This is a genomic window from Kangiella sediminilitoris (genome assembly GCF_001708405.1).
In the GTDB taxonomy this organism is placed as follows: domain Bacteria; phylum Pseudomonadota; class Gammaproteobacteria; order Enterobacterales; family Kangiellaceae; genus Kangiella; species Kangiella sediminilitoris.
Genome location: NZ_CP012418.1, coordinates 1392501 through 1450171, shown reverse-complemented (window position 1 = coordinate 1450171; position 57671 = coordinate 1392501). Strand labels below are relative to the sequence as shown.

The window sequence follows — 57671 nt, the reverse complement described above, 5'->3', positions numbered from 1 at the left end:
CTTGAAAGAAGGTGAGGAAGAGTTTCTCGAGGAATTCCGCTTACGCAGTATTATTGGTAAATACTCAGACCATATCTCCCTGCCAGTAGAAATGCATAAGATGGCCTCTAATGAGGGTGACGATGAGAGTAATAATGAATTTGAGACAGTTAACAAAGCGACAGCCCTCTGGACTCGTCCTAAATCCGATATTTCAGACGAAGAATATCAAGAGTTCTACAAACATATTTCTCACGACTTTCAGGATGCATTAACCTGGAGCCATAATCAGGTAGAGGGTAAGCAGGAATATACCAGTCTACTGTATATTCCTTCGAAAGCGCCATTTGACCTATGGAACCGTGATCGTGTTCGCGGCGTGAAGCTGTACGTTCAACGTGTGTTTATTATGGATGATGCGGAGCAGTTTCTGCCTGTCTATTTACGATTTGTTAGGGGCTTGATTGATTCGAATGATTTGCCGCTTAACGTTTCACGAGAAATCCTGCAGGATTCTAAAGTGACTCAATCTTTGAGAAATGCTGCGGTGTCGCGCATTCTAAAAATGCTAGAGCAATTAGCAAAAAAAGACAAAGAAAAGTATCAGCAATTCTGGGATGAGTTCGGTCAGGTACTCAAAGAGGGTACGGGTGAAGACTTTGCCAATAAGGAGAAGATAGCAAAGCTATTCCGGTTTAGCTCAACCCACACTGATGAAAAGGCACAAACAGTATCGCTGGATGAGTACATTGAACGAATGAAACCAGGCCAGGATAAAATTTACTACATTGCAGCGGATAGTTTCCTTGCTGCAAAAAATAGCCCTCATCTAGAAATTTTCCGTAAAAAAGGTATTGAAGTACTTTTGATGTCTGACCGAATTGACGAATGGACCATCTCTCATCTAAATGAATACAATGATAAAAAGTTTGTATCTGTGACAAAGGGCGATTTAGATTTGGGCAGCCTTGAGGACGATGAGGACAAGAAAGCACAGGAAAAAGCCAGTGAGGAGCATAAGGATTTTATTGAGAGGGTAAAGTTAGCACTGGGTGAGAAAGTTGCTGACGTTAGGGTGACTATGCGACTGACAGACACACCAGCTTGTATTGTAGCTGGTGAGGGCGACATGCCTTTGCAAATGGTAAAAATGCTTCAAGCAGCTGGTCAAGAGGTTCCCGATATCAAGCCGGTCTTTGAAATTAATCCTGATCATGCGCTTATTAGCTTAGTTGAAACCGAAAAAAATGATGAGCAGTTCAATCAGTGGGTGGATGTATTATTCGACCAGGCTCTTTTAGCGGAGCAAGGTCAATTAGATGACCCCGCTAGTTTTGCCTCTAAATTGAATAAACTACTGCTAAAACTTGCAAATTAGTAAATTTCCGTCAAATAAGAGCCTGCTTTATCGCAGGCTTTTTTATTTGCACCTTTTAACAAACCATACAATCAGGGCATCAAACTATAGTCTTGATTCATACTGGCTGGTACAATTTAAGCATTATTTATTCGAGCACAACCGCCCCAGGCGGTTTTTTTATGAAACAATTTTTATCCAGTAAGTTTTTTAAGGTATTGTTCGCTTTGGGAGTACTTGCCATTTTCCTCGGATCCGTAACCCCAGGCAAACAGCTACCCAGTGATTTACCCTGGGACAAAGCTCTGCATTTTATTGGATATTTTGGTTTAGCTTTCTTAGCTCGAATGGGGTCCGACAAACGACCTTCATGGTTACTGATCGTTTCGTGCATCACATTTTCATTAATTATTGAACTAATACAGCTATTTATTCCAAATCGAGGGTTTGAGTGGACAGATGTACTCGCCAATTCGTTAGGTGTACTGACTGGTACTGTAGTTGCATTATTGATTAGACCGTTAGTTGTTAAGGGCGCCGTTAAACGCCCTTAATCTTGTTGGTTAAGAACCCTAGTCTGCGCGACATAATAATTGCATTCCAACCAGAATGTCTGATTTAGTTCCACTGGTTGCCTTGAAATAACCCCGGATACCATTGGCTACTTCCCCTTTAGGACAATAAACCTCTCTTTTCCAATTACTGCAGTTTGGACGTACGTACGCATCAGTATCCCATAGACCTTGGTTGTTATACCCTCCAATTTTATAGCCTTTTACTCGACCGCTACTGGAGTGACAAACTCTTAAGTAGCGTATATCGCCGTAGGTTAAACCAACAGCGCTATTAGCACCTTCAAAAGGAGAAAAGCGGCAATTGTTTTGTTGAACTGTCTGGAAGTCCGGTCCACCATTAGTGTCGCTTCCAAGAAACCTTGCTTCCATAAAGCATGGTTTATCATAACGTTCCTTAACGTCAATGGTCTGTAACCTGTAGCTCTGATGGTAAAAAAGGTTGTCAGAATAGTCGCCAAGGTGACCTGAGCGGGCTGAGTTTCCAGCCTGCGCTACTGTACTGCTGATTAAAAAGAGAATCGCACCGAGTAATAATTTATTCATAATTCCGTCCTTAGTTGTTATAACGCTTTCCTTATAAAGCTTGATTAGCATATTTTAATATAACGCTACAGTGAAGAGCAGAAGTCTTGAGTCAGTGTAGGAAATTGTCCTAAGGGTTCTGTAGAATAGTAAAACTATGGATATTCTTGGCTTATATTTATAGTAACGGTCCAGTATTTTAGCCATTTTTTACTTGAGATACGGCGTTATTCCAAGTATCTTTAGCGCCTACACAGTCAATCTTTATATATAAGGCTAGGAGTTTTCGCACATGCGAATTATTTTGTTGGGTGCACCAGGCGCAGGAAAGGGCACTCAAGCGCAATTTATTAAAGAAAAGTACGATATTCCTCAGATCTCTACTGGAGACATGTTGCGTGCAGCAGTTAAAGCTGGCACTGAACTGGGCCTCCAAGCCAAGCAGAAAATGGATGCGGGTGAACTGGTATCTGATGATATCATCATTGGAATCGTCAAGGAGCGAGTAAAAGAAGATGATTGCAAAAATGGTTATCTTCTAGATGGCTTTCCACGAACAATTCCACAGGCTGATGCTATGCGTGAGCATAATATTGATGTGGACTATGTAGTTGAAATAGATGTTGACCATGAGGAAATTGTTAAGCGACTAAGTGGCCGACGAGTTCACCCTGAGTCAGGCCGTGTTTACCACGTGACTTATAATCCTCCAAAAGAAGAGGGCAAGGATGATGAAACTGGTGAACCTCTAATTCAACGAGATGATGATAAAGAGGATACAATACGACGTCGTCTAGCTGTGTATGAAGAACAGACACGTCCTTTGGTTGATTACTACTCTGAGTGGGCTAAAGAAGAGCCAGCAAAAGCACCTAAGTATCTTAAAGTCGCTGGTGTTGGTTCTGTAGAAAATATTCGTGATGCCATTTTCAATGGCCTAGCCTAGTTCGATAAATTAAGCGAGAAGTAGTTTGAAAAAACAAGGCGTTCTATTATGTAACTTGGGTACACCTGATGAGCCAACAACTCAGTCTGTACGTCGTTACCTTGGTGAGTTTTTACATGACAAGCGTGTTGTTTCTATTTCTCGCTGGATTTGGTGCTTAATATTGCACGGCATCATCCTAAGAACCAGGCCACAGAAAGTTGCTAAATTATACAGGCAAATCTGGACGAAAGAAGGTTCGCCACTGCTGGCAATTACACAAAAGCAACGCAAAAAACTCCAAAATGAAATTAATGATCGTTTTATTGATCAGCGCTACGGTAAACATGTTCCTGTCGAAATTGCTATGGCTTACGGTAACCCTTCAATAGCTGATGGGCTACAGGCTTTAAAGAATCAGGGTTGTGAACGAGTTATTGTTTTGCCGTTATATCCTCAATACTCCTCTGCTACAACGGCCTCTATTTTTGACCGGATTGCAAAATACTACAAAAATGAGTTTTTCGTCCCAGAAATAAGCTATGTAGGGGACTATCACTCACATCCTCACTATATTCATTCCTTAGCGCAATCTGTACGTAAATTTAGAGAACGGCATGGTGAAAGTGAGAAGCTCTTGTTCTCCTATCATGGCGTGCCGCAGCGATTTAGTGATAACGGCGATCCATATGAAAAGCAGTGTCGAAATACGACAGCTCTGGTAGTCAAAGAGCTAGGCTTGTCAGAAGATGATTATGCGATTTCATTTCAATCTCGCTTCGGTAAAGAGGAATGGGTAAAGCCCTATACTGACGAGCTTTTAACTGAATGGGCAAAAGAGGGTGTAGAGTCGGTTCAAGTTATAAGTCCCGCCTTTAGTGCTGACTGCCTGGAGACGCTTGAGGAACTAGCTGTCGAAAATCGTGATACTTTCCTCGAGAATGGTGGTTCAGAATACCAATACATTCCGGCCCTTAACGATGATAAAGCTCATATTGAGCTGATGTTGCAACTCATCGAACAACGCCTATTGAATTAAGTGCTGTGCATTTAGCTAGCCTGTTCAGGGATTAATGCATGGCCGAGTCCTTTACACTAAAATCACTATTCTCCTCTGATGGAGCCTTATCCAAAATTTTCACGGGGTTTAAGCAGCGTGAAGAACAATTGGCTATGGCTGATGCAATAGAAGAGGTCTTAGTTTCCGAGGAGTCAATCTGTATTGAAGCAGGAACGGGTACAGGTAAAACCTTCGGCTACCTGGTTCCTGCACTAAAATCCTGGCATCTCAATGATAAAAAAGTTTTGTTGTCGACCGGCACAAAGAACCTCCAGGATCAGCTGTACTATCGTGATCTTCCTAATATGCGCAAAGCCCTGGGAGTTTCTCCAAAAATATCACTTCTTAAGGGACGAAATAATTATTTGTGCCTGTATCGAATGAAGCAAAGTCTGGATTCAGGCCAATTCCAGAGTCGAGCCATGGCTGACTCACTGGTTAAAGTTAAGGACTGGTCTCGACAGACGCAAAGCGGAGACTTAACTCAATGTGCCGATTTGTCGGATGATGACCCTTTATGGCCCTACGTTACTTCCACTAATGATAATTGTCTGGGGGTGGAATGCCCAGACTTTGCAGACTGTTATGTGGCTAAAGCCAGACAAAAAGCTACAGCAGCTGATGTTGTGGTTGTTAATCACCATTTGCTATTGGCAGATATGGTTCTGAAAGATGATGGATTCGGCGAACTATTACCTGATGCTGATATAGTCGTAGTGGATGAAGCTCACCAGTTAACCGATATCGCACACAGTTTTTATGGCCAGCGTTTGACCAGTAGGCAGTTAATGGAAATTTGTCGCGATACGGAGCTTGAAGCACTGACAACCGCAAAAGATGATCGTCAGCTAAGTGTTGCCGTGCGTCGGGTTGAAGGGGCGGTTAATGAAGTGAGGCTACTTCTGGGGGAATCAGGTAAAAAAGCTAATTGGCAACAAATTTCATCTCCAGATCTTGAAAAAAGACTTAAAGATTTAGAGGAAGAACTACTGGCATTATGTGAACGACTTGAGAGACATGCCTCTCGCTCAAAAGGACTTGATAGCTGCCACCGCCGCTGTGAAGAGTCTTTGCAGTCCCTTGCTATTTTCAACAGTACATTTTCTCAATCAGAAAAAAAGACGGCTTATGATGCAGTTAGGTGGGTAGAAACCTACAGAAATGGCTTTGCGATTTTAGAGACGCCGCTGAATGTCTCAGAGTCATTCTCACGCAGTAGAAGAGAGCATTCTGCGTCAAGCTGGATTTTCACCTCAGCCACGATGACTCAGGCCGATGACTTTACTTTATTCAAACAGGAACTTGGTCTACAGGATTCTAAGGACCTTATTCTACCCAGCCCCTTTGACTATGGTAATCAGGCTATTTTGCATATCCCCAGGGGGCTTCCGGATCCCAGGGACCGTACCTATATAGACTCTTGGCAAAAACAGCTATTCCCTCTGGTTGAGCATAACCCTGGGGGAACATTTGTGCTTTTTACCAGTTATGCTGCACTTAATAAGGTTAAAGAGCTGTGGAAAGACAAATTGCAGGATAAGAATTTATTTGCACAAGGCGATTTACCTAAGAATGAACTAATCGAGCGTTTTCGTGATTCAGGTGATGCCGTTCTACTTGCCACATCAAGTTTTTGGGAAGGTGTTGATGTTAAAGGTGAAGCCCTTAGTCTGGTTATCATTGATAAGCTACCCTTTGCGGCACCCGATGAGCCGCTAATTGAAGCTAAAATTCAGGCGGCCAGGAAATCTGGAAAAAATCCATTCTTTGATATACAAATTCCCCAAGCAATTATTGCTTTGAAGCAGGGTGCTGGTCGTCTTATAAGAGATTATGAGGATAAGGGTGTATTGGTTCTATGTGATCCAAGATTAATTGCCAACGGGTATGGTAAAAGATTTCTTAAAAGTCTGCCGCCAATGAAACGCACTCGCAATAAAGCAGTTGTGTTAGAATTCCTTAAGAACTTAAGTTTTAAAAGCATTAAAGAAGAAAGCTGACATGGCAAACCTATTAATTATTGATACTGCTACAGAATCTTGTTCAGTAGCACTTAAGTATGATGATCAGGTATATACTCGCTCCGAAATTGCCCCTAGGATGCATGGAGAGCTGGTGCTGCCAATGGTAGAAGCTGTTTTAGCTGAAGCAGGTATAAAGCTAACTCAGTTAGATGCTATCGCTTACGGTCAGGGCCCTGGAGCTTTCACCGGTATTAGAATCTGTATCAGTGTTGTACAAGGTCTGGCTTTTGGGGCTGACTTGCCTGTGATAGGTATTTCTAGCTTACAGGCCTTGGCACAAGGTCTGTATCAAGATAAAAAGCAGGCTAGGGTACTAGCGGCAATTGACGCTCGAATGGGAGAGGTTTATTGGGGACAATATGAAGTTGACGCCAATGGATTGATGAAACTCTTAGACCAAGAAAGAGTATGTTCACCAGAATTTGTCACAATATCAGACCCTGATACGTCAATAGTGTATAGCGCAGTTGGTACAGGGTGGTCTACTTACGCTAAAGTATTATCAGAAACACTGAATGTGCCAACAGTCATTCATGATAAGCCATTGTATCCATTTGCGGAATACATGATACCTATGGCAGAGTACCTGTATATAAGTGGCGAATCCTACGCGGCAGAATTGGCAGTTCCTGTATATCTTCGAGATGATGTTGCAAAAAAAGCGAAAGACCTCTAGATAATTGTTCAGGAAACATTCAGAGGATTCGAAGTAATATGATTTCAGTGGCTAGCCAGGCAAAATTAGTGATATTCGAAGGAGATCCCTGATGAGCTATTTATTTAAAGTTTCGTTGGTTTTGCTGAGTGCGGGCATGTTATTTGCTTGCGCCAGCACACCACAGCAAATTACATTTGAGCAGGAAAATATACCATTTACCCAAGTCGCTCAAAATCCTGAGGGCTTTACTGGTCGTGAAGTTCGTTGGGGTGGAATAGTTGCCCGGGTTGAAAACCTGGAAAATGATACGCTGATTGAAGTAGTGAATTTGCCACTAGGGCGGCAAGCAAGACCCGTCGAGGAGCAACAAACTGGTGGTCGTTTTATTGCAAGAGTTCCAGGGTTTCTAGATCCGATGATTTATGATGTTGGTAAAGAAATAACCGTTGTTGGTAAACTTTCTAAGCCGATGCCCGGCAAAGTTGGGAAACATAAAATTAATTTTCCTGTCGTAGATACTCGAGGTCATCACCTATGGAAAAAACGACCTCAGTACGAGTATGTTGAAGTATACTCCGCATGGGATCCTTACTGGTTTTATCATCGTCCTTACTATTGGCCATACAATTACCGTTACCGTGTGATTAGACCTGATCCAGACTACGAGCGTCGCAGGGATTACAATAGGGATGCACAGGATCCAAATACGGAGATATATCGTGGTGTACCAGTTGAGCCAAGAGTTCAGAACCCTCCGCCTCAGCCTAAGCCATCAGCTAAGCCTGTTCGTACGCCCGCTAAACAACCCCCGACTATAGAAAAGTAGTTTGCCACAAAAAAGGAGCCGTTTGGCTCCTTTTTTATTCAGGTTTATCGTGTCCGTAAAACTTAATATTGCGCTTGATTCTATCCCTGCCATTAGCCATTCGCCACCGATTCGTATCCCTCAGAGAGTAGACGCAACCACAATACTCCTGTTGGTAAAATTCTTCCCGCTTGGAAATTTCTATCATCCGCTGGGCGCCACCTTTTTTACGCCAGTTGAAAGTCCAATAATTAACGTCGTCATACCTATTGGCAGCTCTGACGCCACAATCATTGATTTGTTCCATATTTTTCCAGCGTGAAATACCTAGCGTACTGGTTATTAAATTAAAGCCATGTTCCGCAGCATAAAGCGCGGTGCGCTCAAAACGCATGTCGAAACATACTGTACAGCGAGCGCCCCTTTCTGGTTCGTTCTCAAGACCTTTTACGCGCTCAAACCAGTTATCTTTGTCATAATCAGCGTCAATAAAGTCAATACCAAGCTTGTCACAAAAACGTTTGTTTTCATCTTTGCGAATTTCATACTCCTCGACAGGGTGTATATTAGGATTATAAAAAAATACTGTCTGTTTTATTCCAGACGCATGAACCGCTTCCATAACTTCCGCCGCACAAGGTGCGCAACATGAATGCATCAGTACTTTTTCTTCGCCGTGGGGAGTCTCAATGACAGGGCGTTCATAGTTGTCTACAGAATAAGGGTTCACGCTTCACTCCAAGAGCTAAATGGCTCGGTATTTCTACTATAATACAGGGCGTAATGGTAAACCTAAGCAGCTACCCACGCAAGTTTGGGAAATATTTTCTACTCGCCTTGCTGGGCATACTGAATAGCGTGGCGGGAGCGCCGAATGAAGCGGAATAGCAGCAAAACGGCAGCTATAGACAAGCCAACAATAATACCAATCCAGAAACCTTGGACTTTAAGTCCTTGATATTCGGCTAAATAATAGCCTACGGGGAAACCAAAAATCCAGTAAGCAATGCCCATATAGACCATTGGGATTTTAGTGTCTTTCATCCCACGTAGAGCGCCGGCGCTGTTTATCTGTAATCCGTCTGAAAATTGGAAAATAGCAGCCAGAAATATCAGGCTTGCGCCCAAGCTAATCAACTCTGTGTTATCCGTGTAGAATCCTACAAAATCGTGTCTGAAAAGTAACATTAGCGTAACGGAAAGGGCCTGAAAAAATACGCTTAGGCCAATCCCACAAAAACCAGCCAGGCGCATTTGTCGATAATTCTGTTTTCCTTGCCAGAAACCCACACGGGCAGTAATAGCAACCGAAAGACCCAGTGGTATCATAAAAGCTACAGTTGCGATATTCATTGCTATTTGGTGAGCTCCGGTAAGGTCAACACCATATCGAGCGACCATAATTCCAATCATGCCAAATAGGCCAACCTCCATCAGCATACCTACTGCAATTGGAGTTCCAACTGTAAAATACTCTTTAATAAGCTTTGGCTTAGGCCAGGAGATATTTTTGAAAATATTCATCTCATCGTAGCGTTGGTTACTGTAGGTATAGATGAGTAAGAACACAAATAAGATAGTCCATACTACGCTAGTGGCATATCCAACCCCAACAGCACCCATTTCGGGTAAACCAAGACCACCATAAATAAACCAAATATTAAAAAGGATGTTGAAAGGTATCACTAGGAAGGAACAGACCATAATGGCTTTTGTCGAGAAAAGACCTTCATTGGCCGAACGTAAAGCTAAAAACATAAAGGCAGGGATAGTGCCCCAGCTAAGTGCGGTTAAGTATTCTGAGGTCAGTTTGGCTATGTCTTGATCCACGCCCATAAAGAGAAGGGGATAATACATATGCCGGATGATGAAAAACACAATGATGCCGAATCCAATGGCAATAATTTGTCCCATCTGGAAGGTTTTTCCAATCTTCTTGAACTGCCCCTGACCATTGAAGTGTGAAACCATTGGATTAAGAGCGAAGCTCAACCCGAGGTACAGAGAAAATATAATCATAAAGGTATTGGCGCCGGTACCCACGGCAGCCAGTGCATGCTTGCTGTAATTACCAGCCATTAAGGTATCAACAACACCTAGAGTCATTTGAGCTAACTGAGCAAGAATCGCAGGGATAGCTACCTTAATCAGAGCACTGCTCTCTTCACCAATTTGGCGTAACGAATGCTTTTGCATAGTTTTCTTCTAGTTTTATTTATTCAGGTAACTTTAAAGCGCCGAGGGCTATGCCATGACTTAAAAACTCACCAACAGGTAAACGAGGCAGCTCCTCTAGATCCGATTTCGATAACACCATTTGGTGGTTCAATTTTTGAATCGCTTTTTCGAGTCCGATAGGGAATTGAAAGTAAATACCGTTAATAAAGGTTAACAGCGCCTGTTCATGCTCAAAGTAGGCAATCCGTGCCAGAGGGTTCAGTTCGATACCTTCGCTCATAGCAATGTCGCTTAGCTCCTGAGCCTTTGGTAAATTAACTGTTTCAAGTACTTCTGGGTACTTCAGTTCGGTTACTGTTTTGCCTGCTGCAATAAGTAATTCTCGACGGTTTAGAAGCTGCTTAAGTTCATTTTGAGCCCAGTCAGGTAACTCAGAATGAAGTGCTCCAAAGGCATGGTATTTTTTTAGTTTTCCCTCATCGTGCCAAAGGCTGTCGAATTCCAGTGATTGAGAGTTTAATAATGAGTCAAGAATGGAGCCAATACTCGGTGCTCTAAAACCAATAGAGTAAGTAATGCTATTACCCACAGAAACTCCCCAATGAGGTGTGGCTGGAGGAATATAAAGAATATCTCCCGGATTGACGATGACGTCCATTGTAGCCTCAAAAGGTTCAACCTGAGCAATTTGAGGGTGCGGATTTATGCTGCTAACTTTTTGACCCTGATAACCAACTCGCCAGCGCCGTTGACCTTCTCCTTGAACCAGAAATACATCATACTTGTCTAGATGTGGCCCGACACCGCCATTTTCAGTGGCGAAGGAGACCATAATATCATCCAGGCGCCAGCGGGGGAGGAAGTTACATGCTTTTGTGAGTTGTTGAAGCGGAGGGTGGAAATAATCCAGCGACTGGACTAGTAAAGTCCAGTTTGCCTCTCCCAGCTCCTGAAATGCTGTTTCTTCCAAGGGCCCATGTGATAATTGCCACCGCTGTTGTTTGTTGTCATGTTGAATCAGTCTTGATTCGATATCATCGTCGAGACTGTAACCGGCAAGCTCCTCAGGAGTGATTAGAGCAGGATCACCATCAAACCCACCACGGATAAGTAGTGGTTTTTTTTGCCAATATTCAGAAAGAAACTCTTCTGCACTGATTGAGCCTAGCATAAACGATAATCCTGCGACTTTTCGATTGATTATATATTTTTGGCCTGTGCTACTGCATTACCAATATAGGTAGCAGGTGTTAGTTTTTTCAGGCGGTCTTTTTCTTCTTGTGGCAGTTCCAAGCTATCAATAAAGACTTTTAAATCTTCCTGTGTTACGCGTTTGCCACGAGTTAGCTCTTTAAGCTTTTCATAAGGGTTCGCAATACCATAGCGGCGCATTACCGTTTGAATCGGTTCCGCTAACAGCTCCCAGTTTGAGTTAAGTTCGTCTAGAAGAGACTGCGCGTTAACTTCCAGTTTTGAAATACCTTTAAGAGTTGCTTGATAAGCGATGACACTATGAGCAAAACCGACACCAAGGACACGCTGAACTGTGGAGTCAGAAAGATCGCGTTGCCATCGTGAAATCGGTAATTTCATTGCCAAGTGATCGAATAATGCATTGGCAATACCCAAGTTACCCTCTGAGTTTTCAAAGTCGATAGGGTTTACTTTATGCGGCATTGTGGACGAACCAATTTCACCGGCAATAGTTTTTTGCTTGAAGTGGCCCAACGCGATATAGCCCCAAACATCACGGTCAAAGTCGATAATAATTGTATTAAAACGTGCAACTGCATCAAACAGTTCAGCCATGTAATCATGAGGCTCAATCTGTGTAGTGTAAGCATTCCAGGTTAGCCCTAAAGATGTTACAAATTTGTCTGCAAATCTTTGCCAGTCAAATTCAGGGTAGGCTGAAAGATGTGCATTATAGTTTCCAACAGCACCATTAATCTTACCTAAGATTTCTTGACCCTTGATTTGTTTAAGCTGGCGTTCCAAGCGATAGACAACGTTTGCCATCTCTTTGCCCATTGTGGAAGGTGAGGCTGGTTGACCATGAGTACGAGACATCATAGGGATTTCCACAAATTGATCTGCCAGATTGCGGATAGCATCAACGATTTGTGTCTGACTGCTGATAATGGCTTCAGTACCTTCTTTAAGCATTAAAGCGTAAGAGAGGTTATTGATGTCCTCTGAGGTACAGGCAAAATGAATAAATTCACTGACTTTTGCAATTTCCTGATTATCAGCAACTTGCTCCTTAAGGAAGTACTCAACCGCTTTTACGTCGTGGTTTGTTGTGCGCTCAATTTCCTTAATGCGGGCAGCATTTTCTTCAGAAAAGTTGGCCACGATATTGTCCAGCAACTGGTTGGCTTCAGTTGAAAATTGTGGGACTTCATTAATCTCAGATGCCTGTGAAAGCGCCTGTAACCAACGCACTTCAACCGTGACACGGTATTTAAGTAATCCGTACTCACTAAAAATAGGACGTAAGTCAGCGGCTTTTGAGCCGTATCGGCCATCGACGGGTGAAATTGCTGTTAGAGCGGAAAGTTGCATTGTCATATCTTATCCGTAAAAGCTTAAAATTGAACAAATCTATAAAGTGGCGATCATACCTTAACTGCTAGGGATTAGCATCTTTTACGCACTAAAAAACGTGACGATTAAACATAAAAAAAGCCAGCAAGAGCTGGCTTTGGTTTGGATATTGGATTATCGAATATCGAATACATCCAGAATCATTCTCGTTCCTTCCATCAAGCGAATGATTTTGCCTTCGACTTCAATAATTTTACTGCCGACAGGCCCTAAAGGAAGGCGGCGACGCAAGTCGTAAGGGATTTCATGCCCGTAACGATAGATATCTATCGGTAGAACATGGCCTGCCTGAACCTTTTTCTGCCAACCAGGAGGCAGTTGTCCTGTGCGCTGATACTTCTTCTGTAAACCTGGAGGCAAGTCAGAGCGGCTTGTATCCAGGCGACCTCTATCATCGTAATAACGGTCATAATAGTTACGGATGGTATCGCGTGCACCATCGTCGAAATGACGCTTATTGGATTGTTTAGCCTTAGATTGCTTAACTTCTTTTTCACTTTTATTCTGCGCATGCTCGGGTTTCCCCTTTGCCATCACTACTGGCGCACTGATAGCAAATGCTACAGCCAAACTAATTAATGTTAATTTCTGTTTAATCATTATATTACCCTAACTCTTCATTAGTGTTGCAAACATCATATTATAAGCACGATGAATCAGTCCTGAACAAGATATACCTCACATTCAGCGCACGCTGTGTTATAATCAGCCGCCAATTTTCAGGGGTGGTTGCTGGATGGTGCCTTAGAATGGTGCTCAGTTCCTTGATTTGTCTTGATTGATAGCTAATAGACGGTTCCAGTTCCACCTTTGTCAAAGATTTGAAAATGTCAAAAATGAGGAATATAGCGTGTTAGAAGCATACAGAAAACATGTAGCAGAACGTGCTGAGCAAGGTATTCCACCTTTGCCTCTGAGCGCAGAGCAAGTGAATGAGCTTGTTGAACTGTTGAAAAACCCACCAGCCGGTGAAGAAGAGTTTCTGGTCGAGTTGTTGACTGACCGAGTGCCGCCGGGCGTTGATGAAGCTGCTTACGTAAAAGCTGGTTTCTTAGCTGCCATAGCAAAAGGTGAAACCGAATCTCCGCTGGTTGATAAAGAACACGCTGTAAAGCTCCTAGGTACAATGCTGGGTGGCTATAATATCGCAACCTTGGTTGAGTTGCTTGATGACAAAGAACTAGGGCAGTTGGCAGGGGAGCAGCTTAAAGACACATTACTGATGTTTGATGCTTTCCACGATGTTGCTGAAAAAGCTGATAATGGCAACGAGATTGCGAAGGATGTCATTAAATCCTGGGCAGAAGGTGAGTGGTTCACCAAGAAGCCTAAAATGGATGAGAAAATTACCTTAACAGTATTCAAGGTTCCCGGCGAAACAAATACTGATGACTTGTCTCCAGCCCAGGATGCATGGTCACGTCCAGATATTCCGTTGCACTCACTGGCAATGTTAAAAAATGCTCGTGAAGGCATTGACCCTGATAAAGAAGGTGAGATTGGGCCTATCAGCTTAATTGAAAAGCTGGAAGAGAAGGGTAACCCAATTGTTTATGTTGGTGATGTGGTAGGTACAGGTTCTTCTCGTAAATCTGCGACCAACTCTGTTTTATGGTTAATGGGTGACGATATTCCTCACGTTCCTAACAAGCGAGCTGGTGGATTCTGTTTTGGTAGCAAAATTGCTCCAATTTTCTACAACACAATGAAAGATGCTGGCGCCATGCCGGTAGAGTTAGACGTGTCACAAATGGAAATGGGCGACGTTATTGACTTCTATCCTTATGAAGGCAAGGTTACTAAAAATGGTGAAGTCATCTCTGAATTCGAGTATGGCAGTAAGGTAATTTTTGACGAAGTTCAAGCTGGTGGTCGTATTCCTCTAATTATTGGTCGCGGTTTAACCGAGCGTGCTCGTGAGTATCTGGGTATGGATGCTTCTGACTTATTCCGTAACGCGGAAGAAGTTGCTGACTCCGGCAAAGGTTTCACACTAGCTCAGAAAATGGTTGGCCGCGCCTGTGGTGTTGAAGGCGTTCGTGCAGGTCAGTATTGCGTTCCTAAAATGACAACAGTCGGTTCTCAGGATACTACTGGCCCTATGACTCGTGATGAGCTGAAAGATTTGGCTTGCCTTGGTTTCTCGGCCGATCTGGTTATGCAATCTTTCTGCCACACAGCGGCTTATCCAAAGCCAGTTGACGTTGATACCCAGCATACGCTTCCTGATTTCATCATGAACCGTGGTGGTGTGTCTCTTCGTCCAGGTGATGGTATTATCCATAGTTGGTTAAACCGTATGCTTCTTCCAGATACAGTCGGTACAGGCGGAGACTCACATACTCGTTTCCCATTAGGTATTTCTTTCCCGGCTGGTTCTGGTTTGGTTGCATTCGCAGCCGCTACCGGTGTTATGCCGTTGGACATGCCTGAGTCTGTATTGGTACGTTTCAAAGGTAAGCGTCAGCCAGGTATTACATTGCGTGACTTAGTTCATGCTATTCCTTATCAGGCAATTCAAGATGGTCACCTCACCGTAGAGAAAGCTGGTAAGAAAAATATTTTCTCAGGCCGAATCCTTGAGATTGAGGGGCTTGAAGATTTGACTGCTGAACAGGCATTTGAGCTTTCAGATGCCTCTGCGGAACGTTCAGCAGCTGGCTGTACAATTAAGTTGGCTGAAGATTCTGTAGCAGAATATTTGGAATCAAATATTGTCCTGTTGAAGTGGATGATTTCTAACGGCTACGGTGATGAGCGTACCTTAGCTCGTCGTATCGAGAAGATGCAGGAATGGCTGGACAACCCAAGCTTATTATCTGCTGATGAAGACGCAGAGTACGCGGCAGTTATCGAAATTGATATGAATAACTTGAAAGAGCCAGTTCTGTGTGCACCTAACGATCCTGATGATGCTAGGCTTCTAAGTGAAGTTGCTGGTGATAAGATCGATGAAGTGTTCATTGGTTCTTGTATGACCAATATTGGTCATTTCCGTGCAGCGGCTAAATTGCTCGAAGATATAGAAGCTGGCACGTTAGAAACACGTTTATGGATTGCTCCACCAACTAAAATGGATGAGCATCAGTTGATGGAAGAAGGGCATTACAATACATTTGGTCGTTCTGGTGCTCGCCTGGAGATGCCGGGCTGTTCATTGTGCATGGGTAATCAGGCTCGTGTAGCGCCTAAATCAACCGTTGTTTCAACCTCAACTCGAAACTTCCCGAACCGTCTGGGGCAGGGTGCTAACGTTTACCTTGCTTCTGCAGAGTTAGCCTCTGTTGCTGCTGTTATCGGTAAGCTGCCTACAGTTGATGAGTACAAAAAATACGCGGATAAGATTGATTCAATGGCTGATGATATCTATGTTTATATGAACTTCCATCAGATGGAAGAGTATAAGCAGCAAGCTAACAAGGTTACGATTCCAGTGAGTAACCAAGTTACAGTTGATGCGTAATACTTAAGCACAAAAAAAGCCCGCTCTATGCGGGTTTTTTTTGTGTCTGAATTTTGGGAGGTTACTTTTTAGAGTAGTCCTGAAAGTTTATTATGGTATTACCAGCCTTAGCTTTTTGCTTGACCTGAGCAAAGTACTTTTCCTCAATTTGCTCTATGGTAATAGGCGGATCAAAATAAAACCCCTGGAAGAGTGAGCACCGCTCTTTACGAAGATAGTCGAGCTGCTCTTTGGTTTCCACGCCCTCTGCAATAACCTCTAAGCCCAAATCATGGCTCATGCCAATTACCGTACGGATAATCGTTTCGCTATCAGGATCTCCAGGAATATCTTTTATAAAAGAGCGGTCAATTTTCAATTTATCCAGAGGCAGCTTTTTTAAGTAGGTAAGAGATGAATACCCTGTGCCAAAGTCATCAATAGACAGTCTGACACCTAACTTCTTCAGCTCTTGTAGTACATCAATAGAAATTCGTGCTTCGTGTAGAAGTACTGTTTCTGTAACTTCAAGTTCCAATAGGCTCGGAGGAATTTTAGTTTTATCGAGCAGTTTTTTGATGTAGCTGACAAGGTCTGAATGTCGAATTTGAACAGCAGAAAGGTTTACCGTAATGAAGGGTGAGGCACCATACTGTTGCAACCAATATTTAATTTGGTAACACACCTTTTTTAAAACCCACTCACCGATTGGAATGATTAGATGGTTTTCTTCGGCTATAGGAATGAATTCAGCAGGAGAAATAATACCTTCTGAAGGGTGATTCCAGCGCAGCAGAGCCTCTACGCCAATGAATTCATCATTATCACTAGTAATCTGAGGCTGGAACCTTAATAGTAATCGCGACTCGACCAGCGCTTTTCTAAGCTCTCTTTCTAGCATATGGTTTCGTACGACTACTTTTTCCATTTCGCGTTTAAAGACCGCATACCGGTTTCGCCCCATAGATTTAGCATAATACATGGCAGTATCTGCTCTCTGTATAATCGACTCTTCGGTATTGGCATCTCTAGGATAGATTACTATCCCTATGCTTGCAGTTGAGAATAGCTTTTGTCCGTCAACCTGGTACTCCTGGGCCAATGCAAAATTTATTTTTTCTGCTATTAAACAAGCATCCCTTTCAGCTTGCTCTGCATCACGGTCTAGTTGGCTAAGTTGAATTATAAATTCGTCACCACCAAGCCGAGCGACAGTATCACCCTCGCGGACAATACCTTTCAGCCTCTTGGCGACTTCTTGGAGGAGATTATCCCCAGCCATATGACCGAGTGAATCATTAATATTCTTGAAGTAATCCAGGTCGATGAAGAGGACTGCTCCATTCTGTTCATACCGTTGCGTCAAGGCTAGAGACTGGTGAATCCTATCATTTAATAGAAGACGGTTTGGAAGTTGGGTCAAAGAGTCATGCTGAGCCATGTGCTGAATTTGTTTTTCATACTCTTTCGCTTCTGTGATATCAACACCAACTGTTACTACTGAAGGGATTCTGCTATACCGGGTAACAAAAGGAACCTTTGAAATCTTAAGTGTGATTTTTTGTCCTTCAACGTTATGAGTAGCCACTTCTCTTTGTATAGCATGGGCGTCACGCCTTAATAATAGCTGCTCGTCTTCAAATAGATTCTTGGCTTTGGGTACTTGTGAGATTAGATCCTTCTGTTTGTAACCCTCAATGTCGGACATATTGATACCGAAAAAGTTTGCTGCGTATCTGTTGGCTAATATCAGCTTGCCATTGGCATTACTGGCGAAAATCATATGTGGAACTAAGTTAATGATTTGCCTGATTTGATCACTTTGGTCCTCTAAATCCTGTGTTTGAACTTTTACCTGCTTTCTTAACAAATATACGATCAGTGCTGCTAATAGCAGTAACCCCAGAATAATCAGCAAAGTATAGAGAATCCAGGGAGGAAGCGGTTCCTCATGAGTTATTTCTCTTAGATACTTATCCTTTAATTGGTAATAGATAGAATTCTCATCAAAACGCCAGAGTCGGGTATATCGGTCGATAGTTTTAAGTAATTGGGGATTAGCATTTTTAGCGGTTGCAAATAGTACCTTTCGTGGCTCGAAAACGATAGGAGTTTTACGTATGAGCTCATTATCATAGCCATAGCTGACTAAGTTACTGGTGACGACCCCTGCAACTGACCTTTTACTCAGTAATTCAAAAGCTTCTCGGTAGGTTGAAACCTCAATGAAATTACACTCAATATTAAAAAGCTCACATAAGTTAGCAATCTTTATACCGTAGACTTCGTTTTTTATGATGCCGATGGTTCTGCCTTCCAGACCAAATATATTTTCTGGCATGGGTTCTTTGAAATGAGTATATACCTGGCCCCAACCAGTTAGGATACCTTCTTCGTTGTAGTCCAGCAGTTCAGCCCGGGTTTCTGAGTAGGCTATGAAAGGAATTAGATCAATGTCGTTGTTTAGTGTTCTTGGTATGGCTTCCGGCCAATCAAGGTGAACCCATTGAATTTCCCAGCCTTCTTTTTTCGCCATCTCTTCCAGAAGCTCAACCATAAAACCTCTGCGCTGGTTATCTTCTGTGAGTTCCATGATTGGGGGGGCGTTAAACATAGCAACTCTCAAAGAACTTTTACGTTCTTTGGGCTCTTCGCTAGCCAAAACATCAGGTGTCAATAACCCACAACCTAGAACTGTGGCTAAAAACACTAGGGTTTTTATATAGGTTTTATACAATGGTCCGCCCCTCACTATTACTTTACCATAGTATTTTTAAGGGGTTTTGGCAATATTATTGATAAGCTTAGGTTATGGTTCCCTTATCATTGCTGATAACCACTTTCAAGCATCTGTTCGGGATTGAACGAAGCCAAAAGGATAGCAGTTCCTTCGATGGGCAGGGATTATTATAGCCTTGATTATAGTAGCTGCATTTAGGCTCCGCTATAAGGTGAATATATTGTCTTGGCTCCGATAAAAGCTATCGAAGAAGTTATGATTTGGGGATAAGAGCCTTGCAGATAGGAGCTGTCAGTATTGATTTGAGGCTGGTTAATTTGTTTAGAATTAATACATAAAAAAAGAGCAGCCTAAAGCTGCTCCTTTTTTAATAAACAATCAATAATTTATCTTACAACATCCATTTCTTCTATTAAGTTACGAGCTCCATCTACATGCTCCATCACCCACAGCATATAAGCACTGCTTACATGAATCGAGCGGTTCAGGTCAGGGTTGTAGTCCCAGTCTCCAATTATCGATTCATAGACGCCATCAAATAAAAGGCCAACAAATTGCGCTTCTGCATTCATTGTAGGTGAGCCAGAGTTACCGCCGGTAGTATCAACCGTTGATAAAAAGTTTACCTGGACGCTATTTAGAGCTGGATCTTCGTAGTCCCCATACTTCTTATCTTTTATCAGGTCGAGCTGTTCTAGTGGTGAATTAAAAGGTGCCTCACCAGTATGCTTAGCTGCAAGGCCTTCAAGAGTGGTAAAAGGTGTAGCGAACATGCCATCTTCTGGTGAATATCCTTTAACGTTGCCATAGGTTACTCGAAGTGTGCTGTTAGCATCAGCGTAAACCGGCATGTTCTTAGACTTATAGAAGTCAATAATTGCTGCCATGTATTGGGGGCGTAACTTCTTAAATTTACCTGATTGCTCTTTATCATCCAGTTCTTTCTGGTGTTTTTCATCATAAACCGCTACTGCCAACTGAATGAAAGGGTCTTGTGATTGCTTGAAATCATCAACAGAGCGACCAATCCAGTTCAAGCGAGCCTGCTCATCAGTCAGTTTTGTTTCAGCAAACATCCAGTCAACCCTGGCATTAAATTTATCGACATTAAAGGTGGAATCAATACCCATAAACGTATCATAACTTTGCATACGGTCTTCGGTCGGAAGCCCTGCATATTCTGCGACAAAATGCTTATACAGTGCTTTTTCAACCGTTGCATCCCAGCGTCGATTCATCCGCTTTAAGCCTTCTTTGATGCGAGTAATATCTCTTTCCTGATAGCCTGGCTCGCGTTCCGCATCGGGTTTTTCACTTTCAATAGCTAGGCGGTAAAGTCTAGATGCGGTAGCTGTCAGGGTGTCACGGTTCATACCCCATTTCTTCATCTCAACAGCCTGGTCTTTAAGGTTTTCTTTAATTAAGGCATCAAGTTCAGCTAAGGCGTCGCCATGCTTTTCATTCATTTCTGGATTGTCCGACAACCACGCTTCAAGTTCTGCTTCCAGTTGCTGCCTACGCTCCAGTAAATCACCTTTACCATAGCTCTCAATCATGCTTCCCCAGTTCTTCTCTGCATTATTTAAACCTGCAAGCGTACTCGCATATTTAACTCTGGCATCGCTTCCTTCCGGTGCATTTTCCTCAATAATAGAGATGTATTTATGTAAAACATTACGGAAAGTAGGGTAGCGCCATTCAAACTGATTTTTCACTTCAGCACTAGTACGGTAGCGGTTGGTTCTCCCAGGATAGCCGGTCACCATGACAAAGTCTCCCTTTGACACGCCATTAGCATTTACTTTCAGGTAATGCTCAGGCTCATATGGGACATTGTCTTCAGAGAAGTCAGCAGGCATTCCATCTTTACCGACATAAGCTCGGTAGAAAGAGAAATCACCGGTATGACGTGGCCACATCCAATTATCAATATCTCCACCATATTTGCCAATGTGAGAAGAGGGAGCATAGACAAGTCGAACGTCACGTATTTCCATTTGTTTAATCAGGAAATACTCAAGTCCCCCATGGAAAGAGTAAACGTTACAGCGAAAACCATCTTCAGCTTCACATCCAGCGACTAGTGACTTTTCTTTCTTCTCAACTGCTTTATAACGCTCCATGCCTGACATTTCGCTGGTGAGACCGTCATTAATGGCATCTGTTACGTTCGTTAATTCAGTGGTGACATATACGCGTGAGCCTGGTGCTGCGGGGAGTTCCTCTTCAAAACTATCAGCTAGGAATCCCTTTTCAAGCAAGTTATTCTCGGCAGTAGAATTGAACTGAATGCTGCCGTAAGCACAGTGGTGGTTTGTTGCTACTAACCCCTTTGGAGATAGGAAGGAAGCCGTACAGCCCCCTAAACTGATAACGGCACCCATCGGAAATTCTGTCAGCTTGCTTAAGTTATCTGGATCAATCTCTAGACCTGCGTCCTCTAATTGGTCTTCTATTTCTGGAAGCTGGCTTGGTTGCCACATACCTTCATTTGCCATTAGTGGAGAAGCTGTTGTGGCTATTGATAAGGCCCCAGCTAAAAATATATTTTTCATGGAAGTCCCCTGAAATGTTATTGCATGCTCATGTAAAAATTTTTTTCAGCAGACAATATAAAGGGATAGGCTACAATTTCTAGTACAGGAGGGTAGTAAAGTGTAAATAAGTGTTGCAGCTAAGGAGTTTTGTTTTGGAGAGCTAAAAAAGCTCTGCTACAAGCTTGCAACAGAGCCTTTAAATGCTTAAATGAATTATACGTTCATTTCTGGGACGTTGTCCGGTACCACTAGATTTGCTTCAGTTTTCTCTTTTATTTCTTCAACAGAAACACCCGGAGCTCTTTCGATAAGATGGAATGCACCGTCTTTGATTTCCATCAAAGCTAACTCGGTGATAACACGTTTAATACACTGAGCACCGGTAAGTGGTAACGTACATTTTTTGAGTATCTTTGACTGGCCGTGCTTGTTAGCATGAGTCATTGTAACGATAATATTTTCAGCACCAGCGACCAAGTCCATAGCGCCACCCATACCTTTAACTAATTTTCCAGGTATCATCCAGGAAGCAATATTACCTTCCTGATCAACTTCGAAAGCACCTAATACCGTAAGGTCAACATGACCTCCCCGGATCATCGCGAAGCTTTCTGCTGAAGAGAAAAATGCTGCACCAGTAGCAGCCGTCACTGTTTGTTTACCCGCATTGATTAAGTCAGGGTCAATAGTTTCTTCAGTTGGAAATTCTCCCATTCCAAGCAAACCATTCTCCGACTGCATCATTACCTCGACGCCCTTGGGAACATAGTTTGCCACTAGGGTAGGGATACCAATACCCAGGTTAACATAGAAACCATCTTCTAGTTCTTGCGCCACTCGCATGGCGATTTGTTCACGTGATAGTGCCATGATTGCGCTCCTTATGATTGCTTAATGGTTCGTTGTTCAATACGTTTTTCAAATTTCTCGCCTTTGATAACGCGCTGGACATAGATACCCGGTGTATGGATAAAGTTTGGATCCAGCTCACCAGGTTCTACAATTTCTTCGACTTCCGCTACGGTAATCTTACCTGCCGTTGCCATCATAGGGTTGAAATTCATGGCTGTTTTATTAAAGATCAAGTTACCCATGGTATCTGCCTTCCATGCCTTAACCAGTGCAAAGTCAGCAGTTAACGAAGGCTCAAGAACATAGTCTCGGCCATCAATATTACGGGTCTCTTTTCCTTCTGCTACCTTGGTACCGAAACCTGTGGCTGTAAAGAAAGCAGGAATACCAGCACCACCCGCACGTATCTTTTCTGCGAGTGTACCTTGAGGTGTTAAAATTACTTCCATTTCCCCGGAAAGCAATAACTTCTCGAAGAGTTCATTTTCACCCACATAAGAGCCAATCATTGTACTGATTTGACGCTTTTCTAACCATTTGCCTAGACCAAATCCATCAACACCTGCGTTATTGGAAATAGCTGTAAGGCCTTTGTTGCCCATATTATAAACTTGTTCGATAAGGCCTTCGGGAATCCCGCAAAGACCGAAACCGCCGACCATGACGGTCATATCATCTTTGAAGCCTTCGAGTGCTTCTTCGTAACTATTTACGACTTTATTAAAACCTGACATTTTAATTCCTCGTCATATTTTAAGAGTATTTGTTTGACGCGATTGGTAAAAACTTCGCTATTGTCTTTTTGCAAGTACAGCATTCGCAACACGCGATACTGGTTTGCGTCCTAAATGATCGGAAATGTAAACTCCCGCATCAATTAATTTATCTAAGTCGATACCTGTCTTAATACCTAAACCATTAAGCATGTATACGACATCTTCCGTTGCTACGTTACCAGTGGCTCCTGGCGCATAAGGACAGCCACCTAATCCTGCTACGGAACTATCAATAGTTGAAACCCCAAGCTCTAAGCAAGCATATAGATTTGCCAGCGCTTGTCCATAGGTATCATGGAAATGGCAGGCAAGCTTGTCTACGGGTACAACCTTAGAAACTGCTTCTATCATTGCCTTGGCTTTAGCCGGTGTACCAACACCAATAGTGTCACCTAAGGAAATTTCATAACAACCGAGTTCGTATAAATCTTTAGCAACTTTTGCTACCTGTCCAGGAGCAATGTCACCGTCAAAAGGGCAACCAAGAACACATGACACATAACCCCTAACTTTGATGTCATGTTTCTTTGCCGCTTCAACCACAGGCTTGAAGCGCTCTATTGATTCAGCAATAGAGCAATTGATATTTTTCTGAGAAAAACCTTCAGAAGCCGCCGCAAATACAGCTACCTCTTCAGCATGACCTGCTAACGCGCCTTCAAAACCTTTAAGGTTTGGAGTTAAAACTGGGAAAGTGACATCTGGATTGGCCTCTTTGATAGGCTTAATGGCTTGCATCATATCGTGATGATCAGCCATTTGAGGAACCCATTTAGGAGAAACAAATGCAGTTGCTTCAATATCTTTTTCGCCAGCTATAATTAAACGTTTGATCAGTTCAACTTTAACTTCGGTCGGTACTGGTTGCTTTTCATTCTGCAGTCCGTCACGAGGGCCCATCTCAACGATGCGGACCTCGTTTGGTAAATGTTCAATATGATCGTCTACTAGAACCATTATTGTCTCCGGTATTAGTCTTCACCAGCGTCGAGGATTAACAATTCAGCACCATCATTCACCAGATCGCCAGCTCCGTATAGTACTTCTGCAACGGTGCCTGCGGTTGGGGCATTGATCGTATGCTCCATCTTCATGGCTTCAAGAATGATCAGTGGTTGTCCGGCTTCCACTGTATCGCCTTCAGAAACTTTTACTTCAATGACAGTACCCGGCATAGGTGCTGTTAAACTACCACCAGCTTCTTCCGATTCACCGGCCTGTCCGCGTTCAACTTTCTCCAAAATCTGGTAGTTTCCATTAACAAAGACATGCAGGTTTTTGTCGTCATCGACGACAGTTGCATTAAACCGTTTTCCAGCAGCATCGAGACGTAAGTTATTACCATTTAACTCAGCGGTATGAATCTTTAATTCCTTCTCAGGTAATTCAAGTAGGTATTCATCACCTCTGAAGTGTGTCGTAACGACTACGTCATTTGGGATACTGTCAACATAATCCAAATACTCGAAAGCATGGTGATTATCTGTATTGAGTCGCCATCCGCTCACTTGATTCCAAGGTGAGTAAGGGTCTGCACTTTTAAGGGCTGATTCTTTTGCTGTTTGTTGACGTTGAACTAACTGATATACGGTTGCAGCCACGAGGGCATCTTCATCGGCTGGAGCATCTTCTAAGATTAACTCATCTTTGAAGCGCTCAATAAAGTTAGTGTCGAGGTCACAGTCTTCAAAAGCTTGGTTGCTTGCTAAGGCTGATAGAAATTCAACATTGGTTGTTAAACCTACTACTTGATACTGAGCAAGCGCGCCACGTAAACGAGCCAGTGCTGCATTACGATCATGATCCCAGACAATAAGTTTAGCGATCATTGGGTCATAATGGACTGAAACGGTATCACCTTGGCGAACACCTGTATCAATTCGGATATGTTCACTTTCTTCAGGTGTGTTTAAATGCAAAAGAGAACCTGTTGCAGGGAGGAAGTCCTGTCTAGGGTCTTCTGCGTAGATACGGACTTCAAAAGCATGGCCATTGATACTTAGGTTTTCTTGCTCTTCAGGTAACTCCTGACCGGAAGCTACTTTTAGCTGCCATTCGACCAGATCCTGTCCCGTGATTTTTTCAGTTACCGGATGTTCTACCTGAAGACGTGTATTCATTTCCATGAAATAAAATGACCCATCTTCATCGTAGAGGAACTCAACGGTTCCAGCTCCTACGTAGCCAATCGCTTTCGCTGCCCGAATTGCAACTTCACCCATTTGTTGACGGTTATCTTCTGACATTCCCGGAGCAGGGGCCTCTTCGATAACTTTCTGGTGACGACGTTGAACAGAGCAGTCACGTTCGAATAAGTGGACTGCATTGCCATGTTTGTCAGCGAATACCTGAATCTCCACATGGCGTGGCTTGGTTATATACTTCTCAACCAGTACTTTATCATCACCAAAAGATGCTGCTGACTCTCGTTTACATGATGCTAAACTCGATTCAAACTCCTCAGCTTTCCATACGATCCGCATACCCTTACCACCACCGCCAGCAGTAGCTTTAATAATTACTGGGTAGCCAATATCATCAGCCTGTGATTTTAAAAAGTCAGGATCCTGATTTTCGCCGTGATAACCCTTCACCAAAGGTACGCCAGCTTCTTCCATAATTTCTTTGGCCGCAGATTTAGAGCCCATGGCAATTATCGCGCCTTCTGGTGGACCTATAAATTCAATATTATTATCGGCGCAAGTTTTTGCAAAGTCAGCATTTTCTGAAAGAAAACCGTAACCGGGATGTATAGCTTGCGCGCCAGTATCCTTTGCAGCTTTAATGATTAGGTCTGTCTTTAAGTATGAATCTTTTGCTGGGGCTGGCCCAAGATATATTGCCTCATCTGCCATAGCCACATGACGAGCATTTTTATCTGCTTCAGAATATACGGCAACTGTACGAATGCCGAGTTTTTGCGCGGTCTGAATCACACGACAGGCGATTTCACCACGGTTTGCAATTAATATTTTTGTAAACATAAATGCTTCCTTAACTGTCGCTGTTTTCAGTGTCGCCTGAACCGACTGACCAATCAGCAGGGCGCTTTTCTAGAAATGCATTAAGACCTTCTTTGCCTTGCTCGCTGGCACGAATATCAGCGATACGCTTAGCTGTTTCGTCCAATACATTCTGGTCTATTGCTTTGCCAGCAACAGCTTTTATCAAATCTTTTGCTGCACGCACGGCTTGTGGACCATTGGCTAGTAAGCCGGTTATCATTTCATCAGCCTTGCTATGTAGTTCATCTTCTTTAACTACCTCGTGAACCAAGCCAAACTCTTTTGCCTGGGGAGCTTTAAATCGCTCAGCAGATAAAAAATAGCGTTGTGCCTGGCGCTCTCCAATTGCCTTAACCACATATGGGCTAATCACAGCTGGAATAAGACCCAATTTTACTTCGGATAGGCAAAAGCTTGCACGCTCTGATGCGATGACGATATCACAACAGGCGACCAATCCAACCCCGCCGCCAAATGCTGCGCCTTGAACTACCGCAACGGTCGGCTTTTTAAGGGTGTAAATCGTATGCATTAGAGCGGCCAGACCTTGGGAGTCTTTATAATTCTCTTCCCAGGTATAGTCAGCCATGCGACGCATCCAGTTTAGGTCTGCGCCTGCCGAAAAACTTTTTCCCTCAGCCTGCAGAACAACTATTTCAACACTTGGGTTTGCTTCCAGCCGGCGAAATGCTTGTGTTAAATCTTCTATCAATTGATCATCAAAAGCATTGTGTATTTCACCACGAGTCAGCGTGATTCTACCTACGCCCCGACCTTCGGACCCCAGCTCTTTAGTATCAATTGAAATGTTAAGTGCTTCACTCATGTTCATCACCTTACATTCTAAAGACGCCGAATTTTGTTTCTTCGGCTTCTTTGTTCATTGCAGTCGATAAGCCCAGGCCTAAAACCATACGAGTGTCCGCAGGATCGATAATACCGTCATCCCATAGTCGTGCACTTGAATAGTAAGGGTGGCCTTGTTTTTCGTATTGGTCTTCAATCGGTTTCTTAAAGGCTTTTTCTTCTTCTTCCGACCACATTTTTTCGCCACGACGTTCGAAGTTGTCACGTTTGATCTGAGCCAGAACATTTGCAGCCTGTTCGCCTCCCATTACAGAAATACGAGCATTTGGCCACATCCATAAGAACTTAGGACTATAAGCTCGACCACACATACCGTAGTTGCCAGCTCCGAAGCTGCCTCCAACGATAACGGTGAACTTTGGAACCTTTGCGCAGGCTACTGCTGTAACCATTTTGGCACCGTGTTTAGCAATACCTTCGTTTTCGTATTTTTTACCCACCATAAAGCCAGTAATGTTTTGAAGGAAAACCAATGGAATGCCTCTCTGTGAACAGAGTTCAATGAAGTGTGCACCTTTCTGTGCTGATTCAGAGAATAGAATTCCGTTGTTAGCCACAATACCAACAGGATAACCATGAATGCGGGCGAAGCCACAGATCAGGGTTGTGCCATACATTGCTTTGAACTCATCAAGTTCTGAGCCATCAACGATCCGAGCAATGATTTCTCTGATGTCGAACGGTTTACGTGGATCTTTATTAATGACACCATACAGTTCATCAGCAGGGTAGAGAGGTTCTACTGGCTTCTTGACCGTAACAAATGGTTCCTTCTTACGGTTCAGGTTAGAAACTACCTGTCTTGCCAATTTCAATGCATGCTCATCATTAACCGCATAGTGATCCGTTACGCCAGATGTTTTACAGTGAACGTCGGCACCGCCCAATTCTTCACTTGATACAACTTCACCGGTAGCTGCTTTAACTAGTGGTGGGCCACCAAGGAAAATGGTGCCTTGCTCCTTAACGATAATTGACTCGTCAGCCATTGCAGGTACATAAGCGCCGCCAGCCGTACATGAGCCCATGACCACGGCAATCTGAGGAATGCCTTTAGCTGACATGTTAGCCTGATTATAAAAAATACGACCAAAATGGTCTTTGTCAGGGAAGACTTCATCCTGTTGTGGCAGGTTTGCACCGCCTGAATCAACCAGGTAAATACATGGAAGGTTATTTTCTTCGGCAATTTCCTGAGCTCGTAAATGTTTTTTTACCGTTTCGGGAAAATAAGTACCACCCTTAACTGTAGCGTCATTCGCTACGATCATGCATTCGACACCTGATACACGTCCTATACCAGCTATCAAGCCAGCAGCGGGAACCTTGTTATCGTACATGTCCCATGCCGCCATCTGTGAGATCTCCAGGAATGGAGAGCCTACATCTAAAAGCTTGCGTACACGGTCTCGCGGTAACAGTTTGCCACGTGACAGATGTTTTTCCTGATATTTTGGTCCACCACCCTGGGTGATGTATTCCATTTTATCGCGTAGGTCATCCACTAAAGCGCTCATTGCTTCAGAGTTTTCAATGAATGACGCACTTCGCGAATTTATTGAAGATTTAATTACTGGCATTTTGAATCCTTAGTATGAAATCTTATTAGCCATAGTTTCCAAAGCACGATTTTATTCAGAGCCAATCGCTCGTGCGATAACCATTTTCTGTACTTCGCTGGTGCCTTCATAAATTTGTGCGATACGAACATCGCGGTATATTCTTTCGACAGGGTAGTCCTTGAGGTAACCATAGCCGCCAAGGACTTGAATCGCATCAGAGCATATTTTTTCTGCTATTTCAGACGCGAACAATTTCGCCATACAGGCTTCTTTTAAGCAAGGCTTTCCCGCATCGCGTAATTGAGCTGCGTTAAGAACCATGTTACGTGCGGCATCAACCTGGGTCGCCATATCAGCTAACTTAAACTGTACCGCCTGATGCTTGAAAATAGGCTTACCAAAAGAAGTACGGTCTTTGGCATATTGGAGTGCATATTCATATGCTGCTCGTGCCATACCTACAGCCTGGGCGGCAATTCCTATACGACCACCTTCAAGACCTGAGAGAGCAATCTTGTAACCTTCGCCTTCTTTACCCAGCAGGTTTTCAGCAGGTATTTTACAGTCCTCAAAAACGATTTGAGCTGTATCAGAAGCGTTTTGACCCATCTTATCTTCTACGTTAGCAACAATATAGCCAGGAGTATCGGTAGGTACCACGAAAGCGCTGATACCTTTCTTGCCTGCACTTGGGTCGGTTACTGCAAATACGATAGCGATATCACCATTTTTCCCAGATGTTATAAATTGCTTAACGCCATTCAGGATATAATGATCGCCATCTTTGACTGCTTTGGTTTTTAGATCGGCCGCATCTGAGCCAGCATGAGGCTCAGTTAGGCAAAAAGCGCCTAGCTTTTGGCCGGAAGCCAGAGGTTTAAGAAACTTCTCTTTTTGCTCATCGGTGCCAAAATTTAAGATCGGCATACAGCCAACTGAATTGGTGACTGAAATAACTGTTGAACAGGCTCCGTCGCCAGCAGCAATTTCTTCCAGTACCAGTGCCGCTGCAGTGTAACCAATCTCACTGCCGCCCCATTGTTCGGGAACCAGCATACCGTAGAAGCCTAGCTCGCCAAGGCCCTGCAGGGCCTCGGCTGGAAAGGTTTTATTCTTGTCCCATTCTTCAGAAAAAGGAGCAATATGTTCACGGACATAGCCTCGAGCCATGTCCTGAATCATTGTTTGTTCTTCAGTAAGAATCATAAATAGTTCTTCCTAAAATGAGTTTTCGCGAAGCTTGCTAAACTTTATAGCAGTTCAACTGCTAAAGCTGTCGCTTCACCACCACCGATACAAAGGGATGCAATACCTTTAGACTTGCCGTATTTACGCAGTGCTTCCAATAATGTCACAACAATACGAGTACCTGAGCAGCCAATTGGGTGGCCAAGCGCACAGGCACCACCGTGAACATTGACCTTCGCATGGTCTAGCTCAAGATCTTTCATCGCTGCCATTGTCACTACGGCAAATGCTTCATTGATTTCAAACAGATCAACGTCATCTTTTGTCCATCCAGCTGAATCCAATACTTTTTCAATTGCGCCAACTGGAGCAATTGTAAACTCAGCAGGAGTTCTGGCGTTTGTCGAATGCGCATGAATCTTTGCAAGAGGTTTTAGACCACGCTTCTCGGCTTCTGATTGACGCATCATAACAACAGCTGCTGCTCCATCAGAAATAGAACTCGCATTTGCAGCAGTTACGGTACCGTCCTTTTTAAAAGCAGGGCGCAATGCTGGAATCTTGTCTGGGCGAGCTTTCAGTGGTTGTTCATCAGTATCAACAACCGTATCCCCTTTACGTGATTTAACAGTGACGGGTGTGATTTCATTTTTAAATGAGCCATCTTCAATTGCCTTGTTGGCACGGGCAAGGGATTCAATAGCAAAGTTATCCTGGTCTTCACGTGTGAAACCATACTTTTCTACTGTCTGCTCAGCGTAAACACCCATTGCCTGACCTTCGTAAGCATCTTCAAGACCATCAAAAGCCATATGGTCGAGTGTTTTCCCATGACCGAAACGTTGACCATAACGACCAGTTGGTAGTAGATACGGCGCTAAACTCATGCTTTCCATACCACCTGCAACCATGACGTCATTAGTACCAGCTTTAAGCAGGTCGTGAGCTAGCATGATCGTTTTCATGCCGGAACCACATACTTTATTAACAGTAGTAGCGCCAGTTGATTTTGGTATGCCAGCACCTAAAGACGCTTGACGAGCCGGGGCCTGGCCAACACCTGCTGGTAGCACACAACCCATGATCACTTCTTGAATGTCTTCTGGTTTTAAAGTGGCTCGCTCAACCGCTGCTGCAATTGCATTGGCGCCAAGCTCCGTTGATTTTACTGTTGATAATGAGCCACCAAAGCCGCCCATAGGGGTTCGTGCTGCTGAAACAATTACGATTGGGTCTGACATAATATTTTTTCCTTCCTGAAGTGACTATGCTGGCTGACGATTCGGTAGAGCGTTCGCAAATCTGCTTATGTACTTATTGTGCACTGGCAATTGCGATATCGATACTTTGTCTAGTCTGCAGCTTCACTTCTTTTCAATGTGAATGTAAATTGTGTGCCCGAGATTGAATTGTTCCCGGGTACAACCATGATTCTCTTGTACCGCCAAAGGTACTGAGTAAAAAAATTAAGCGGTTTCGTTAAACAACTCGCGACCAATTAGCATACGGCGAATTTCCGAAGTGCCGGCACCAATTTCATATAGTTTGGCGTCACGCAGCAATCGGCCCGTTGGGTATTCATTGATGTAACCGTTTCCGCCCAGTGCCTGAATTGCATCCAGAGCAAGCTTAGTCGCATTTTCAGCAGCATAAAGAATCGCCGCTGCAGCGTCTTTTCGAGTTGTTTCACCACGGTCACATGCTTTACCTACGGCGTAAACGTAAGAGCGACTGGCGTTCATAATAGTGTACATATCAGCAACCTTACCCTGCATTAATTGGAAAGTACCAATTGGTTTTCCAAATTGTTTACGCTCATGCATGTAAGGTAATACCACATCCATACAGGCTCTCATGATACCTAAAGGACCCGCTGCTAATACTGCACGCTCGTAGTCCAGGCCACTCATTAGAATCTTAACACCTTCGTTAACTTCACCCATGACGTTTTCGACAGGTACTTCACAGTCTTCGAAAACTAATTCACAAGTGTTGGAGCCACGCATGCCCAGCTTGTCCAGCTTTTGTGCCGTGCGGAAGCCTTTCATACCTTTTTCTATAATAAAAGCTGTAATCCCTTTTGAATGCGCTTCCATATCGGTTTTAGCGTAAACCACCAAAACATCAGCTTCTGGACCATTGGTAATCCACATTTTATTACCGTTTAGAACGTAGTGGTCACCTTTAAGTTCAGCTTTTAATTTCATTCCAACTACATCAGAACCTGCTCCTGGCTCTGACATCGCCAAGGCGCCAACATGCTCACCGGAGCAAAGTTTCGGAAGGTACTTTTTCTTCTGTTCTTCAGAAGCGTTACGACGAATCTGATTAACACACAAGTTTGAATGGGCACCGTAGCTTAGGCCGATTGATGCGCTGGCACGGCTAATTTCTTCCATTGCAACGATATGTTCAAGATAACCCATCCCAGAACCACCGTATTCTTCCTCGACAGTGATACCTAGCAGGCCTAAATCACCTAGTTTTTTCCACATTTCGTGTGGGAAAAGGTTTTCTTCATCTGTTTTTTCAGCGATTGGAGCAATTTCTTTCTGCGCAAAATTACTGACCATCTCACGGATCATGTCCGCAGTTTCACCTAAATCGAAGTTGAGTGATGGATACATTTGGATTCCTCTGTTAAATCTCTAGAATAACTATCTATTTGCAATAAGTTTGGCCTCAAGAACATCGAATTCTTTCAGCAGGTATTTAATATCTCTTAACTGTTGGTTCAGTGAATCACGACGAGAACTAATCAGTTCCAGTAATCGTTCGGTCTGTTTCTGCTCACCTTCCATACCATAAAGATCAATAATCTCTTTTATCTCAGCTAAGGAGAAGCCTAAGCGCTTACCCCTCAAAATCAGTTGCAAGCGAACTCGGTCACGGTTGTTGTAGATACGATGAACACCGCGCCGGGACGGGGTTATAAGATTTTCATCCTCGTAGTGGCGAATCGATCGGGAGGTTATCCCGAACTCCTTTGCCAGATCGCTAATGCTGTATTCTGTTTTTTCCTCATTCATGAGCGTGATTCTCTATAAAATAACCCGAATATTTTACCTTACCTTTACGCAAACGTAAACTTTGGCTGTGGAATTCGATCTGTTCGGTAGGTGACGAAGGTTTTCTAACTGATTGATTCGTAATGCATGATTGAGTTTTTGTGCTGTAATTCAGTAAGTTACTGAATAAATTTTACAATAAACATGAACAATTAAGGGCAAGCTTTTCATGTTTAATTTTTATCGGTTTTCTGTGAACTTTTACTCGCATAGTACCCTCAAATCGGTGTAAAGTGAGTGATAGTTGAGCATATATCAGGTATGGAGCAACATAAGTTGACACAACCACAGCTAAAGACAAAATCAAGCTAAGAGCCGATGACTCGTATGAGTTCTCGGCTTTTTTTATGTTCAACGATTACTGATGCTTAAAACATAAAAAATACCAGAGCACATTGTTTTAAATACACTAAGATGTAAAAGGGTATATATTCATGAAAAGACAGAAACGAGATAAGTTACAAAGAGCTCATGCAAAAGGCTTTCACGCAGCAATGCAGGGACAATCTAAAGAAGTGTGTCCCCATGAAGACGTAAATGCTAAAGAAGAGTGGCTAGGTGGGTGGAGAGAAGGGCGAGAAGCTTTTACCCAGAATGGGTTAAAACATTATCTCTAAACAATAGTATTATATGAAAAGCCCAGCCTTGCTGGGCTTTTTTACGCCTTGCCGTGTTGAATTCAGCCACTTGAGTTAATATAATTGCCCGAACTTGGATAATAAAAAATACAAAAGGAGTCTGATGAACGTTGTAATAAAAATAGCTTACCTGTTTATTCTATTAAGTATATCAATCCTATCCTATGCAAGCTTTGACGATGCCGTAGCTTATTATGAAGAAGGGAAAATCAAAAAAGCTTTCAATGAGTTTAAATCTATGGCTGAAATTGGTCATAAGGCATCTCAATTTAATCTTGGTATCTTGCATCTTGAGGGTTCGGGCACTGAAAAGAATCTGGTTAAAGCATATGGCTGGATTAAGTTATCTGATCATGGGGCGGATAATGAAACTGAACTTCTACAAGAAATAAGTCAACGTCTTTCTGAAAATAAGAAACAAAAAGCCGATTTGTTCTATAGTGAGCTATTCAAAAAATTTAGCACGGAAGCCTTAAAGGTTGCGCTTGAACCTTTATATAAACCTGTGAATTTAAACTCAGAGCAGTATGATTCCCCGAGAATTAAGCCTATAAAGCAAGAGCCTGCGTTTTACCCCCGAGAGGCTCAACTAAGAGGTCTTGAAGGGTGGGTTACCTTGTCTTTTTTCCTCAACAAGGGTGGCACTCCCAGCGACATATCAGTTGATGAGTCGTTTCCCGGTAAAACATTTGTTAGGACCAGCTTGGCTGCGGTTGAAGACTGGCGATTTGAAGTCCCCGATAATCATAATGTAAAAGAGCGGTATAGATATAGGTTAGAATTTAAGCTAAGGGGTGGAGCTGGATATAAAAGTGCTTTGAGTCGGCTTAAGGAAAAAGCGGAAGCAGGTGACGCTAAATCACAATATCTTTACGCCAAGTATGGGAGTGAGTTAATAGATAATGATGAGTTTAATCCAACGGTCTGGTTTTACAGGGCCGCAGAACAAGGGGTTGCTAACGCACAATATGAGTTGGCACAAAATCTTTTAGAGGGTAAGGGATGTGTTGAGGATAAGGAAAAAGCCATTGCATGGTTGATAAAGTCTGCTTCGGCAGATTTAGGGCGCTCTCATTTTAAATTAGCCAAACTTTTTTTTGATTTAGGTAATAAAGAGCGCGCATATTTTTGGTTAGATAAAGCTGTTAAATCAAGTGATTCAAAAATTGCCTTTGAACTAGCTAAATATATCGATGATCTAGACATGGAGCGCTATCCGCTTAAGGTTGTTCACCAGTTATTACAACAATCTGAAGATAACACTACGGTAAGTCCCATAAGGTTCTACGAATATCTAGCGGAGGTTTCAGCTAGACTGGATGACTATGACTCAGCCTCCAAATATCAGTTTAAGGCCAACATGGCTATGAAAAGGGTGGGGAATGTACCTTTTGAGATGATAAATCAGTTAGATAAATATCAGGAGCTACGAGACAAAAACTCCCAATTCTAGTCTTTAATCAAGTGGCGTATCCGCCACTTTTTTATCAAGGTTTAACTTGTCTTTTATTTGGTAGTAGTTAAACTATGCGCACTTTATACTTATGATCCCGTAAGGTCAGAGTTACCATGCGTCTTCAAGATTTCTTTTTTAATCTACCCGACGAGCTGATTGCTCGTTATCCAACGGAACAGAGAACGGCCAGCAGATTACTTTGCCTGGACGGTGAACAAGGTGATATCCAGCATAACAAGTTCTTCCAACTGATTGATTTCCTTGAACCCAACGATCTTCTTGTCTTTAACAATACGAGAGTATTGCCAGCGCGCCTGTTTGGCAGAAAAGCCAGCGGCGGACAGGTAGAAATATTGATAGAGCGAGTTGAGTCAGATAGAGAAGCAATTGCTCATGTACGCGCCAATCGAAGCCCTAAACCCGGTGCAACTCTAGTGCTTGAAGATGGAACAGAGCTTGAAGTTCTGAATAAAGACAACGCACTGTATCAACTGAAACTGCTTACTAATGACTGGAATTCCGTTATGCAGGCGGTGGGTCATATGCCTCTACCGCCGTACATAGACAGAGAAGACGAATTATCCGATAAAGAGCGTTATCAGACAGTATACAGTGAAGTGGAAGGCGCAGTAGCCGCCCCTACAGCCGGTTTACACTTTGATGATGAGCTTTTAAAAAGGATTACCGATAAAGGTGTTGAAACAGCTTTTGTGACTCTTCATGTTGGAGCCGGTACCTTCTCACCGGTCCGAGTGGACAATATTCTAGAACATAAGATGCACTCTGAATGGTATGAAGTGAGCCAAAACGTCTGCGACAAAGTTATAAAAGCCAGAGAAAATGGTGGACGTGTCATTGCGGTAGGAACAACTTCCGTCCGTTGTTTAGAGTCCGCATCATCTGATAATGGTATTCAACCGGGCTCGGGCGAAACTGACATTTTCATTTATCCCGGTTATGACTTTAAATCGGTTGATGCGCTGATTACTAATTTTCATTTGCCGGAGTCCACTCTTATGATGCTGGTGAGTGCATTTGCCAGTAAGCAGCATATATTCAATGCTTATGACGAAGCGGTAAAAGAGCAGTATCGCTTCTTTAGCTACGGTGATTCCATGTTTATTACTCGTCCTTTTAAGGGTGAGCATCCTGAGATCAAGGCAGGTTAGGAAGAATTATGAAGTTTGACTTAAATAAAACCGATGGTCAGGCACGTCGAGGCCAATTAACCTTTGAGCGTGGTACTATCCAAACGCCTGCATTCATGCCGGTGGGGACCTATGGCACGGTTAAGGGCTTAACTCCAGAAGAGTTGAAAACACTCGGTGCGGAAATAATTCTTGGCAACACTTTTCACCTAATGTTACGTCCTGGTACAGATATCATTGAACAGCATGGCGACTTACATGATTTTATGAACTGGGATAAACCCATACTGACGGATTCCGGTGGCTTTCAGGTATTCAGTCTGGGGAAAATGAGAAAAATTACCGAGAAAGGCGTTGAGTTCCGCTCACCAGTAAACGGTTCGAAAGTTTTTCTGGGGCCAGAAGAAGCGATGGATGTGCAGCGTAAACTCGGCTCTGATATCGTCATGATCTTCGATGAGTGCACACCGTATCCTGCAACAGAGTCAGAAGCACGTGACTCCATGGAGCTTTCGCTACGCTGGGCTAAGCGCAGTAAAGATGCTCATGGTGATAACCCATCTGCCTTATTTGGTATTGTGCAAGGTGGTATGTATCCTCATTTACGCAAAGAATCATTAGCTGGGCTAACTGAAATTGGTTATGACGGTTACGCCATTGGTGGCTTATCGGTTGGAGAGCCCAAAGACGAGATGTTGAACGTACTGGACAACCTAACTCCAGATATGCCTGAAGATAAGCCACGATACCTGATGGGAGTAGGTAAGCCCGAAGATATCGTTGAGGCAGTTCGTCGTGGTGTGGATATGTTTGATTGTGTCATGCCGACGCGAAACGCACGAAATGGACACCTTTTTACCAGCAAAGGGGTTGTAAAATTACGCAATAGCCACAATAAAACATTCACTGGGCCTTTGGACGAGGCTTGCGATTGTTATACCTGTAAAAATTACAGCAGAGCCTATTTGCACCACTTGGATAAATGTAATGAGATGCTGGGTGCAAAGCTAAATACTATCCATAACTTACATTACTATCAGAATTTAATGGATGGATTGCGAAAGGCTATAGAAACAGGTAAATTGTCCGACTTTGTTGAAGAATTTTATGAGGGGCAGGGCAAACCTGTTCCTAAGCTCTAATTATTTGATTTAACAGTTATTTAATTATTAAAAACAGAGGTAACTATCAATGTTATTAGCAACAGCAGCGGGTGCAGCAGGTCAAGGCGGCGGTTTAATGAGCTTTCTTGTGATGTTTGTTCCTTTAATTTTAATCATGTATTTCATGATGATCCGCCCACAACAGAAAAAAATGAAGCAGCATAAAGAAATGATGTCAGCTTTAGAAAAAGGCGATGAAGTGATGACCACAGGCGGTATCATTGGCAAAATCAGCAAAATTAAAGATGATTATGTTGTTTTGAGTTTATCTGAAGAAATGGATATTAAGTTCCAGAAAGCATCAATTGCTCAGACTTTGCCAAAAGGCACAATCAAATCTATCGAAGAATAAAGCACTAAAGCCCAACCTAGTTGGGCTTTGTCTTATAAAAACAGGCATAAATTATGTTCGTCAATCAACCAAACCAACAACAATTACCTATTAATACCTATCCAAAATGGAAGTATGTATTAATCGTTTTTGTTTTGGCACTGGCATTTTTGTATGCGGCGCCAAACATTTTCGGTGAAGATCCAGCGGTTCAGCTGTCCGGTTTACGTGATACTACTATTTCTCAAGCTCAGTTAGACCAGATAGAGCAGGGCTGGGAGGAGAAAGGGCTTAACCCAATTAGTGTAACGCCATCATCAATTGGCGCAGAGGGTGTGCAAAAGGTAATTGCCAGATTTTCAAAACCTGCAGATCAGTTAAAAGCTCGTGAAGTTGCTAATGATGTCCTGAACCCTACCCTGGAGAATCAAGACTATGTGACTGCTTTAAATCTTGCTCCGGCTACACCTGACTGGCTTGCAGGTATAGGCGGCTCACCGATGAAGTTGGGTTTGGATTTAAGAGGTGGTATTCACTTCTTAATGCAGGTTGACATGGAAGAGGCTCTTAAGCGTCAACAAGATCAATTACGTCGTGATTTTATTGATACGTTAACGAATCAGGATCCGTCCATTAGAGGCCGAGTTGAGCCAATTGAAAATGGTATGCTTTTAAGCTTCCGTAATGAGGAAGATGCTGAGCGTGCTTACGCGGCTCTATTCCAAGAGCATTCCAACCGAATTGAGTTAAGTCTTGAAGAAAAAGGTGGTCGACCTGTCATTAGAGGAACTCTGAATAAGCAGAAGTTACAGGAAATACGTGATAATGCTATCGAGCAAAATCGCTTAATCCTTAGCAACCGTGTAAATTCTTTGGGTGTGGCTGAACCGTTAATTCAGCGTCAGGGTGCCGATCGCATCGTGGTACAGTTACCAGGCGTTCAAGATTCAGCGTTAGCCAAACAAATTCTTGGTGCCACGGCAACTCTTGAGTTTAGATTGGTTAATCATGAAGGGGATGTAACTGCCGCACGTAATGGTAGAGTCCCTCCAGATAGCAAATTATTTGAATCTGAGTATGGCCCTATACTGGTTTTCAATGAAGTTGAAGTCTCCGGTGAGCATTTAACGAATGCAACAGCTACCTATGACTCACAGACGAATGAACCTATTGTCTCGGTTCGCTTGGATAGTGAGGGTGGTTCAAAAATGACCAGAACCACCACTGAGAATGTTAATAATCAGCTGGCGATGATTTTGAAAGAATCACGACCAATTTTTGATATCAAAGATGGAAAGCGCGTTTTAGTTGACTCAAAACTGGAAGAGCGTTTAATTAGTGCTCCAAATATTAATGGTCCCTTTGGAAGTCGCTTCCAGATTACGGGACGATTTACTGAAGCAGAAACGCGCGATTTAGCCACAAAGCTTCGCTCTGGAGCTTTAATTGCACCAACTTTCATCGTTGAAGAAAGAACCATTGGCGCGACGCTAGGTGAAGAAAATATTGAAAAAGGGGTTATGTCTGTAATTATTGGCTTTGCCCTGGTATTAGCCTTTATGTTGCTTTACTACAAGTTATTTGGTGTCGTTGCGAATATTGCGCTGACCTTGAACTTGGTTCTGATTGTTTGCGTAATGTCTTTAATGGGAGCTACGCTGACATTACCGGGTATTGCAGGTATCGTCCTAACGGTAGGTATGGCAGTTGATGCTAACGTTCTTATTTTTGAACGTATTCGAGAAGAGCTGAGGGCTGGCGTTCGTCCTGCGCAAGCAATAGACAAGGGCTACGCCCAGGCACTATCAACTATTGCTGACGCAAACATAACGACGGCAATTGCTGCAATCATTCTTTTCGCTATTGGTACCGGCCCTGTTAAAGGCTTCGCCATCACATTATTCATTGGTATCTTGACTTCGATGTTCACTGCTATCTTTGTTAGTAGAGGTATTGTGAATCTTATGTATGGCGGCAGAACCGTCAAAAAGTTATCAATATAGGTAGGAGAGAATTATGCAGATATTAAATAAAGACACCAATATTGATTTCTTGAAGTTGCGAAAATTTGCAATGGTTTTATCACTATTGCTTATTATCGGATCTATTACTTCATTTTTTACCAAAGGTCTTAATTACGGTCTGGATTTTACCGGTGGTACTTTAATCGAAGTTGGTTATGAACAGGATGCGAATATCCCTAAAATTCATGATCAGCTAGACAGTATTGAGATCAATGGTGCCGTTGTGCAGAATTTTGGTTCTGCAAAGATAGTACAGATTCGTATGCCTCAGCAGGATCATATCGAAAATGCAAAAGTCGGTGATGAAGTTCTAAAGGTTTTGCGAGCCGACGGTTCAACGGTGGTTAAGCGTGACCAGTCATTTGTAGGGCCGGTTATTGGTGAAGAGCTAAAAGAGAAGGGTGGTCTGGCCATGCTGGTTGCCCTGATATGTATCATGATTTACGTTGCCCTGCGTTTTGAGTGGAAATTCTCGATTGGCTCCGTAATCGCATTAGCACATGATATTATTATTATTGTTGGATTCTTCTCCATCACTGCGGTCGAGTTTGACTTAACCGTATTGGCTGCACTTTTAGCTGTCATTGGTTACTCTCTTAACGACACCATCGTAGTTTTTGACCGTATTCGTGAAAACTTCTTGAGAATGCGTAAAGGCTCTTCAGAGGAAGTTGTTAATACCTCTTTGAATCAAACGCTCTCTCGTACTTTGATGACATCGATTACAACCTTATTGGTGTTACTTGCTTTATTCTTCTTTGGTGGTCAAACGATTCATTCGTTTGCGGAAGCCCTGATTGTAGGTGTATTTATCGGTACATACTCTTCAATCTATGTGGCAAGCCCAGTAGCTTTATTACTAGGAGTTAAAAAAGAAGACCTTATGCCACCAGAAGTAGAGAAGGAAGGTGAGGAATTCGATATGCCTTAAACGGTATTTGTAATTCTATTAAAACGGCTTAGAATGGTTTTCTAAGCCGTTTTTTTATATAGGGTATAAGGAATTAATAATGGCAAAAGAAGGTTCGGAACAGCAGTCGGTAGATACCAGTAGTGAAGTTGCTGAGAAGATGTTTACAGATATAAAGTCTACGCTGCCTGATGCGATTGCTCCAATATGGGAGAGTTTAGAGTCAAATCCCTGGTTGTTAGCTGCACTGGTTATAGTTATTGGGTTTGTATTAGCAAAGCTTTTTCAGTGGCTGTTTAAAAGTGTACTAGGCAAAATTGCCAATAAAACAACCGGACAATTCGATGACAAGTTATTTGTAATTTTATCCCGGGCCGTATATTCACTCATCTTTTATTTATCACTGCTCCTAGCTATTGAAGCGCTACAGTTTTCACAAGGTGTTGATACATTTTTAAAACGTTTTGTTGTAACTCTATTAATTCTGTCGCTTATAGGTAAGCTACTTAAAATTACCCGTATAACGTTGGAAGCATTCTCTCATAACAAGCATCGCTTCAAGTTTATTGAAGAGCGAACCATTCCAATTTTAGATATCACAACTAAGATATTAATAGTTGGCGCTGGTTTATATGTTTTATTTCTATCTTGGGGGATTAACCCAACTGCATGGCTTGCTTCAGCAGGTATTATTGGTATCGCCGTCGGTTTTGCTGCAAAAGACACCTTGGCTAATCTCTTCTCCGGTTTTTTTATTGTTGCTGATTCTCCATATAAGCTGGGTGATTATATACTCCTCGATACTGGTGAAAGAGGACGGGTAACACACGTAGGTATCAGAAGCACTCGATTACTCACTCGTGATGATGTTGAAGTTACCATCCCTAACTCGGTGATGGGAAATGCCAAAATCGTCAATGAAAGCGGAGGCCCCTGGGAAAAAACTCGTATCCGGATAAATGTTGGGGTTTCTTACGATAGTGATTTAGAACAAGTTCACGATGTTTTGCTTGAAATGGCTAATGACAACGATGACCTGTGTAAAAACCCCGAGCCTAGGGTCAGGTTTCGTGCATTTGGTGCCTCTAGTATTGATCTGCAGTTAATGGCCTGGATAGAAAGACCGGAACAAAAAGGGCTTATTTCACACCGTCTAATAATGAATATACACAAGCTATTTAATGAAAATGGTATTGAAATACCATATAGCAAACAGGATTTGTATGTTAAAGAATGGCCTGATAATCATTTTACTGATAGCTAGTTTCTATCTTTCTACAAAAGCTTTGCAACGCTCTGATAGTCCCAGTGAGAATAAAGTTAGCTATGAAGAATGTGGTTTATCAGAGCAAGCAAGGGCATTGGCAAAGCTGGTTATTGAAGATCCAGATCAGCTTAGAAAAGAGCTTAGTTGTAGTAGCTTACTTACGAAAATAGCCCAATCTAAAGCTGAAGAAATGGCCGCTACAGGCAAGGTGACCCACTACGGTGAGGGAGGAACCCCAGACCAACGACTGATAAATGGAGGATACAAATTGTATCTGCCTAAAGGTGCCGTAGGTCTTAACCATGTCGAAGCTATACTTGGTGGCTACTCGAGTCCTTCCGCTGTATTAGATAGTTTTAAAAACTCTTTCCATCATCGGGTTCATTTATTTGGTGAGCACGAGTTTTTCTTAAAGCAAAATGATATTGGGGTTGGATATGCGTATAACTGGAATAGTCCCCACGTTGATTATTGGGTCATTTACATAGCAAGCAGAAAGCAAACTGTTGTAGAAAACCTAAAGTCTCTTGATGAAGAAGACTTAAGACTTATCAGTAAACCCATGAAGTAATTTAGCGGCCAGCCAAAGCTAACTGGCCAACTTCCTAAACAGGCATGTGCTCTTCTATCTTGTTAGGCTTTAATACTCTGTAGCAAGGTACATAATCCGCAGCATTAAGCTTCATTCGACCCTGGCTGACAAATGCTTCTAGTAAAGCATCTAGCTGATCCATAATATTCCTATCACCATTAATATGATAAGGACCATGTTTTGTAACCTCACTAATTCCTTTTTCTTTTATGTTACCGGCGACAATTCCTGAGAACGCTTTACGAAGATTTGCAGCTAATGAGTGGAGTGGCTGGTTTGTATTTAAATTTAATTCTGACATATTCTTATGGGTGGGATCGAAAGCTTCCTGAAAGTCCCACTGTATTTTTAATTGCCAGTTGAAATGGAACGCATCATGAGTACTTTTTCTGTACTCCCTGACCGCGTATACTCCTTCCTGCACAGCATGAGCAACAGCGACTGGATCGTCTATGATAATTTTGTATTTTTGTTGTGCCTCAGTACCAAGGGTATCCCCAATGAAACGATCGATTCGCTCGAAATAAGGCGATGATTCTTTTGGTCCAGTAAAAATAAGGGGGAAGGGTGAGTTTTTATTTTCTGGATGTAGCAATATACCGAGGATGTATAGAATTTCTTCGGCAGTTCCAACCCCTCCAGGGAAAACAACAAAGCTATGCCCAAGCCTTACAAAAGTCTCAAGTCTTTTCTCAATATCAGGCATGATTATAAGCTCATTTACTATAGGGTTTGGTGACTCGGCAGCAATAATTCCGGGCTCTGTGATACCAATGTATCGGCCGTTGCTTTTGCGCTGTTTGGAGTGCCCAACCAAGGCTCCTTTCATTGGTCCTTTCATAGCGCCTATGCCACAACCTGTTATGATATCCAGTCCCCTGAGGCCAAGCCTGTAACCAACTTCTTTAGTATATTGATATTCAAATTCAGGGATGGCATGACCGCCCCAACATACTACAATATTTGGATCAATACCGGGCTTAAGGGCTTTTGCATTACGCAATATGTGGAAAATTGCATTTGTGCAGCCGTTGCTTGTGTTGAAGTCTATCCTTGAGTTGGATTCAAGCTCTTGTTTTAGAAAAACAATATCTCTTAGCACACTAAAAACTTGTTCTTTGAGGCCTTGTATCATTTCGCCTTCAACTAAAGCACTGGATGGAGCATTTTTCAGTTTAAGCTTTACACCCTTATTTAGTTGAAGCACTTCAACATCAAAGTACTTCAGTTGCTCTTCATAAAGATCCAGCTCATCAGTAATTTGAGTACTGTTCAGAACCGCTAACACACACTTTTTAAAAAGCTCATGATCGCCACCCTGAGAATGTTCACTCAGCCGTGCGATTTCATCATTGGTTAGAAGCTCTAATCCTGACTCGGCGGTGATTTCTATATCGGTATATTTCATTTAAACCACTTTCTTAATGTCCTATGTTTTACTTTAGAGTATTCGATCTATGCTGGCAATATGCTCTTTATGAAATATTAGTGTCGTTAAGACGGTATTAATAACTGCATTGCTTTTGAATCTTTTTAGATGATTGAGTTATCGTAATTTTGCCGGATTTAGCAACGATTAGTGCTCTGTGCAAGGAGGGGTAATTTTTATGGCACAGGTAAAGCGTCCCATTTTGATGTCCAGTAAAACCGTTAGGCATCATCGTCAAACCTGGTTTTCTCTGGAATGCAGACCAGTAAACTTTTTCGTAGCTATTATTAAGGGACTGAGTATATAAAACAGTTTTACTATCAGGCTCAGAAACGATTAGTTTTCGCCAGTTTCTGCTACAAGAATTATCAGGTTGAATTCCACAAATCTGAATTGGTACTTTCTGAGTTATCGATTTTGATCTGGCTGTATTTATAACGTTAACCAAAAGGTTCACATCACTGGTGACACTTTGTTCGGCAATAAACTTTTTAAGAGGAGGGGCAGACACTGCTCCTATGGCTGAAATAATAGCTAAGCATATTATCAGCTCTAATAATGTAATTCCTTTCTCCATATTTACTTTCCATCTATCCTTAGATGAAAAAAATGTAACTTATTTACAGGGAGACTACATTCGGAAATTAATCCTTTCTGCTGTGAGAGATTTCTTAGTCTGAATTAATCTTGTTATTCAATATTGAATTTACTCATTTTATATCGGATGGTCCTGAAGCTAATTTTTAGTAACTTAGCTGCTTCGGTACGGTTCCATCTAGTCTGTTCCAGAGCTTTTTCAATTTCTTTCTTTTCAATAGCCTCCAGATATTCATCCAATGGTATATCACCTCGTTCATTGACAGGAGAAGGGGTTAAGCTTTTTTTGGAGGGATTGGCTTCAACTAAAATTAAATCATCACTGTCTATGGTATTCCCATCAGCTAAGGTCGCGGCTTTGAACAAAACGTTCTCTAGCTCCCGGTAGTTATATAGAAACTTGTGTTGCTTTAACTTATTTAAAGCCTGTGGACTAATAGTTTTATCCGGAGAATACTCATTAAGATATGAGTTAACAATCAGCTCAAAATCTTCGTGTCGTTCATTTAGACCTGGTAGCTCGAGGGTAATCACGTTTAGTCTAAAAAATAGGTCTTCTCTTAATATACCAAGCTCAACATATCTAGTCAGTGGTTGCTCTGTACAGACTATGACTCTTAGATCAATTGATTCGGGTTCCTGTTGTTGCTCAAGAACGATCTGTCTTTCTTCAATGACCTGTAATAACCTTTTTTGGAGTGGGTTACTTAATAGATGCAAATTACTGAGAATCAACGTGCCATGATTTGCCTTTAGAAGATAGCTTTTATGCTCTTCATCATTGAAAAAAAGAATTTGTTCATGGTTGTCTTTGCTATGAGCTTCAAAATCAACTGTTACTGAAGCCTGTTCAGAACGAGAGCTTTGGCGATGTATTATTTGGGCGAGGGCCTCTTTTTCAGTTCCAGCATCCCCCTGTATTACAACTGGCGCCTGAGAGCTTTTAACTTTTCCAATTTTTTGTCGAAGTTTGGTAACAAGGCTATCATCCCCTGTGAGGACTTTATATATTGTATCTTTTTGGTAGTTCTGCTCGCTAATATTAAATTTAAAAGCATGCTTCAGCAGTTGCCTAAGGTGATTGAGATCGATTGGTTTTGATAAAAAATCAAAAGCCCCAAGCTTCATCGCCTCGATGGCCTTTTCAGTTGAACTGTAGGCAGTAATGACCGCAATGGGCATATTTGGATAATTTTTACGGCAGTAACTGACCATGTCCAGTCCGTTACCATCCGGTAGTTTTAGATCTGTCAGGCAAAACTCAAAGGTTTCTTCTTTTAATACCTTTTTAGCTTCCGTTAAATCCTTACAGCTTACGACATCGAGTTTCATCTGGATGAGTGTCATCGTCAAAAGGTGACGAATATCAGCCTCATCATCAATAAGCAAAACTTTGGACTGCGATATTGCCATAGCGTCATCTGTCCTTAATGGGAGTTATCGAAACTGATTCGGAAGCATGCACCTCCGAAAGCTACTGGAATACAATCCAATCTGGCTTGGTTAGCTTCACACAGCTCTTTTGAAATATACAGGCCCAACCCTGTACCATCATGGGCTGTGGTGTAAAATGGTTCAAAAATTTTATCTTTATCCTCAAGGCTTATTCCCGGACCCTCATCAATCACGTCAAGAAATAAGTCACCGCTTACTGGGTCCTGACCGGCTGTTACATGTAAACGGTATTCTTTCGTTTTCAGAAAACTATACTTCAAACCATTATCAAAGAGGTTTGAAAGTATCTGCTTTAGCTGACATTTATCAAATTGAATACTTAAAGAGGAGTTTATGTCTTCTATTGTCAATTGTGGCTCAAAGGTAAGTCCCTGTCTGTACTCTTCAGTAAATGACTCAATAAACTCTTTCAACTCAAACTGCTCTCTATTAGGCGGTTTACTTTTTGAAACTTTCTGCACGTTTTCAATAATTTCATTGATACGCTTTGATTGCCTGTAAATAATTGCCGTTAGCTCTTTTTCATCTTTTGATAATGAACTGCTTTCAGACAACAGCTGAGAAGCCTGGCTAACGGCACTTAGAGGGTTTTTTACTTCGTGGGCGATATTTGCAGTTAACTGTCCCAGGGACGCTAACTTTAATTGCTGAACGCGCTTCAGGACTTCCGAATAGTTATCCAAAGTTATTAATATTTTTTCGCCTTCAGCCAGAGAAATGTAGTTTGGCAGTAGTTGAGGACCCGTATTTGTAGCTCTGAAAGGCAAACCCTCTTTTTTGACTTCGCCCTGTGACGTATCATGTAACGTGTTAAACGTTTGAAGCTGGTAGTCCAGTTCATCTGCAATTGTTTTCAGAGGTTTGCCAATAGGGTCTTCTGGTAGTCCTAGACCATACCAGGCTGTCTGGTTTATATGCTGAACCTTAAATTCATTATCGACAACCACCACGCCACGATTCATCTTATCAATGATTTGCTTATTCAGTTCGTTTAACTTTTCTATAGAGTAACTTTGCTCAATGGTTTTTGCTTCATAATCTGTTAAACGTCGAGCAAGAATGTTAGCTAGTACAGTAACTGCAAGAATCCCAGCAATCTGCAGACTGACATCTGAGAAGTCCGATATGCTAATTCCATCGAGGCGATAGTTACGTATGAAAACGATAGCAGCGCATGCAAAAATGCCATATATGATTCCTATTCGATGACGAACCAGAAAAATACCGACAATAGCGACTAGAGCCATCAGGAGGATGTAGACGGAAGTGCTCTGGTAACCCGCGTAAGCTAGTATCGCAATGAACAGTATATCCAGCAATGGTGGAAACATTGCCTGTATTCTGAACTGATGCTCAACAAAGGCCATAAACATCAGTAGATTGGCTACTATGAGGTAACTGATGGCCGTTGTGGTATAGATATCCACATTGTAAAGCCTGTCTTGAGCCTGGAAAAAGTAGGGCAATAATAGCAATAACAAACACAAGATGACTCGAGTAGCTCCATAATACCTAAGAAACTGCCAGCCAAACTCTATTTTTTTATTGTTATTTCGCACTTTTGATCCTTTGTAAGCTCATTGTCATAAGAGAGATTAAGTCTTGTCAGTTTTCTTTGCAAGTTTTGATGCTTTAAGACTTTGAAAAGTGACATATTTATTAGACAATATACGGAAAATTCAATCTTGAGAAATAGTATGCGTATTGCTCTTGCGCAAAACAACTATATTGTAGGTGATATTGAATATAACCTACAGTTAATTAAACAGTCTGTTGCACAAGCCGAAGAACAGGATGCTGACATAATCGTTTTTTCTGAATTGTCACTCTGCGGTTATCCGCCAGAGGACCTGCTGCTAAGGCCTGATCTATACCTGATTGTAGATAAAGCTCTTGAAGAAATTAAGTCATTAAAAACAGGTGTTGCTATGGTTGTCGGTCATCCACGACAAGACGGAGAGCAAGTTTTTAACTCGGCAAGCTTTATATATCAAGGTGAAAGTTTGCTTTGTTATGACAAACAGTTATTACCAAACTATGCAGTTTTCGACGAAAAGCGTTACTTTACGGCAGCTACAGATTGTCCTGTTATCGATTTTAAAGGGGTTAAACTCAGCATTTTGATATGTGAAGACCTATGGTTCAAAGAGCCGGCAAAGGTTGCAAAGTTGGCTGGAGCTGAACTGATACTGAGCCCTAATGCATCGCCTTATTATTATGGGAAAGTTGAGGTAAGGGGTAAAGAAATGGGGAGTCGAGCCCGCGAAAATTCGATTCCTGTCATTTATGTAAATCAGGTCGGGGGGCAAGATGAACTTATTTTTGATGGCTGTTCCAGTGCCTATAACCCTGATGGAAGCACGGTATTTATGGCAGCCGAAATGGCTGAGGACTTTGCCTGTATTGACTTTAACCAGGCGAGCAATCAGCTGACTCCACTAAAACCCAGCACGAAACAATTTGAGGAGCATGAAGAGATTTGGCAAGCTTTGGTTCTGGGAGTAAGGGATTATGTTCGAAAGAACGGCTTCCCTGGTGCTTTATTAGGTCTGTCCGGCGGCATTGACTCGGCTGTCAGTCTTGCAGTAGCCGTAGATGCTCTGGGGAAAGAGAATGTAAATGCTGTCATGATGCCTTTTCGCTACACGGCAAGTATCAGTGTAGAAGATGCCAGGGCTGAAGCTGAAGCATTAGGGATTGAATTTGATGTTATATCGATAGAGCCTATATTCGATGCATTTATGGAGCAAATGGCTCCTAAGCTTGAAGGAACAGAGCCTGGCGTGACGGAGCAAAATATTCAAGCTCGTTGTAGAGGCACTATCTTGATGGGGTTATCAAACAAGTTCGGTCGTTTAGTACTTACAACAGGTAACAAGTCCGAAGTTGCCGTTGGTTACTGTACTTTATACGGTGATATGGCAGGAGGCCTTGACGTGTTGAAAGATGTACCAAAAACTATGGTTTATCAGCTTGCACGATACAGAAACAAAGTATCACCTGTTATTCCTGAGCGAGTCATTACACGACCACCGAGTGCTGAGCTTGCGCCAGATCAGATTGATGAGGATAATCTACCTCCTTATGAGGTTCTTGATGAAATTCTTGAAGCTTATGTTGAGCAAGACAAGAGTATTTCTGATATCGTGTCGTTAGGTCATGACGAAGCAGTTGTACGTAAAGTTATTCGCTTGGTTGATATAAATGAACATAAACGCCGACAGGCTCCAATAGGTATTAGAATAAGCCCAAGAGCCTTTGGTCGAGACAGACGCTACCCGATCACCTCGGGATTTGGAAGACAGTTCAAATAAAAGCTTTAGGGGAAGCAGAATGAAAAAGATTGAAGCGATTATCAAACCATTTAAGTTGGATGATATTCGAGAAGCATTAACGGACTTAGGCATAAATGGTATGACAGTAACTGAGGTTAAGGGATTTGGACGACAGAAAGGTCATACAGAGCTTTATCGTGGTGCTGAGTATATGGTTGATTTTCTGCCAAAAGCCCGAGTTGAAGTAGTCATTGAAGATGACTTAGTTGATAAGTGTGTAGAAACCATTATAGAGGTTGCGCGAACAGGTAAAATTGGTGACGGAAAGATCTTTGTTACGAATATCGAAAGAGCCGTAAGGATTCGAACTGGTGAGGAAGGAAGCGAAGCAATTTAATTTAGTCCCTATAAAAAAAGCGGCCATAGGCCGCTTTCTTGTTTACAGGTCAGCAAAGTCGTAATCTGGATAGTTTAACAATAAGATTTTTCGATATTGCTCTGCTAGTTCAGGTACCTCAAGAAGGTTGTAGGCCTTGACCAGCATATCTAAAGCGTAAGGTACCGCCGGGGTTTGCGGATAATTTTCTACAATGTATTTAGCTCTGTTTGCTGCCGCTACGTACGTATCACGCTCCATATAGAATTGTGCGATATGGAGCTGACTCTCTGCTAATAAGTTTCGGATTTGAATCATGCGCTTGCGGGCATCAGGAGAGTAGCGGCTTTCAGGATATACTTCTACCAGTGTTCTGAAGTTATCAAAAGCTGCTTCTAAATTTGTAGTGTCTCGTGTTTCAAGATCCGCTTGGAAGGTATCCTTAAAAAAACCTACTTCAGATTCAAAGTGCATCACACCTTTCATGTAATAGACATAATCAGCATTTTCGTGTTGAGGGTGCTGACGCAGGAAGCGGTCCGCCAAGGCTTGTCCAGCCTCATAATCGCCTTTCTTAAAGTAGGCGTAAATCAAATCCAGTTTCGCTTGCTCTGAGATACTTCCAAAAGGATAGCGAGTGTCTATCTCTTCAAGTAGCTCTACTGCTCGAGTATAGTTCCCCGAGCGTGTAGCTCCTTTGGCTCTATCAAACAGTTGCTGAGCATTCATCACCTCAAGCTTGGTATCATCTGTAGATGCATCCTTGTCTGGAGTACTCGAACATCCGGCTAAAGCGAATAAAACCCCGGCAAATATCACTAAAACGTTTTTTTGCATATTATTTCTTTCTGTTTATATTAACCCTGATACAATGAGAGCCATTCTAACTGACAGCATGCCATACGCCAATCTTTTTACGCGAATTTACAATGACTACTCAACCTATAGAACTCAGACATACATTTGATGAAAAAGTTTACGGAAAAAGACTGGACTTAGCTCTTTCCGAAGCTTTTGAGGATTTTTCACGCTCCCGTATACAGGACTGGGTGAAGCAAGGCTTTGTGAAAGTTAACGATGAAGTCATAAAGTCGAATAAACATAAAATGGCTGGGTTTGAATTAGTTGAAATTAATGCAGAGGTGGAAGTCGCGGGAGATTGGAAGCCACAGGCGATAGACCTTGATATTGTTTATGAGGATGAGGATTTGCTTGTGGTTAACAAACCTGCAGGACTAGTTGTTCATCCAGGTGCGGGGAACCAGGACGGTACCATGGTGAATGCTTTACTCCATCATGCACCTCAGCTTTCGAACCTACCACGGGCCGGAATTATCCATCGTCTTGATAAGGATACAACTGGGCTGCTGGTAGTGGCTAAAACGATTGGTGCTCATACTAACTTGGTTGAGCAATTACAAAACCGCGCCTTTACCCGCGAATACGATGCAATTGTTAATAGAGTGATGGTATCTGGGGGAACAGTTGATGCACCAATCGGTCGTCATCCTACAAAGCGCACTGCGATGGCTGTGGTAGCTGATGGGCGACGAGCAATTACACATTACCGCGTTGCGGAAAAGTTTCTCGACCATACCCATCTCAAGCTACGACTGGAAACTGGAAGAACTCATCAGATTCGAGTACACATGGGTTATTTAAAATTTCCTATCGTAGGTGATCCTCTTTATAGCGGTCGCTACAGGGTACCGACGAAAATTACACCGGAATTAAAAGTGGCGCTGGATTCATTTAAGCGTCAAGCCCTTCATGCCAGTAAACTTGGGCTGAAGCACCCGTCGACCGGGGAGTATATTGAATGGAAAGTTCAGATGCCAAGCGATATGCAGCATCTACGAGATGAGTTGGTAGCTAATAGAGATCATTTTGAGGGGCAAGAGGACTAGACCGTGTCTCTTTCATTAGTTAGGCCAGGCTGGCCAGCACCTTCCAATATTATAGCTTTTTCTTCAACTCGGCTTGGAGGAGTGAGTAAAGCACCCTATGATTCATTGAATCTTGCTTTGCACGTTGGAGATAGTACTAGAGATGTTATGGATAACCGTAAAACTCTGATAGATTCTGAGCAGATCCCTTACCCTCAATGGCTAAACCAAACCCACAGCACTAATGTTGTACAGCATGGAGTCGAGGCTGAAGAAGCTGATGGCTGCTATACCTCTGATAAAGAAAAGGCCTGCCTGGTGATGACTGCTGACTGTTTACCTGTTTTATTGTGTGACGAGTCAGGTAGCTGGGTTGCCGCTGTCCATGCTGGTTGGCGAGGTTTGTCTCAGGGGGTACTGCAGCAAGCCGTAAAAAAATACCGGGGATCTTCCAGGCTAATGGCATGGATTGGGCCGGCAATCAGCCAGCAACGGTTTGAAGTGGGTTCGGACGTTCGGGAAAGCTTCTTACGCAATAGCCCAGCATATAAAACCTTTTTTGAAGAAAGGGGAAACAAATGGTTGTGTGACTTGCCTAATATCGCTGAATATATTTTGAAAGCGCAGTCTGTGGACGTTTATCAATGTGGACTTTGCACTTATGATCTTAAGGAAAGATTTTATTCGCATCGTAGAGAAACGCATAACAACAATAGTCTCCACGGCGCTCAAACGGGTCGCATGGTGACCGCCATTTGGATTAACAATAATAAAGAGTAGCAAATTAAGGTAGAAGATGATGAGAGAGTGGCTTCTTTCGAACTGGGAATTGGTTTCATTAAGCGCTATTGCCTGCTTTTTGGTATGGCTAATATTCTATTTAAGAAAAAAGTCTCGTAAGTATAATCATGTTGACTGGGGATCAAAATCACTTAACTTTATTGATGGTTTATGTAGAGGTTATTGTGTTAGATTTCATCGCTTGAAACTAGAGAAGTTTGATTTACCAGAAGAGGGTGGAGCAATTCTTATTTCAAACCATGTTTCTGGAGTTGACCCCTTACTGTTAATTGCTGCCTGTGATAGACCTATTCGATTCATGATTGCCAAAGAAGAGTATCAGCGATTCGGACTGAAGTGGCTCTTTAAAGGTGCTGGTTGTATTCCTGTTGACCGTACTGGTAGAGCAGATATCGCCTTTCGTCAGGCAAAAAGGGCCCTGGATTCCGGTGATATCGTTGCATTATTCCCACATGGCAAAATACACCTCGATCACATAGAACCTTTTCGTGTAAAACCTGGCATTAAACGCTTGGCACAACTCACTAAAAAACGAATTCTAGTGGCCCGTATTACAGGCGTAAGAGGTCAGGGTAGTGTCTTTAAACCTCTCTTCTTGCGCTCTCAAACTGAAGTTCTGAGGTTTCCTGATCTATCACATGAGTTTTTCCATAAGGACGATGCTCTTCATGATCTCGGAGAGCTACTATTGGGTCATCGGCATTCAGTTGATTAATTTTTGCACTTGAAAATTTAAAATAAACCCACATTTTGTAAGACAACTACTTTTGATATTGTTTTTAATAAATAGCAGGTTCTTAGCTGCTATTTATAGAGAGGTCTTACGAATGAGAATGGATAAATTTACTAGTAAGTTTCAATCAGCCTTAGCTGATGCTCAGTCATTAGCCCTAGGCCGTGACCAGCAGTATATTGAGCCAGTTCACTTGATGCTTGCGATGCTTCAACAGCAGGGAAATAGCGTTACGGCTATTCTCAGCCAAATTGGAGCAAACCCTTCCACTATTGGTCAGCTTATAGAAACAGAAATTGATAAATTACCGCAGGTATCAGGTAATGCTGGTGAAGTACATCTATCTCAGGACACGGGAAAACTACTAAACATCTGTGACAAAATAGCCCAGCAAAGGCAAGACCAGTACATTGCCTCTGAGCTTTTCCTTCTAGCAGCACTAGAAATTCAATCGCCTTTAACTAAAATCTTGAACGCGCAAGGTGTGACAAAAGAGCTGGTTGAGGAAGCTATTACTAAGATTCGTGGAGGACAGGGTGTGAATGATCCAAATGCCGAGGAAAACCGGCAAGCCCTTGAAAAATATACCATAGACCTGAATGAAAGGGCGGAAAGTGGCAAGCTAGATCCCGTTATTGGTCGTGATGACGAAATACGTCGGTGTATTCAAGTATTACAACGTCGAAGCAAAAATAACCCTGTACTTATTGGTGCTCCAGGTGTTGGTAAAACTGCGATTGTAGAAGGCTTAGCTCAGAGGATTGTTAATGGTGAGGTTCCTGAAGGTTTAAAAGAGAAACGTGTGCTTTCTCTTGATATGGGTGCGTTAATTGCTGGTGCAAAATTTCGAGGTGAATTCGAAGAGAGGCTTAAAGCTTTATTAAGTGACCTGTCAAAGCAAGAAGGGAAAATCATACTGTTTATTGATGAACTCCATACCATGGTTGGAGCGGGTAAGGCAGATGGTGCGATGGACGCCGGCAACATGCTGAAACCTGCATTAGCACGTGGTGAGCTTCATTGTGTAGGAGCAACTACACTGGATGAGTACCGTCAATACATAGAAAAAGACGCAGCATTAGAGCGGCGTTTTCAGAAAGTTTTAGTTGATGAACCAAGCACCGAAGATACGATTGCAATTTTGCGTGGTCTTAAAGAACGGTACGAAGTCCATCATGGTGTAGAAATTACTGACCCAGCTATTGTTGCTGCTACAACACTTTCTCAGCGGTATATCACTGACCGACAATTACCGGATAAAGCGATTGACTTAATTGATGAAGCGGCCAGTCGCATTCGAATGGAAATTGATTCAAAACCTGAAGCAATGGACAGGCTGGAACGTCGTTTAATTCAACTAAAAATCCAGCGCGAAGCATTGAAAAAAGAAACGGATGAGAGCTCTGTTAAAAGGCTGGAAGATTTAAAAGAGCAAATTGACATTTTAGAGAAAGAGTATGCAGAGCTGGATGAAATATGGAGTTCCGAAAAAGCTTCAGTGCATGGTGCTCAGAATATCAAAGCAGAACTTGATAAAGCTCGTGTTGAGCTTGAAGCCGCTCAGCGAGCTGGTGACCTGACTAAAATGTCCGAACTACAGTATGGAAAAATCCCTGAGCTTGAATCTAAATTGGAACAAGTATCCGAAGAAGACTCTCAAGAGATGCAGCTTTTACGCAACAAAGTATCCGATGTGGAAATTGCTGAAGTGGTTTCTAAGTGGACAGGTATTCCTGTTGCTAAAATGCTCGAAGGTGAACGTGAAAAATTATTGCAGATGGAAGTGGCACTACACGAGCGAGTAGTTGGGCAGGATGAAGCTGTATCTGCTGTATCAAATGCTATTCGTCGCTCAAGGGCCGGATTAGCTGATCCAAACAGGCCCAATGGTTCCTTTCTTTTTCTTGGACCAACAGGTGTGGGTAAAACAGAGCTTTGCAAAACGCTAGCAAGCTTTTTATTTGATACAGAAGAGGCCATGGTTCGGATTGATATGTCCGAATTTATGGAAAAACATGCGGTTGCTCGTTTAATCGGTGCTCCTCCGGGATATGTGGGTTACGAGCAGGGTGGTTATCTAACTGAGGCCGTCCGTCGTAAACCATACTCTGTCATCCTGTTTGATGAAGTCGAAAAGGCTCACCCGGATGTCTTCAATGTTCTACTCCAGGTTTTAGAGGATGGACGCTTGACAGACAGTCAGGGCAGAACGGTCGACTTTAAAAATACAGTCATCGTAATGACCTCTAATATGGGCTCTGACTTGATACAGCAGCATAGCGCTGCCTCTGGTTCTGACTCCGATAAAAGTTATGATGAAATGAAGAACATGCTGATGGATGTTATAGGCAACCACTTCCGACCAGAGTTTATCAACAGAATTGATGAAATTGTGGTATTCCACCCACTTGCTAAAGAGCAAATCAAAGCGATTGCCGCAATACAGGTAGACAGACTATTGGAACGTTTAAGAGACAACGGTTATGAGGTAACAGTAAGTGATGCTTTATTGGATAGCTTAGCTGATGCCGGTTTTGATCCTGTGTTTGGTGCAAGGCCGCTTAAACGGGCAATTCAAAATCGATTGGAAGACCCTCTATCAAAAGCGATTTTATCGGGAGATATTCAGCCAGCCGTACCGTTATCGCTTGACATAGAAAATGGTGAGTTAACCATTCAACAGTGAGGTTTTAACAGCCCCCTTGTATTAATTTTTTACGACGGGGCTGTTAATGATCGCTTAACCTGGACGTCCATCAATTCTGGGTTTAGTAAGGACTGGCCAATAGATCAGAACGAAAATCAAGTATGCCAGAACCCATAGTCCAGCACTGGACTGGTATATAAGTAGGATATTGTCAGGTAACACTAAAGGTCCAACCGAGCGAGCCAGGGCGGCAAGTATAATAATGCTAAATGCAATAACGGTTATTCTCTTGGGTTGAAGCGGTCTTCCAGAATGACCGAGAGATACTCTGGAAATCATGCCAAGAACGACACAACCCAAAGCCCCTGCGGTTAAAAAGTGACTTGCTGCTGATACCGTAACTATTTTCCAGCCAACAGCCATTGCAAAAGCAACCAGTCCCAAAGGAATGAATAGGTAACCGATATGTAGGATCCAAAGAAGCGGGACTTTAAGTGACGGTAAGGTATTCCAACGTAACATTCTAAATAGCTGGGCAGCTGCGGTGATCAGACTCAAAATAGCGAGTAGCTTCATGATTACTTGGGTATGGGGTAATAGCAACCACAATAAGGTTATAAACCATATACCTCCCAATGCAATAAGTTCTAATAGCTTTATTGGCTCTGGCTTTTCAGTTTCAGTCGCTCGTGATGTGAAGAAGGGGATAACACGGCCTCCCATCACTGCAATTAGTGCTGTTATTAAGAGTACCGCAGCGATAAACAGCCTTTCACTTAACAGCCAATTTTGTGTTATTGCTGTGAAGTAGGTCAGAGCGTTTAGTACCGTAAACATAAATAGAATAGGTACAAAAAACAGATTACGCCATTGTTTTTGCTTGATTATGGGGAGAGCTATAAAAATGGCAACTAAAGGTAACCAAACGATGTCAGTAAGAATCACCAGCCAATGTGTTTCTCCTATTAATGGCATAAGCAACCTTGGAGTGAACCACAGCAGAGATGCCACTGCCAGTGGCCATCCTCTGACTCCTGGTATGCCTGTCCAGTTTTGTACTGCGGTTAATATGAAGCCTGCAATAATGGCTACCGTAAAGCCAAATATCATTTCATGAGCGTGCCACCATATGGGGTTCTTTATGGCACCTAGTTGAATAATGCCGCTTAATGACATTGCCCATATTGCCATGGCTATGACCGATAAGAGAGCTCCTCCCAGGAAGAAAACACGAAAGCCGAGTCTGAATATTGGCCAGATGGATTTTTCTTTTTGTGCATCGAGTATTTGCATATGTTCTTTCCAGTCAGCGGACGTTACACATATTTTAACTTATAACATGTAAAAAGAATACATCTTTAATCTGGCTTGTTACTTTTAATCGTTAAAAACTACTGCTTTGTATCTTTAGTTTAGACAATAAAAAAGCCCTCTGTGAGAGGGCTTTTAGCTGATTTAATAATTGATAATTATTAATTACAGAATTTTTCTACGTTGGCCTGAGCTTCTTTAAGTTTCTCAGCTCTTTCACTATCTGATAATGTCCGGCGTTGGCCATTCTCTTCCACCTGGACTAGGTTTTGGCTTTGAAGAGCCTCTAAGTTATTTTTAGCTATGGTACAGTTTTTTCTGGCAATTTCTACATTCTTCTCAGCAACCATATCTCTTTGCTTGTTTTGCTGAGCGATAACATCGTCCAGAGAGCTATCACCTTCATTGCCGCCTGCTTCTTGACCTGTCTGGCTCTGAGAAGGTTTTGAGGTTCTCTGGTAAATGGTCTCGTATTGTGTTCCGCGAGGAGGTTTAGACTGGGTATATTTAATATTGCCCTGACTGTCTTTCCATTTGTAAATCGGTTTATCAGCTACAGCAGAGAAGGAAACCGTCAGTGCCAACAGTGCTGTCATTAAGAGTGACTTGTTTGAAATCATAAAATACTTACTCTCTATTTTGTCCATAAAGCCTACGTAACGGCTTCTTCTTTGATTATCAATTTATTCGTTTTAGCAAATTCCATCAACTCTTGATAGAGGTTGGGGTGTTTTATTGATAACTGGTTAGACATTATAACGACTTTTATACCTTCTCGGACAGCAGGTCGAAGGAGGGGAGAGTAGATCATTCGCCTGTTACGAAAAGTACATAAGTTGCCACACATACGCTCAGCCCAGTCGCTTGGGCGGAACTTTTTCCCTGACTCTGTCACACCCATAATA

General features: G+C 42.5%; 49 protein-coding genes (2 of these 49 cut by a window edge). 23 read left to right on the top strand and 26 right to left on the bottom strand.

Features of this window, described 5'->3' with window-relative positions; translation table 11 throughout:
- Nucleotides 1–1357 carry the 3' portion of a molecular chaperone HtpG gene (htpG, locus tag KS2013_RS06660; protein WP_068991460.1) on the top strand. It extends 545 nt beyond the left edge of the window, so the window shows 1357 of its 1902 coding nt (coding positions 546–1902); its start codon lies off the left edge, out of view; it ends in the stop codon at nt 1355–1357.
- Nucleotides 1358–1518: 161 nt separating this feature from the next.
- On the top strand, nt 1519–1890 hold the full coding sequence (locus KS2013_RS06655) for a VanZ family protein (RefSeq protein WP_068991457.1): 372 nt from the start codon (nt 1519–1521) through the stop codon (nt 1888–1890).
- 18 nt (nt 1891–1908) lie between these two features.
- Here the strand turns inward: KS2013_RS06655 and KS2013_RS06650 are convergent, their stop codons facing one another.
- Nucleotides 1909–2454 (bottom strand): hypothetical protein, encoded by a 546-nt coding sequence (locus KS2013_RS06650; RefSeq protein ID WP_068991453.1) that lies wholly within the window; start codon nt 2452–2454, stop codon nt 1909–1911.
- Between the two features lie 271 nt (nt 2455–2725).
- Between KS2013_RS06650 and adk the strand changes: the two genes are divergently transcribed.
- The 5 genes from adk to KS2013_RS06625 all read left to right on the top strand — a co-directional run bounded on the left by adk (nt 2726) and on the right by KS2013_RS06625 (nt 7926).
- Complete coding sequence (gene adk / locus KS2013_RS06645; RefSeq protein ID WP_068991445.1) at nt 2726–3379, top strand: adenylate kinase; 654 nt, start codon at nt 2726–2728, stop codon at nt 3377–3379.
- A gap of 25 nt (nt 3380–3404) precedes the next feature.
- On the top strand, nt 3405–4397 hold the full coding sequence (gene hemH / locus KS2013_RS06640; protein ID WP_068991442.1) for a ferrochelatase: 993 nt from the start codon (nt 3405–3407) through the stop codon (nt 4395–4397).
- A 38-nt stretch (nt 4398–4435) separates the two neighbouring features.
- Entirely contained in the window at nt 4436–6418 is a 1983-nt protein-coding gene (locus KS2013_RS06635) for an ATP-dependent DNA helicase (protein WP_068991440.1), read from the top strand.
- Nucleotide 6419: 1 nt separating this feature from the next.
- Nucleotides 6420–7118 carry a tRNA (adenosine(37)-N6)-threonylcarbamoyltransferase complex dimerization subunit type 1 TsaB gene (tsaB, locus tag KS2013_RS06630; RefSeq protein ID WP_068991435.1) on the top strand — a complete coding sequence of 233 codons (699 nt, stop codon included), beginning with the start codon at nt 6420–6422 and terminating at the stop codon, nt 7116–7118.
- Nucleotides 7119–7209: 91 nt separating this feature from the next.
- Entirely contained in the window at nt 7210–7926 is a 717-nt protein-coding gene (locus tag KS2013_RS06625) for a Slp family lipoprotein (RefSeq protein ID WP_068991432.1), read from the top strand.
- Between the two features lie 34 nt (nt 7927–7960).
- Here KS2013_RS06625 and KS2013_RS06620 read toward each other — a convergent pair whose 3' ends face one another.
- The 5 genes from KS2013_RS06620 to KS2013_RS06600 all read right to left on the bottom strand — a co-directional run bounded on the left by KS2013_RS06620 (nt 7961) and on the right by KS2013_RS06600 (nt 13290).
- A complete protein-coding gene (locus KS2013_RS06620; protein WP_068994453.1) occupies nt 7961–8563 on the bottom strand; it encodes an epoxyqueuosine reductase QueH in 603 nt (200 codons plus the stop codon).
- Nucleotides 8564–8733: 170 nt separating this feature from the next.
- Nucleotides 8734–10101 carry an MATE family efflux transporter gene (locus KS2013_RS06615; protein ID WP_068991429.1) on the bottom strand — a complete coding sequence of 456 codons (1368 nt, stop codon included), beginning with the start codon at nt 10099–10101 and terminating at the stop codon, nt 8734–8736.
- A 19-nt stretch (nt 10102–10120) separates the two neighbouring features.
- Nucleotides 10121–11254 carry a cupin domain-containing protein gene (locus tag KS2013_RS06610; RefSeq protein WP_068991427.1) on the bottom strand — a complete coding sequence of 378 codons (1134 nt, stop codon included), beginning with the start codon at nt 11252–11254 and terminating at the stop codon, nt 10121–10123.
- Nucleotides 11255–11283: 29 nt separating this feature from the next.
- Nucleotides 11284–12648: an adenylosuccinate lyase gene (purB, locus tag KS2013_RS06605; RefSeq protein WP_068991424.1), complete on the bottom strand. Its 1365-nt coding sequence runs from the start codon at nt 12646–12648 to the stop codon at nt 11284–11286.
- A gap of 156 nt (nt 12649–12804) precedes the next feature.
- On the bottom strand, nt 12805–13290 hold the full coding sequence (locus KS2013_RS06600) for a hypothetical protein (protein WP_228703638.1): 486 nt from the start codon (nt 13288–13290) through the stop codon (nt 12805–12807).
- A gap of 250 nt (nt 13291–13540) precedes the next feature.
- Here KS2013_RS06600 and acnB point away from each other — a divergent pair, with 250 nt between their 5' ends.
- A complete protein-coding gene (gene acnB, locus KS2013_RS06595; RefSeq protein ID WP_068991421.1) occupies nt 13541–16153 on the top strand; it encodes a bifunctional aconitate hydratase 2/2-methylisocitrate dehydratase in 2613 nt (870 codons plus the stop codon).
- Nucleotides 16154–16214: 61 nt separating this feature from the next.
- Here the strand turns inward: acnB and KS2013_RS06590 are convergent, their stop codons facing one another.
- From KS2013_RS06590 to KS2013_RS06535, 12 genes are all read right to left on the bottom strand, one after another.
- Nucleotides 16215–18842: an EAL domain-containing protein gene (locus tag KS2013_RS06590; protein ID WP_228703637.1), complete on the bottom strand. Its 2628-nt coding sequence runs from the start codon at nt 18840–18842 to the stop codon at nt 16215–16217.
- Between the two features lie 416 nt (nt 18843–19258).
- Entirely contained in the window at nt 19259–21427 is a 2169-nt protein-coding gene (locus KS2013_RS06585; RefSeq protein WP_068991416.1) for a S46 family peptidase, read from the bottom strand.
- A 195-nt stretch (nt 21428–21622) separates the two neighbouring features.
- The gene (locus tag KS2013_RS06580; RefSeq protein ID WP_068991413.1) at nt 21623–22279 is read right to left on the bottom strand and encodes a CoA transferase subunit B; all 657 of its coding nucleotides are present in this window, start codon (nt 22277–22279) and stop codon (nt 21623–21625) included.
- 11 nt (nt 22280–22290) lie between these two features.
- A complete protein-coding gene (locus tag KS2013_RS06575) occupies nt 22291–22995 on the bottom strand; it encodes a CoA transferase subunit A (RefSeq protein WP_068991412.1) in 705 nt (234 codons plus the stop codon).
- A gap of 57 nt (nt 22996–23052) precedes the next feature.
- Complete coding sequence (locus KS2013_RS06570; RefSeq protein WP_068991409.1) at nt 23053–23994, bottom strand: hydroxymethylglutaryl-CoA lyase; 942 nt, start codon at nt 23992–23994, stop codon at nt 23053–23055.
- Nucleotides 23995–24008: 14 nt separating this feature from the next.
- On the bottom strand, nt 24009–26021 hold the full coding sequence (locus tag KS2013_RS06565) for an acetyl/propionyl/methylcrotonyl-CoA carboxylase subunit alpha (protein WP_068991406.1): 2013 nt from the start codon (nt 26019–26021) through the stop codon (nt 24009–24011).
- A 10-nt stretch (nt 26022–26031) separates the two neighbouring features.
- Entirely contained in the window at nt 26032–26868 is an 837-nt protein-coding gene (locus KS2013_RS06560) for an enoyl-CoA hydratase/isomerase family protein (protein WP_068991402.1), read from the bottom strand.
- A gap of 10 nt (nt 26869–26878) precedes the next feature.
- Entirely contained in the window at nt 26879–28489 is a 1611-nt protein-coding gene (locus tag KS2013_RS06555; RefSeq protein WP_068991398.1) for a carboxyl transferase domain-containing protein, read from the bottom strand.
- Nucleotides 28490–28540: 51 nt separating this feature from the next.
- Nucleotides 28541–29677, bottom strand: a complete 1137-nt coding sequence (locus tag KS2013_RS06550; protein ID WP_068991395.1) for an acyl-CoA dehydrogenase family protein — start codon at nt 29675–29677, stop codon at nt 28541–28543.
- Between the two features lie 44 nt (nt 29678–29721).
- Nucleotides 29722–30900 carry an acetyl-CoA C-acyltransferase gene (locus KS2013_RS06545; RefSeq protein WP_068991391.1) on the bottom strand — a complete coding sequence of 393 codons (1179 nt, stop codon included), beginning with the start codon at nt 30898–30900 and terminating at the stop codon, nt 29722–29724.
- A 225-nt stretch (nt 30901–31125) separates the two neighbouring features.
- A complete protein-coding gene (locus KS2013_RS06540; RefSeq protein ID WP_068991388.1) occupies nt 31126–32286 on the bottom strand; it encodes an isovaleryl-CoA dehydrogenase in 1161 nt (386 codons plus the stop codon).
- A gap of 30 nt (nt 32287–32316) precedes the next feature.
- Nucleotides 32317–32688: a MerR family transcriptional regulator gene (locus tag KS2013_RS06535; protein ID WP_068991386.1), complete on the bottom strand. Its 372-nt coding sequence runs from the start codon at nt 32686–32688 to the stop codon at nt 32317–32319.
- A gap of 473 nt (nt 32689–33161) precedes the next feature.
- Between KS2013_RS06535 and rmf the strand changes: the two genes are divergently transcribed.
- The 9 genes from rmf to KS2013_RS06490 all read left to right on the top strand — a co-directional run bounded on the left by rmf (nt 33162) and on the right by KS2013_RS06490 (nt 42235).
- Complete coding sequence (gene rmf, locus KS2013_RS06530; protein ID WP_068991383.1) at nt 33162–33344, top strand: ribosome modulation factor; 183 nt, start codon at nt 33162–33164, stop codon at nt 33342–33344.
- 124 nt (nt 33345–33468) lie between these two features.
- The gene (locus KS2013_RS06525; protein WP_068991380.1) at nt 33469–34818 is read left to right on the top strand and encodes a TonB family protein; all 1350 of its coding nucleotides are present in this window, start codon (nt 33469–33471) and stop codon (nt 34816–34818) included.
- 116 nt (nt 34819–34934) lie between these two features.
- Nucleotides 34935–35990, top strand: coding sequence for a tRNA preQ1(34) S-adenosylmethionine ribosyltransferase-isomerase QueA (gene queA, locus KS2013_RS06520; protein WP_068991377.1), 1056 nt, complete (start codon nt 34935–34937; stop codon nt 35988–35990).
- 8 nt (nt 35991–35998) lie between these two features.
- Complete coding sequence (gene tgt, locus KS2013_RS06515) at nt 35999–37111, top strand: tRNA guanosine(34) transglycosylase Tgt (RefSeq protein WP_068991374.1); 1113 nt, start codon at nt 35999–36001, stop codon at nt 37109–37111.
- A gap of 49 nt (nt 37112–37160) precedes the next feature.
- Nucleotides 37161–37484, top strand: a complete 324-nt coding sequence (gene yajC / locus KS2013_RS06510; RefSeq protein WP_068991372.1) for a preprotein translocase subunit YajC — start codon at nt 37161–37163, stop codon at nt 37482–37484.
- Nucleotides 37485–37537: 53 nt separating this feature from the next.
- On the top strand, nt 37538–39466 hold the full coding sequence (secD, locus tag KS2013_RS06505; RefSeq protein ID WP_068991369.1) for a protein translocase subunit SecD: 1929 nt from the start codon (nt 37538–37540) through the stop codon (nt 39464–39466).
- A gap of 13 nt (nt 39467–39479) precedes the next feature.
- A complete protein-coding gene (gene secF, locus KS2013_RS06500; protein ID WP_068991366.1) occupies nt 39480–40418 on the top strand; it encodes a protein translocase subunit SecF in 939 nt (312 codons plus the stop codon).
- Nucleotides 40419–40497: 79 nt separating this feature from the next.
- Nucleotides 40498–41661 (top strand): mechanosensitive ion channel family protein, encoded by a 1164-nt coding sequence (locus tag KS2013_RS06495; protein WP_068991363.1) that lies wholly within the window; start codon nt 40498–40500, stop codon nt 41659–41661.
- Nucleotides 41621–42235, top strand: a complete 615-nt coding sequence (locus tag KS2013_RS06490) for a CAP domain-containing protein (RefSeq protein ID WP_068991361.1) — start codon at nt 41621–41623, stop codon at nt 42233–42235. Before KS2013_RS06495 ends, KS2013_RS06490 begins: the two co-directional genes overlap by 41 nt.
- A 34-nt stretch (nt 42236–42269) precedes the next feature.
- Here KS2013_RS06490 and ppnN read toward each other — a convergent pair whose 3' ends face one another.
- From ppnN to KS2013_RS06470, 4 genes are all read right to left on the bottom strand, one after another.
- Entirely contained in the window at nt 42270–43664 is a 1395-nt protein-coding gene (gene ppnN, locus KS2013_RS06485) for a nucleotide 5'-monophosphate nucleosidase PpnN (protein WP_068991358.1), read from the bottom strand.
- A gap of 97 nt (nt 43665–43761) precedes the next feature.
- Entirely contained in the window at nt 43762–44262 is a 501-nt protein-coding gene (locus KS2013_RS06480) for a GspH/FimT family pseudopilin (RefSeq protein WP_068991355.1), read from the bottom strand.
- Nucleotides 44263–44375: 113 nt separating this feature from the next.
- The gene (locus KS2013_RS06475; protein ID WP_068991353.1) at nt 44376–45695 is read right to left on the bottom strand and encodes a sigma-54-dependent transcriptional regulator; all 1320 of its coding nucleotides are present in this window, start codon (nt 45693–45695) and stop codon (nt 44376–44378) included.
- A gap of 14 nt (nt 45696–45709) precedes the next feature.
- Complete coding sequence (locus KS2013_RS06470) at nt 45710–47296, bottom strand: sensor histidine kinase (RefSeq protein WP_068991350.1); 1587 nt, start codon at nt 47294–47296, stop codon at nt 45710–45712.
- 126 nt (nt 47297–47422) lie between these two features.
- On the opposite strand from KS2013_RS06470, the gene KS2013_RS06465 reads away from it, so the two are divergent.
- Complete coding sequence (locus KS2013_RS06465) at nt 47423–49051, top strand: NAD+ synthase (protein ID WP_169816859.1); 1629 nt, start codon at nt 47423–47425, stop codon at nt 49049–49051.
- Between the two features lie 19 nt (nt 49052–49070).
- The gene (locus KS2013_RS06460) at nt 49071–49409 is read left to right on the top strand and encodes a P-II family nitrogen regulator (protein WP_068991343.1); all 339 of its coding nucleotides are present in this window, start codon (nt 49071–49073) and stop codon (nt 49407–49409) included.
- Nucleotides 49410–49451: 42 nt separating this feature from the next.
- On the opposite strand, the gene KS2013_RS06455 is transcribed toward KS2013_RS06460, so the two are convergent.
- Nucleotides 49452–50225 (bottom strand): outer membrane protein assembly factor BamD, encoded by a 774-nt coding sequence (locus KS2013_RS06455; RefSeq protein WP_068991341.1) that lies wholly within the window; start codon nt 50223–50225, stop codon nt 49452–49454.
- 92 nt (nt 50226–50317) lie between these two features.
- Between KS2013_RS06455 and rluD the strand changes: the two genes are divergently transcribed.
- The 4 genes from rluD to clpB all read left to right on the top strand — a co-directional run bounded on the left by rluD (nt 50318) and on the right by clpB (nt 55494).
- Nucleotides 50318–51295: a 23S rRNA pseudouridine(1911/1915/1917) synthase RluD gene (gene rluD, locus KS2013_RS06450; RefSeq protein ID WP_068991340.1), complete on the top strand. Its 978-nt coding sequence runs from the start codon at nt 50318–50320 to the stop codon at nt 51293–51295.
- Between the two features lie 3 nt (nt 51296–51298).
- Nucleotides 51299–52054 (top strand): peptidoglycan editing factor PgeF, encoded by a 756-nt coding sequence (gene pgeF / locus KS2013_RS06445; RefSeq protein WP_068991338.1) that lies wholly within the window; start codon nt 51299–51301, stop codon nt 52052–52054.
- Between the two features lie 16 nt (nt 52055–52070).
- Complete coding sequence (locus tag KS2013_RS06440) at nt 52071–52790, top strand: lysophospholipid acyltransferase family protein (protein ID WP_068991334.1); 720 nt, start codon at nt 52071–52073, stop codon at nt 52788–52790.
- A gap of 112 nt (nt 52791–52902) precedes the next feature.
- Nucleotides 52903–55494 carry an ATP-dependent chaperone ClpB gene (gene clpB / locus KS2013_RS06435; RefSeq protein ID WP_068991331.1) on the top strand — a complete coding sequence of 864 codons (2592 nt, stop codon included), beginning with the start codon at nt 52903–52905 and terminating at the stop codon, nt 55492–55494.
- A gap of 54 nt (nt 55495–55548) precedes the next feature.
- Here clpB and KS2013_RS06430 read toward each other — a convergent pair whose 3' ends face one another.
- The 3 genes from KS2013_RS06430 to KS2013_RS06420 form a co-directional block, all read right to left on the bottom strand.
- Entirely contained in the window at nt 55549–56748 is a 1200-nt protein-coding gene (locus KS2013_RS06430) for an NnrS family protein (RefSeq protein ID WP_068991328.1), read from the bottom strand.
- Nucleotides 56749–56927: 179 nt separating this feature from the next.
- Complete coding sequence (locus KS2013_RS06425; RefSeq protein WP_228703636.1) at nt 56928–57362, bottom strand: DUF4124 domain-containing protein; 435 nt, start codon at nt 57360–57362, stop codon at nt 56928–56930.
- 56 nt (nt 57363–57418) lie between these two features.
- Nucleotides 57419–57671, bottom strand: partial view of a DUF3579 domain-containing protein gene (locus KS2013_RS06420; RefSeq protein ID WP_068991326.1) — the 3' portion only. It continues 32 nt past the right edge of the window; only the last 253 of its 285 coding nucleotides appear in the window; its start codon lies off the right edge, out of view; the stop codon is at nt 57419–57421.

Coding starts and splice junctions, on each gene's coding strand:
- KS2013_RS06655 (WP_068991457.1), top strand. CDS start 1,519: ATGAAACAATTTTTATCCAGTAAGTTTTTTAAGGTATTGTTCGCTTTG.
- KS2013_RS06650 (WP_068991453.1), bottom strand. CDS start 2,454: ATGAATAAATTATTACTCGGTGCGATTCTCTTTTTAATCAGCAGTACA.
- adk (WP_068991445.1), top strand. CDS start 2,726: ATGCGAATTATTTTGTTGGGTGCACCAGGCGCAGGAAAGGGCACTCAA.
- KS2013_RS06635 (WP_068991440.1), top strand. CDS start 4,436: ATGGCCGAGTCCTTTACACTAAAATCACTATTCTCCTCTGATGGAGCC.
- tsaB (WP_068991435.1), top strand. CDS start 6,420: ATGGCAAACCTATTAATTATTGATACTGCTACAGAATCTTGTTCAGTA.
- KS2013_RS06625 (WP_068991432.1), top strand. CDS start 7,210: ATGAGCTATTTATTTAAAGTTTCGTTGGTTTTGCTGAGTGCGGGCATG.
- KS2013_RS06620 (WP_068994453.1), bottom strand. CDS start 8,563: ATGCATTCATGTTGCGCACCTTGTGCGGCGGAAGTTATGGAAGCGGTT.
- KS2013_RS06615 (WP_068991429.1), bottom strand. CDS start 10,101: ATGCAAAAGCATTCGTTACGCCAAATTGGTGAAGAGAGCAGTGCTCTG.
- KS2013_RS06610 (WP_068991427.1), bottom strand. CDS start 11,254: ATGCTAGGCTCAATCAGTGCAGAAGAGTTTCTTTCTGAATATTGGCAA.
- purB (WP_068991424.1), bottom strand. CDS start 12,648: ATGCAACTTTCCGCTCTAACAGCAATTTCACCCGTCGATGGCCGATAC.
- KS2013_RS06600 (WP_228703638.1), bottom strand. CDS start 13,290: ATGATTAAACAGAAATTAACATTAATTAGTTTGGCTGTAGCATTTGCT.
- KS2013_RS06585 (WP_068991416.1), bottom strand. CDS start 21,427: ATGAAAAATATATTTTTAGCTGGGGCCTTATCAATAGCCACAACAGCT.
- KS2013_RS06580 (WP_068991413.1), bottom strand. CDS start 22,279: ATGGCACTATCACGTGAACAAATCGCCATGCGAGTGGCGCAAGAACTA.
- KS2013_RS06575 (WP_068991412.1), bottom strand. CDS start 22,995: ATGTCAGGTTTTAATAAAGTCGTAAATAGTTACGAAGAAGCACTCGAA.
- KS2013_RS06570 (WP_068991409.1), bottom strand. CDS start 23,994: ATGGTTCTAGTAGACGATCATATTGAACATTTACCAAACGAGGTCCGC.
- KS2013_RS06565 (WP_068991406.1), bottom strand. CDS start 26,021: ATGTTTACAAAAATATTAATTGCAAACCGTGGTGAAATCGCCTGTCGT.
- KS2013_RS06560 (WP_068991402.1), bottom strand. CDS start 26,868: ATGAGTGAAGCACTTAACATTTCAATTGATACTAAAGAGCTGGGGTCC.
- KS2013_RS06555 (WP_068991398.1), bottom strand. CDS start 28,489: ATGCCAGTAATTAAATCTTCAATAAATTCGCGAAGTGCGTCATTCATT.
- KS2013_RS06550 (WP_068991395.1), bottom strand. CDS start 29,677: ATGATTCTTACTGAAGAACAAACAATGATTCAGGACATGGCTCGAGGC.
- KS2013_RS06545 (WP_068991391.1), bottom strand. CDS start 30,900: ATGTCAGACCCAATCGTAATTGTTTCAGCAGCACGAACCCCTATGGGC.
- KS2013_RS06540 (WP_068991388.1), bottom strand. CDS start 32,286: ATGTATCCATCACTCAACTTCGATTTAGGTGAAACTGCGGACATGATC.
- KS2013_RS06535 (WP_068991386.1), bottom strand. CDS start 32,688: ATGAATGAGGAAAAAACAGAATACAGCATTAGCGATCTGGCAAAGGAG.
- rmf (WP_068991383.1), top strand. CDS start 33,162: ATGAAAAGACAGAAACGAGATAAGTTACAAAGAGCTCATGCAAAAGGC.
- KS2013_RS06525 (WP_068991380.1), top strand. CDS start 33,469: ATGAACGTTGTAATAAAAATAGCTTACCTGTTTATTCTATTAAGTATA.
- queA (WP_068991377.1), top strand. CDS start 34,935: ATGCGTCTTCAAGATTTCTTTTTTAATCTACCCGACGAGCTGATTGCT.
- tgt (WP_068991374.1), top strand. CDS start 35,999: ATGAAGTTTGACTTAAATAAAACCGATGGTCAGGCACGTCGAGGCCAA.
- yajC (WP_068991372.1), top strand. CDS start 37,161: ATGTTATTAGCAACAGCAGCGGGTGCAGCAGGTCAAGGCGGCGGTTTA.
- secD (WP_068991369.1), top strand. CDS start 37,538: ATGTTCGTCAATCAACCAAACCAACAACAATTACCTATTAATACCTAT.
- secF (WP_068991366.1), top strand. CDS start 39,480: ATGCAGATATTAAATAAAGACACCAATATTGATTTCTTGAAGTTGCGA.
- KS2013_RS06495 (WP_068991363.1), top strand. CDS start 40,498: ATGGCAAAAGAAGGTTCGGAACAGCAGTCGGTAGATACCAGTAGTGAA.
- KS2013_RS06490 (WP_068991361.1), top strand. CDS start 41,621: ATGTTAAAGAATGGCCTGATAATCATTTTACTGATAGCTAGTTTCTAT.
- ppnN (WP_068991358.1), bottom strand. CDS start 43,664: ATGAAATATACCGATATAGAAATCACCGCCGAGTCAGGATTAGAGCTT.
- KS2013_RS06480 (WP_068991355.1), bottom strand. CDS start 44,262: ATGGAGAAAGGAATTACATTATTAGAGCTGATAATATGCTTAGCTATT.
- KS2013_RS06475 (WP_068991353.1), bottom strand. CDS start 45,695: ATGGCAATATCGCAGTCCAAAGTTTTGCTTATTGATGATGAGGCTGAT.
- KS2013_RS06460 (WP_068991343.1), top strand. CDS start 49,071: ATGAAAAAGATTGAAGCGATTATCAAACCATTTAAGTTGGATGATATT.
- KS2013_RS06455 (WP_068991341.1), bottom strand. CDS start 50,225: ATGCAAAAAAACGTTTTAGTGATATTTGCCGGGGTTTTATTCGCTTTA.
- rluD (WP_068991340.1), top strand. CDS start 50,318: ATGACTACTCAACCTATAGAACTCAGACATACATTTGATGAAAAAGTT.
- KS2013_RS06440 (WP_068991334.1), top strand. CDS start 52,071: ATGATGAGAGAGTGGCTTCTTTCGAACTGGGAATTGGTTTCATTAAGC.
- clpB (WP_068991331.1), top strand. CDS start 52,903: ATGAGAATGGATAAATTTACTAGTAAGTTTCAATCAGCCTTAGCTGAT.
- KS2013_RS06430 (WP_068991328.1), bottom strand. CDS start 56,748: ATGCAAATACTCGATGCACAAAAAGAAAAATCCATCTGGCCAATATTC.
- KS2013_RS06425 (WP_228703636.1), bottom strand. CDS start 57,362: ATGACAGCACTGTTGGCACTGACGGTTTCCTTCTCTGCTGTAGCTGAT.